Genomic DNA, 57,671 nt, shown 5'->3' with positions numbered 1-57,671 from the left:
TATAGTTGGGCATCCTATTCATACCAAGGTATGAGCAGGGTGCTTTTTTTGTTAGGTTTTATAATGTTTAAGCTAAGGTCGAACTGTTGTACGATACAGGTTCAATTTCGGAAGAAACCGGAACTGGACTTTTTGTGATGCCTGTTATTCGGAAAAACATATAGATCTTTTTCAAATTAGGGAGGAAGCGGAATGGAGAAAACGGGCGCCTGTATTGTGCAGCGTGATTTTACAGTATTGCTTGAAGTGGGTCATCCCGGATTTGATCAGGCCAGAGCTCAATTAGGGATGTATGCCGAACTGGTGAAGACACCTGCGGCTTTTCATACATATCGTATTACTGCATTATCACTGTGGAATGCCGCTGCACTCGGCTGGAGTGCTGATCAAGTGATAGAAAGTCTGGAATCAGTGTCTCGTTGGAATGTTCCTGCGGCCCTGATTCAAGATATTCAGAGAATTATCCATCAATATGGGAAGCTGCAACTGAAGCCAGAGGCAGTCCATGGGAGAATGCGTCTCGTGAGTGAAGACGAACGATTGCTGGATGAATTAAGCAGTATGAAGACTATCTCGGCTTTTCGGATGGAGCGTGTCGATCCCCATGAGCTTATCCTTGGCGGTGAGCAACGCGGATTGCTTAAGCGAGAATTGACACGTTTGGGTTATCCGGTGCTGGATTATGCGGGATATCGAGAAGGAACAAGTCTTCCGTTTGAATGGCGTGCAAACACTCTAGGCGACACTTCGGACGGCTTACAGTTGCGACCGTACCAACGAGATGCTGTGGATGCTTTTGAAGGTAGCGAAGGCATGGGTGGAAGTGGCCTGCTTGTTCTCCCTTGCGGTGCAGGCAAAACAGTTATTGGGATGGCGGTATTGGAACGTTTGCAATGTGAATGTCTTATCTTGACCTCGAACACCACATCCGTGCGTCAATGGATTCAGGAATTGCAGGACAAAACTACGATAACGAGTGAACAGATTGGTGAGTATTCCGGTCAGAAAAAACAGGTGAAACCTGTGACTGTGGCTACTTATCAGATTCTTACACATCGAAAATCGAAAGATGCTGATTTTACTCATATCAAATTGCTCAGTGAACGTCAGTGGGGGCTCATCATCTATGATGAGGTCCATCTGCTGCCAGCACCTGTATTTCGGGCTACAGCAGATATTCAGGCTACGAGAAGACTGGGATTGACAGCAACATTGGTGCGTGAGGATGGCTGTGAACAGGATGTGTTTTCACTAATTGGTCCAAAACTATATGACATGCCGTGGAAAGAATTGGAGCAGCAAGGTTGGATTGCTAATGTAGAATGCCAGGAAATACGCATCCCGTTTACTCCGGAACTACGATCAAACTATTTAGAAGCAGAGGTGAAGCATCAATTTCGCCTTGCAGCTGAAAATCCGGCCAAATTAGCTGTGATCAGACGGATATTGGACCATCATGAGGGGATGCCAGCGCTTGTCATCGGACAGTATTTGGATCAGCTTGAGAGCATTGCCCGGGAAATTGAAGCGCCGCTTATATCGGGTACAATGTCTCAACAAGAGCGAGTGAAATGGTTTGCAGCGTTCCGACGTGGTGAGATTAAAACGATTGTCGTATCCAAGGTTGCCAATTTTGCCGTAGATCTGCCGGATGCTGCTGTTGCACTTGAAATATCCGGAAGTTTCGGTTCAAGGCAGGAAGAAGCCCAGCGATTGGGTCGGATTCTAAGGCCGAAGTCCGGAGAAAATAAAGCTTATTTCTATGCCCTTGTATCCGAGGACAGTAAGGAACAGGAGTTTGCATTACGTCGTCAGATGTTCCTGGTCGAACAAGGATATGAGTACAAAATCATTCATGAATTGCAATGAAAAAGTGGTGTACACCTCTACTTAAAATAATGGGAAAGGCATGATAAGCAATGCATACACAAGGTAAGCTGGATGTGAATTCATTAAAAGAGCTTTCATGCGTTGAGAGAACGGTACTTCGTGTGATTTTCTGCAAATATGCCGGACAACCCTTTTCCAACATGCTGACATCCGCAGAGTGGGCTATGGATGGTCTTAGCAGAGCTGAAGCAGTAACCGCGTTTATAGCGCTTCGGCATAAAGGCTGGATCAAAGCTGTGCGCAAGTCTTGGGGCGAACGCCTGTATTACATACCAGAATCATTACTTTCGTTGTTAACTATTGCCTATGCGGCACGGGTCGGACAGTTCGTTCAGCAGAAGGTGAGCGTATTACAGGATGACATGTCACAAGCTAATTCCATCTCCAATAATGAAGTCCAGAAAGTGAACATTGTTCGAGAGGGAAAGCCGGATATTGCTGCGGAGCTTCTGCATGTATTGGCTTGGATGGTAAGGGAAGGTCAAGCTCAAGGAGGACTTCCATTAACAAGTAAAGGAACGATCCACAAGAAAATGGTGCAGCGATTAAGTCGTATGACGGTTCTGGACCCTGGAGACTTCGCCGAACTAGGTATTCGCTACGATCATGAGGATGTGTATCCAGTTCACGTTGCCCTTGTGATTGATTTACTGCTCAGTCTGGGTTTGATTGAAAAGGCGCATAATCGGATGCATGTGTCACCTGACCATCTTTATCACTGGTTATCGTTGTCCTGGTCCATAATGCACCGAGAAATTTATAGCGTATGTATGGACCGATATGGCATAGCTGAGCCTAAACTTCAGCATTTTCGGTATCAGTTGCTGATGTTTGCTTCACGGGAAAATGAATGGTTGAGTATTACTACAGGGACTATAGACCACGATGGGCAGGGAGAAGCAATTGAAAGTAGGGAGAGTGGAGGTTCTTTAAGTCCATCTTTCTTAACACATATTCGAGGTTGGCTCGATGTTCTGGCAGGTTGGGGATATGGGGAGATAGGTGAGTCAGCTTCGGGAGAGCTTTTTTATCGCTGGCAGATTGATCCTAAAATCTTACTGAATTTGGCGAATGATGGGCCGGAACATGAGGAGAGGAATACCATTTTTGTACAGCCTGACTTTGAAATTATGGTTCCGCCAGATGTAACTCCTCAGGTTCGCTGGAAACTGGAGATGGGTGCAGAGCTTATGAGTCGTGATCGAATGTCCATATATCGAATTACAAAGGAACGAATCGTCGCAGCATCAAAGATCGGTCTTACAGCGGATGTAATGATAAACTTCCTAAGACGCTATGCTGGCTCGGGAGTACCTGAGCATGTGGAGCTAGCAATCCAGCAGTGGGGACAGGAGGCAGAGAGACTTCACATAGATGCTGAACAGAACGTTGATCAGGATGAAGCAACGGATAAAGTCAAGAAAAAGGATACATGGATATATGAATCGAGAAGTGAATTACTTGAGAAGTTGAACCGCACAGAATCGAAAGTCATTGCAGATGAATCCATTGTCGGAGCAGATGAGTTCAAAGACGAACTTAAGGTGCCGAAGGAACTCTTTTATATTCGTGGAAGAGTAGGGCTCATTCAAGACGACTCCAAACTTCACACGTATGAACAGGATCATTCCATCACGGAACAATCGGGTCTGTTTCCCGGATACGGAGAGATCCCGGAGATGTGGCATAACGAGTGGCGAGGGTATCATGTGTCTACGGCTCGTCAGATTGCTGCAAAAGCCATTGAATGGCAGACAAAACTGGGTCTGAAGCTGGACAGCAATATCGTTTATGTTATCCCCGATCAGATTCAGGGTCATGAAGATTGGACACTAACGGGCTGGTACATATCTGATGGTGGAACAGATCCCGCAGAACGACGTACTTTTTCGCCTAACGAATGGAACCAGATTCGCCTTATTATTCCGAACCATGCATAAACTTGATCGACTTTGCCAAAGCAGATCGCCTGTTCCCTTTATTTCTATTTGCAGGAAAAACTCTTCTTAACTTTTCGGGGATATGATATGATGAAGTAGTCTACGTTAAGTAGAACTTTATATATAGATAGGATGAATTTCATGAGCGTAGCGGAAATGAACACGGTCGATATGGCCCAAGTGTTAACGGGCGCATATGAACTGGGCGACATGATTAACCAATCAGCCGAAGTATCGGATTATTTATATTGGAAGCAGCAAGTGGAGACAAACCCTGAAATTCAGGCGGGAATACGCAAGCTGGACTCCAAAAAGGAACTATTCGAAGAAACCCAGCGTTTTGGGCATTTTCACCCGGACTATCACGCCGCAAAAGATCAGGTTCAGGCTTTAGAGCTTGAATTGGAGCATTTCGAGGCGGTAGCCCGCTTCAAACAGGCGGAGAAGGCATTGGACGATATGTTGTTCCAGATGTCGGAGACGATTGCATTCGCCGTGTCAACGACCATTAAAGTACCGAGCAATGATCCGAATCCGAAGGGCGGCTGCGGTAGCGGAGGCAAGTGTGGTTGTAGCTAAGATTTGATTAGAAAATAAATTCATGACAGACCGGACCTTTCCGAGGATCCGGTCTCCATTATAGAAAGGCGGGGAAAATGATGTTTGCGGAAAGGACAGGATTCATTATTTGGGTCAGTGATTTGAAAGCGGCTCGTAATCTCGAAAAGTATGGTACCGTTCATTACATCTCCCGCCGTATGCATTATGTCGTCATGTATGTTAATGCAGAGCGGGCTGAAGATACGATGAAAAATGTGAACAGACTTTCCTATGTGCGCAAGGTCGAACGTTCCTACCGGAATGAGATCAAAACAGAGTATGCTAGCAAAACGATGGACAAAACGAGTTTTTACGGGATATAACAAAATGGTTTGGAAATGTACAGTGAACTTGTTGCCACTGTACATTTCGAAACGATTAACCAGAGGGGCCCTTCGGGGCCGCTCTTTTATTGAATTATGCATAAACTGGATTTTGTGAAAAAAACTGAAGTTACGCCTTGAGGTTGCGGGACTTATGTTGTAATATATTGGGTAAACAAATAGATAGAAAGTCCTATCTGGTGGAGAGTGATTCCCATGCGTGATAAGGTGATGCAACGTTGGAGCACGTACGAGCCTTTTTTCGTGGCTCTTGGAGACAAAAAAGTGGCCGACATCGTCATTACCAATCATGCCAAGATGCGGTATGCAGACCGTATTGAGCCGGCACGTAATGATGATGACCATATTGCGGCATGGTTATGGGAGTGTCTGAAGCAGGACCGTATTACACCATACTACCGTAATGAGCAGGATGTTTACCTGATCGACGAAGATCTGGTCGTGGTTGCTGAATTTTCTGAACTTGAAGGGGAATATGATATCGCTGGCAATCCGCTTCATAAGATGATTGTTGTTACTTTTCTGGGAAAAATGTCTGAGACGATTGAACTGCGGGATTTAAAATCGTATTATTCTTGGCTAAGACATTCAAGACGAATGACTCTTGTCAAGAACAGTCGCAAGCATAAGTAAGTTTGGAATAATCCATATTTCGAATTGATAGATTCAGGTTACATCGCATGCAGACAAGCTGCATGCTTTTTTTTGTTGGAATTCAAGAAATCGGCTACAATGGGGAAAGCGTACAGAAGAGGGGCGAAGATATGAATTTTCATCAATTGCATATTTTTTATACCGTAGCAGAGAAGGGAAGTTTTTCAGCGGCTGCGCAAGCACTACATATGACACAACCTGCGGTGACGATGCAGATTCAATCGCTTGAGGATTATTTTGGGACCAAGCTGCTGCATCGTTCTACCAAGAAAATAGAATTATCCGAGGCGGGTCGGACATTACTGCCTCACGCCAAACGCAGTGTAGAGTTGGTCAGACAGACAGATGAAGCGATGTCTGCGTTTACACAGATGCTGCAAGGCAGATTGCAGCTCGGGGCAAGTTTGACGATTGGTGAGTATGTGTTGCCACGAATGCTGGGTCCTTTTGCTCGCCAATACCCGGATATCTCGATCGTTATGAAAGTGATGAATACTACGCAAATTATGGACGATATCTTGAAACATCAGCTTAACTTTGGACTGATTGAAGCGCCAGTTCATCACCCCGATATGATTGTAGAGCCGGTCATGCAGGATGAATTGAAGCTGGTTGTCCCGGCAGGACATGCACTGGCAGATCGTGGTGAAGTAGAGCTGGAAGATGTGCTGAACTATGCATTTGTACTGCGAGAGAAAGGCTCAGGCACCCGTCAGGTGATGGAAGATCAGTTGCAGAAGAGAAACATAGATCCGCAGGACATGAATGTGGTGATGGAACTTGGCAGTACAGGTGCTGTGAAATCCGCCGTGGAAGCGGGTGTGGGTATCACGATGTTATCCCCGTCGTCGGTTCAGCATGAACTAGCCCTTGGACTGGTTCATATCGTGGATATTCGTGGGCTTGAGTTCAAACGACAATTCTATGCCATACATCTGAAATCTTCATTACTTCCCTTATCGGCAGTAGCTTTCCTGAATTATTTACGTCAGCATGAGCAGACAACATCAGAAGGACTAGCGGAATAAGAGGACTATATAATTTAAAAATTCGTTCAGCTAATCACTTGATATAAAAGGAGCTGTTGTTCATGCATCAATCTAACGGACGTTGTGATCTTCATACGCATAGCCAAGCGTCGGACGGAATGCAGCCACCTGCCGAGAACGTAAAGCTTGCCAAACAAAGAGGACTGTCTGCAGTTGCACTGACGGATCACGATACCGTAGCGGGGGTAGCCGAGGCACAGCGGGCTGGCCGTGAGTATGGGATTGACGTTGTGGCAGGTGTAGAGATCAGTACCCGAGCGGGTGGCAAGGATATTCATGTGCTGGGGTATTATGTGAATATAGAAAATGAGAAATTTCTGGAGCGACTGCGCGGGCTTCGGGAAGCAAGGGAAGCACGCAATCATCTGATCATCGCCAAGCTGCAGGAGCTTGGACTTGAAATCAGCTGGCAGGAGGTCATTGATGGCCTTGGTCGACCACTGGAACCGGATGAAAGCATCGGTAGACCTCATATGGCCGATGTGTTGGTACGGAAAGGTTATGCAGCTGATATGAGGGATGCATTCAATCGTTATTTGGCTGAAGGTCAGCCGGGCTATGTGTCGGTTCCCCGAGTTGCACCGGAAGATGCATGCCAGTGGATTAAAGATGCAGGTGGTGCTGCTGTTATTGCTCATCCTGGTTTATACGGAGACGATGAATTGGTTCGTCGTATTCTGGTGGAAGCCCAACCTGATGGTATTGAAGTGGTTCATTCGGATCATGGACCAGAAGAAGAGCGTAGATATGCGGAGTTGGCACAGGAATTTGGGCTCATTCAAACAGGTGGTTCAGATTACCATGGTGTAAGACAAGGGGTAGTATTCCACGGGGATCTAGGTAGCAAAACCGTAACCATTGATGTACTCGATAAACTCCGGGCTGCAGCCGGGAAGTCTTGATTCGGAAACTCTCTTCATTTGTTGCATGAGACTGGGGAGAAGAGATCGGTTGTCATCGTGCTAAAATTGAATTTGAAAAAAGAAAGGACATAGAGATGGGGTGAGCGTTAGTCGCTAGCCATGTCTCTATGTCCTTTTTAACCGCATATAATTAGGCTAGGTGATGGAATAATTCACCCATGTGCCTTGAGTGGCTCCAAGACGTTCAAATAATTGCTGTGCGCGCTCGTTGGTTGCTGCTGTGATCCAGGACATGTAAGCACATCCAATCACGAGCTTAAGTCCATCGTTATTCGAGAAACAAAAAATCCCCCGAACAGTCTATTGTTCCGGGGGATTTTACGTTGTCTTACAGGATTGAAGCAAACATCTTATCCATTTTTGATCGTGGATGGCAAACTTTTAACCAGTTCTTCGTTCGGCGTCACAAACAGGGTCTTCTGGTGGTCATAAATGACAAAGCCTGGTTTGGAGCCACTTGGTTTGCGTACATGTCGGATAAAGGTGTAATCCACCGGAACGCTGCTGGATTCTTTGGCCTGACTGAAGTAAGCCGCGAGTTGTGCAGCTTCCTCCAGGGTTGCTTCGCCAAAGTCAGTGCTGCGAATGACGACATGTGAACCCGGGATGTCTTTGGTGTGCAACCAAGTGTCATTGGAAGAAGCCAGACGGTTGGTGACGTACTCATTTTGCAGATTGTTTTTACCTACGAGAAGTTCAATTCCCTCTGAAGAAGTAAACTGGTGCACGGTAGGGCGATCGTTTTTCTTTTTCTTTTTGCCTTTTTTGTTGCGGTCGCGAAGATAACCCTGTTGCACAAGCTCATCGCGAATTTCCTCGATGTCGTTCATGGATGCGATAGACAGTTGCTGGAGCAGATTGTCGAGATAGTCGATCTCGTCTTTTGTTTTTCCAAGTTGCTCATGAATAACAGCCAGACTGTTCTTATATTTGTTATATCGTTTGAAATAACGTTGTGCGTTGTCAGACGGTGTTAGTAATGGGTCAAGCTGAATGGTAATGTTGGCTTGATCTTCATCATAGAAGTTCACAAGCTCCACACTTTTGTCCCCTTTACTAACCTGATGCAGGGAGGCAAACAGCAGCTCACCCCATAATCTGAATTTATCCGCATCGTCAGCTTCCAGCAGATCCTTGTTCAGGTTGTCCAGCTTTTTGATGTTTTTGCTGCGCTCATTTTGCAGAAAACGAAGCAGATCACTCACTCTTTGCTTGACCGTATCCCGCTCAGCCTTGTCTCCGTAATAATCCTCCATACACTTGCTCATCGTGTCATAGGTTTTCTCTGCGTCCTGAATGCTCTGAAGCTGAACGGCCGAGAAAATCATTTTGCCTTTGGCGTTCTGCCCGGTCACAGGTGTATAACTATTATCTCTTACTGGTCCCATGACGGACTCAAAAGCAGTCCAAAGTGCATCGGCTTCGATTTGAACCTCACCTTCACTTGCAGCTTGATCGTCCTCTTTAATAGCAGACACCCGAGAGGTAATCTCCCCTGCAATCAGGGGACTAAGACCGCTGAATGAATTCACCAGCCAGCGAGAAGCTTCTTCTTCAGCAGCAGTATAGCTATTTTGGAATTCAGTGCTGCTCACTTCCAGTGGATTGCTTTTATGCTGCTCTGGTGGTTCGGTGTACGAAAATCCAGGCATAATGACCCGGTAACTACTGATGGACGGGGTTACGTGATGAATTCCATCCAGAATCGTTCCTGTTATCGGATCGACCAAAACAATATTACTGTGACGCCCCATCAGTTCAATGATGATCCGTTTGACTGAAACATCACCCAGTTCATCACGTTGACGCACGTCAATATGAATAATCCGCTCCATGCCAATCTGACGGATATCCTCGATGATCGCTCCCTCACAGTGTTTGCGCAGCAGCATGCAGAACATTGGAGCTTCAGTAGGGTTAATAAACGTCTTTTCGGTAAAATGCACACGCGGATAAGTCGGGCTAGCCGAAATAAGCAATTTGCTATTTCCACGCTGAGCACGGAGGGTCAGTACAACATCATGCCCGTTAGGTTGATGTATTTTGCTGATGCGTCCGCCCTTGCAGCCTTGCAGTTCATGTACGATAGCTCGTGTTACGATGCCGTCCAATGCCATTTTTTTCAACGTCCTCTCTATCTATAACTGAAATGAACACCGGGATATGTAAAAAAGAACCCGTTGCAGATTGGTATTCGTTTACATAGCAAAAACTCGGATTGCAACTGCGTGTATGACCGCAGACCTTTATTTTAGCTTATTCTGCCCATCAGGGAAAGGATTCGCCATCGGGTGCTAATTAGGGTCCTGTCCGAATACATATAGAGCAGGTAGTTTGTCCGGCATCGCGTACAACCTGTTGATTAGCATAGCCGGTGAAGTAGGTGTGACGTTTTACAGAGGAAATACAGACTGGGAGGGAATTTTGAAGCATGGAACATACCAAGTGGCACCAACTAAGCGTTGAAGAGCTTCGTAACACTCTTGGCGTCAGTCTTGAGGAAGGGTTAACCGAAGAAACTGCAGCAGAAAAGAGGAAGGCCGCCGGTTCGAATGAGCTGAGTGAAGGAAAGCGCATATCTCCAATTACATTATTGCTTAATCAATTTAAGGACTTCATGGTTCTGGTGTTGATGGGAGCCACACTGGTGTCCGGATTGCTTGGAGAATACTTGGATGCTGTAACGATTGTTGCCATCATCGTCCTTAATGCCATTCTTGGATTCGTACAAGAATTCCGGGCGGAGCGTTCCCTTCGTGCATTGAAACAATTGTCGGCCCCACTGGCCAAAGTGTTAAGGTCGGGTCAGGAAGCTCATCTTGCAGCCAAACTTCTGGTGCCTGGGGATATCGTGCTTGTGGAGAGTGGTGATCGTATTCCTGCCGATGTGCGCTGGCTGTCCACAAATAGCCTCGATGTGGAGGAATCTGCGCTCACCGGGGAATCAGTTCCTGTAAGCAAACATTGCCATCCCATCGCAGCGGATGACGTACCGCTAGGAGATCAGAAGAACATTGGATTCATGGGGACGATGGTCACTCGCGGTACAGCCAAGGGCGTTGTGATCCGGACAGGCATGGATACCGAGATGGGCAAAATCGCCGACCTGATCCAGAATACAGAGGAACAGGAAACACCGCTGCAACACAGGCTGGAACAGCTGGGTAAAATTTTGATTTTTGTGGCGCTCGGATTAACCGTCATGGTTGTTGTTGCAGGAATTCTGCATGGACAACCGGCAGTAGGCATGTTTCTGGCAGGGGTCAGTCTTGCAGTTGCCGCCATACCAGAGGGGTTACCAGCGATTGTAACGATTGCGCTAGCCCTGGGTGTACAGCGTATGATCAAGCGAAAAGCGATTGTGCGCAAGCTTCCCTCCGTCGAAACCCTTGGTTGTGCCTCGGTCATCTGTTCGGATAAAACGGGTACGTTGACCCAGAACAAGATGACGGTTACGGACGTGTGGCTGGAGGGACGCAGCATCAAGGTCACAGGAGATGGTTATGCACCGGAAGGACAGATGCTGGAGAATGGTCGTACCTTGGAACTGAAGAGTGACCAGACATTGCGGAGAATGCTTCAGATCAGCGCACTATGTAACAATGCCAGTATTATCGAGAGTGTTGCAGATGAGATGCGGAATAAAAAGAAAGGCAAAGAGACAAATAAGGATAGTAAGAAAGAAGCGAAGAAAAGTACAAAGAAAGATCATGTTAATGAAGCGGTCAAGGAAGACAGCGTGGTATGGGAGCTGAAAGGCGACCCTACGGAAGGGGCACTCGTAACACTGGCCTCCAAAATGGGGCTTACCCCAGCTGGTCTCAAAGAGTTATATGCACGTGAGCAGGAATTTCCGTTCGATTCTGATCGGAAGCGGATGTCCGTCTTGGTTCATCATCAGGGTGGGCGCACGATCTACACTAAGGGTGCACCAGATGTGCTCATTGGGCAATGCAGCTACATTTTGTGGGAAGGCAATGTTGTACCTTTCACAGGAACGCTGCGGCAGAAAGTCATGGCGGCGAACGAGAGTATGGCGGGTTCTGCACTGCGGGTTCTCGGAATGGCTTACCGCGATGTACGGCCGGATGAAAAAGTGGAGAATGAACATGCTGCCGAGAGCCAACTCGTCTTTGTCGGGCTTGCAGGCATGATTGATCCACCGCGGCGTGAGGCACGGGATGCAATTGCGACTTGTCGCAGAGCAGGCATACGTACCGTTATGATTACCGGCGATCATGGCACAACCGCAGAGGCTATCGCCCAGCAGTTGGGTATCCTTCCACGAGGTGGGGCTTCACTTAGCGGCCAGCAATTGGCGGGCATGACGGACGAGCAACTGGATAAACAGGTGGAGGGCATTTACGTGTTCTCACGAGTATCGCCTGAGCACAAACTGCGGATTGTAAAATCATTGCAGCGCAAAGGACATGTCGTAGCGATGACTGGAGATGGCGTGAACGACGCACCAGCTATTAAAGCAGCAGACATCGGTATTGCCATGGGAATAACGGGCACGGATGTGACGAAGGAAGCTTCGGCGTTAATTCTGAGTGACGATAATTTTTCTACTATAGTAGCTGCAATTGAAGAAGGACGTAATATTTATGAGAACATCCGCAAGTTTATCCGCTATTTGCTGGCATCCAATGTTGGCGAGATTTTAACGATGTTTTTCGCGATGATGATGGGATTACCTTTGCCACTCGTGCCGATTCAGATTCTGTGGGTCAACCTGGTAACGGATGGATTGCCAGCAATGGCGCTCGGTGTGGATCAGCCGGAAAAAGATCTGATGGAACACAAGCCGCGTGGTTCCAAAGAAAATATTTTTGCCAGACGACTGGGCTGGAAAATTGTCAGTCGGGGTGTATTGATCGGACTTTGTACACTCGGGGCGTTCTGGCTTACCTTACAGGCCGCGCCAGATCAACCGGGTCAGCTGATTAAAGCTCAATCTGTTGCCTTTGCTACACTCGTTTTGGCACAACTCATTCATGTATTTGACTGCCGTAGTTCCCGTTCCATTTTCCACCGGAATCCATTGCAGAATAAATATCTGGTGTTTGCAGTCATTTCATCTATCGTGCTGATGCTGGCGGTCATGTATTTAGAGCCGTTGCAGCCTATCTTCAAAACCGTACCCCTGGGTATGCGTGAATGGGCCATTTCCATCGTTGCCGCAGGTATTCCAACCTTCCTCATGGGAGTGGGCAGCGTGTGGGGAGGTCGTCGCAACCGTCGCCGCATGGGCCCTGGGCGCTTCGTACCGAAAAGTACAAAGTTTTCGGCATAAAATCAATAGCAATTGCTTATCGTTTTCGTTATGCTATCCTCAAAATGATTCGAGGCGAGATTCCTCGGCATTTTGCAGGATAGCTTTTTTTATTGGGAATGTTGGATATGAATATCCAGGGTATCCTGTAGAGAAGTAAGAATAACGCTTTGGCAGCAGACTGCCAAAAGGAGTGGGCAAGGTTATGGAATTTACAAAAATGCACGGACTCGGCAACGATTTTATTGTTGTGTTTGGAGAACAACAGCTTCCGGCTGATGCCGCAGAATTGGCTGTAAAATGGTGCAACCGTTTCTTCGGCATCGGTGCGGATGGCCTGGTTTATATACTGCCTTCAGAGAAGGCGGATTTTCAGATGCGCATCATGAACTCGGACGGCTCGGAAGCAGAGCAATGTGGCAATGCCATACGCTGTGTATCCAAATATGTATATGATCACGGCCATGTGACCCAAGAACAGATTACGATAGAAACCATCGGTGCGGGTGTACAACCAGTAAGCTTGAACATTCGTGATGGTAAAGTGGAAACCGTTCGTGTGGATATGGGAGAGCCTATCCTGAATGGACTTCAGGTTCCAACCACCGTGGATGCCAATCCGGTGGTGGATCATTCCATCGAAGCAAATGGACAGGAGTTCAAATTTACGGCAGTCTCCATGGGTAATCCTCATGCAGTCATTTATGTGGATGATGCTGTGAATTTTGATCTCTCGACATGGGGGCCACTACTTGAGGTTCATCCCATGTTCCCGAAAAAAATCAATGTAGAGTTCGCAACGGTTCGCGATCGCGGCTATGTGGACATGCGTGTGTGGGAACGCGGTGCTGGACCAACACTTGCCTGTGGAACCGGAGCTTGCGCAACACTAGTATCATCCGTTCTGAACGGACATACGGATCGCACAGCGGTGATCAGCCTCAAGGGCGGCGATCTTCATATTGAGTGGAACGAAACCGACAACCACGTGTACATGACTGGACCTGCTGAAGTTGTTTTCAAGGGAGTCACTTCGTAAAGAATACGTTTAAATGAGGAGGCCTTAGGGCCTCTTTTTTTGCAATTATATGAATTCCTACTAGTCCAGAGGGTTATAGAAACTGAATTTCACGAAAAACCTGTGTTTTTCTTCGTTTTCAGATGTTTTTTGTGTTACATTAGTATGAAATGATCAGTCAGGCGGGGGGAAAAGGGATGAAGGCGGATTTACGCAGTGTAATGCAGGAACGGGTCCTCATAGGGGATGGGGCGATGGGAACTTTCCTGTATCAGATGGGATTCCCGGTAGGGATTTCTTATGAAGAGTTGAACTTGATATCACCTGAAGTGGTGGCAGATGTGCATCGTCGTTACCGCGATGCAGGTACGGAAATTCATGAAACCAATACGTACTCTGCCAATTACGATAAGTTGTCAAAGTTTGGTCTGGAGTCCAAGGTCGAGGATGTCAACCGTGCAGGTGTGCGTATCGCCAAAGAAGTAGCTGGCGCAAACGGTTATGTTCTGGGCGCGGTTGGCTCCATTCGTGGAGGAAAGCGGACGAACGTATCAACAAGTGAATTGAAGCGTTTCTATCAGCAACAGATTTTTGCGCTGCTCGATGAAGGAGTAGACGGTATTCTGCTCGAAACCTTTTATGATATCGAGGAGATGGATATCGCCCTCCTGCAGGCTCGCAAGCTGAGTGATCTGCCCGTGATTGGACAGTTCGCTGTTGAGGATGTAGGGCACACACTGGATGGATATACGATGCCAGAAGCTTTCCGAATCATGCGTGAGCAAGGGGCTGACGTCATTGGTTTCAACTGCCGTTCCGGTCCAAACGGAATTATGCGGGCGATGGAGACGGTGTCAGGCCGTATCGGTGTCCCAATGTCTGTTTACCCGAATGCGGGTGCAGCGGATTACGTCGATGGTCAGTTCCGTTATGGAGCGTCCCCGGAATATTTCGGACAGACGGCAGTGCAATTCGCTGATCTGGGCGCACGTATCATCGGAGGCTGCTGTGGTACAACACCTGATCATATCGCGGCAATTGCCCAGGCTCTTGTTGAATACACTCCTGTTCCAATACTGGAACCTGATCCATCCGAGTCGAAACCGCGTATTATCCTGCATGAGAATGTAGATGAACGGTCTGGACGGGGTGGGCAGCCTACGATTGTGGATCTGGTCAAACAACGGCATACGGTCATCGTCGAACTTGACCCACCGCGTGATCTCGACATTGCGAAGTTTATGAAAGGTGCCGAGACATTGAAAGCGGCTGGTGCAGATGCGTTAACATTGGCTGATAATTCCCTAGCGGTTACCCGGATGAGTAATATGGCTCTCGGCCATCTTGTTCAGGACCGTACAGGTTTGCGCCCACTGGTGCATATTGCATGTCGTGACCGGAATCTGATCGGGACACAATCGCACATGATGGGATTTGATGCTCTAGGTATTAATCATGTACTTGCTGTAACAGGTGACCCTGCACGATTTGGTGACTTACCCGGATCAAGCTCGGTATACGATCTAACTTCTTTTGAAATTATACGTATGATCAAGCAGTTGAACGACGGCGTATCCTTCTCCGGTAAACCGCTCAAGCAGAAGGCGGGATTTGTTATCGGTGCCGCATTTAACCCAAATGTGAAACATCTGGATAAGGCTGTACAGCGGCTTGAGAAAAAGATTGCTTCCGGAGCCGATTATATTATGACGCAGCCGATATACGATCCTGAACTAATCGTAGCCATGCATGAAGCCACCAAGCATCTGAATGTGCCGATCTTTGTAGGGGTAATGCCCTTAGCAAGCGGACGAAATGCCGAATATCTGCATAATGAGGTTCCGGGTATTCAGCTGTCGGATGAAGTGCGTTCCCGGATGGCTGGTCTCGAAGGCGAAGAAGGTCGAGCAATGGGTGTGAAGATCGCCAAGGAGCTTCTGGATGTAGCAACAAAACATTTCAAAGGAATCTATTTAATGACTCCATTTATGTTCTATAGTATGACGGCCGAACTGACCCAATATGTGTGGGAGAATTCGGAGCATCAATGTCCTACTTGTTTCAACCCTAATAATCAATTACAATAGTGTAACGGATGTGATGCCGATGTCATTCAGTATGACCGGATACGGTCAATCCGCCTTTCATTTTGGAGGCTATAAGGTACAATTGGAAATCAAGTCTGTCAATCATCGTTATTGCGAAGTGATGATGCGTCTCCCAAGAGAGTGGACGTGTTATGAAGACGGATTGAGGAAAAAGGTACAGAGCCGCTTAAAACGTGGGCGGATTGATGTTTATGTAATGAAAGAAAAAGATGAAGACCAGGCTCTTCCCGCTGTTCTGAATGAGCAGGCGGTCAGGGCCTATCTTCAGGCCGCAGAGCAATTGGAGAGCCGCTATGGTATGCAGGGCAAACCGAGTATTATGGATATGCTGGCACTTCCAGATGTCATGGTTCATTCGGATGGGACGAGTTCTCTTCCGGAAGAGCAGAAGGACGAATGGGAAAGTGTCCTGCAGCAGGGGTTGGAAGAGGCTTTATCCGGTCTGGAGCAGATGCGCGCCCGCGAGGGTCTTCATCTGGCCAGTGATCTGGAACGACGTGTCAGTCGTCTGGAATCACTGCATACCGAGATGCTTGCTCTTGCGCCGACTGTGGTGAGTGATCATCGCAACAAGTTAAGACAAAGGCTTACGGAAATGCAGGAAGAAGGCTCTTTCCCTTTTGACGAGCATAAATTGGGTATGGAAATTGCTATGTTTGCCGATCGTTCTAACATAGAGGAAGAGCTTACGCGTCTACTGAGTCACTTTGGACAGAGCAGGGAGCTGCTGAAAAGTGATGAGCCAGTAGGCCGCAAGTTGGACTTTCTTATTCAGGAGATGAATAGGGAAGTCAATACGATTGGATCAAAAGCCAACCATTTGGCTCTGGTGAACCGTGTTGTCGAGATGAAGGCGGAACTGGAGAAAATTCGTGAGCAAGCGGCGAATATCGAATGAACGGTCATATTTCGGCAAAAGAGTCGCATGTATAGGGGGAAGAACCTGATTATGGCAATCAAACTCATTAACATTGGATTCGGTAACATCGTATCGGCGAACCGGATTATATCCATCGTGAGTCCGGAATCGGCGCCGATCAAGAGAATTATACAAGAGGCAAGAGACCGTCATATGCTGATAGACGCAACATACGGAAGACGTACTCGTGCCGTGATTATTACGGATAGCGATCATGTCATTCTGTCTGCGGTTCAGCCAGAAACGGTCGCCCATCGTCTTTCTTCGAAAGATGATGACAACGACGAATAAAATGGAGTGTAATATGTCTAAGGGATTACTGGTAGTGTTGTCCGGCCCATCTGGGGTCGGGAAGGGTACAGTATGCAGCGCTTTGCGCAAACGGGTGCCGGAATTGATTTATTCTGTATCGGCAACGACTCGTCAGCCACGTCTGGGTGAGGAACATGGCGTCAATTATTTCTTCAGAAGTCATGAAGAATTCCTGAACATGATTGCTGAAGATCAATTGTTGGAACACGCAGAATATGTAGGGAATTATTACGGAACACCGCGTGATTTTGTGGAGAAAACGATTAACGAAGGCCGGGACATCATCCTTGAGATTGAAGTTCAAGGCGCGTTGAAAGTGAAAGAAAAGTTCCCGGAAGGGATCTTTGTATTTCTGTTGCCTCCTTCATTGGACGAGCTTAAAGATCGCATTCAGGGCCGTGGTACGGAAAGTCAGGCGACGATTGATCATCGGATGTCCGTCGCGGTAGATGAGATCAGTCTGCTGGAGCAGTACGATTACGCTGTCGTTAATGATGAAATTGATTTGGCGTGTAAACGAATAGAAAGCATCATTATCGCCGAACATTGTAAGATCAATAAATAATCCATTTGCCGCCGCAAAATGCGATAATCAGTGGAGCTGCTGTCATAGTATATATGTAGAGCAGCTCCAGTCTGGTTAGTGTATCCAGCGGTGCACCATGATTCCGTCAGGCGGCGAATTGTGATTATACTAATGCAAAGAGGTGTTTTGTAAATATGCTGTATCCTTCTATTGATGAAATGATGAACAAAGTCGACAGCAAGTATTCCCTTGTTGTTGCCGCTTCCCGCCGGGCAAGACAGCTTCGTGAAGGTGAGAAAACGGATTTGAGAAATGCCAGATCCCATAAACAGGTTGGCGTTGCACTTGAAGAAATTTATGGTGATCTGCTCGTTGTCATCAAAGGACAGGACGAAGAGGAAGAAGAGTAAGCCGCCTGCGGCTGCTCTTCAACTGCATACGGCGCAAGCCGGATTTATTTGACAACCGCGAGGTTGTTATTTTTTTCTCTATTCATCATTATAAACGTCGTATATCGGGGGGATAACCATGTTGAACGGTAAAAAAATCGTGCTTGGTGTGACTGGCGGCATAGCCGCATACAAAGCGGCTACATTATGCAGCAGGCTGGTGCAAAAAGGAGCGGACGTTCATGTCATTATGACGAATTCCGCGAAACAGTTTATTACCGAATTAACGCTGCAAACCTTGACCCGAAATGTGGTATATAGTGATACATTTGATGAGCGGGAGCCTTCGGTCGTTTCGCATATCCATCTGGCTGATATGGCCGATCTTGTTTTGGTTGCTCCGGCAACAGCCAATGTGATTGCCAAAATGGCACATGGGATGGCTGATGATATGCTCTCTACAACCTTGCTTGCAACCACTGCACCGGTGATGATTGCGCCAGCGATGAATGTACATATGTATGATCATCCGGCTGTGCAGCATAATATGTGCCTGTTAACGGAGCGCGGAACGATGATGATTGAACCGGGTGAAGGTCAACTGGCGTGCGGGTATGTGGGCAAAGGACGTTTGGAAGAACCAGAGACAATTGTCGATGTGGTGGAACGTTTTTTTGAACAGCAGGAGTCTGCCAAACGGGAACGTAACGAACAGCTTTCTTTGTTGAGCGGGAAGAAGGTTGTGGTCACTGCAGGAGGTACCATCGAACGCATTGATCCGGTGAGATATATTACCAATGATTCCTCTGGAAAAATGGGTTTTGCCATTGCAGCGACAGCGCGTGATCTGGGGGCAGATGTGACTTTGGTTATGGGAAATACCCAGGTTCAGCCGCCAGCCAATGTAAAGGTGATCCCGGTACAGTCTGCGCAGGATATGTATGATGCGGTAGCAAGTGAGTGGGATGGTGCAGATATCGTGGTTAAGGCCGCGGCTGTTGCGGATTATCGCCCCAAGGAAGTGTACACGGAGAAAATCAAGAAGAAAGGCGATACATTATCGCTTGAACTTATTAAAAATATAGATATTCTTGAAACGCTGGGCAAGCAGAAGAGTCATCAATTTTTGATTGGTTTTGCTGCGGAGACAAATTCATTAGAAATGTATGCACGTGAGAAACTGGAACGGAAAAACTGTGATCTGATCGTAGCCAATGATGTCACCCAGGCGGGTGCCGGATTTGGAACAGATACCAACGCGGTGCACATCTATGACCGTGAAGGTTTGGTGGAAGAGCTTCAGGTGGTGGCCAAGGAAGAGGTGGCTCGCCGGTTGCTTTCGATTGCGGCGGAGCGCATTGCCGGGAGGAATTAATATGGAGATCGCCAAGGTTATTGTCGATGTTCCTGTGAAGGAAACGGACCGGCCGTTTGATTATCTGGTGCCGGAATCCATGCGTGAATGGATTGAGATAGGCAGCAGGGTAGGTGTACCTTTTGGTCATCGGACGGTGCAGGGTTTCGTAATTGATCTGGTGCCTCGCACGGGTACGGAGACTTTCAAACTCAAACCGATTCAGGAATTGCTGGATATCGTTCCACCGTTGTCTGAAGATTTGGTTGAATTAGCCGAGTGGATGAGTGAACGTTATGCCAGCAACCGCATTTTGTCTTTGCAGGTGATGGTCCCGACTGCGCTGAAAGGGAAAGCAGAACGGTATATCTCACTTGGAGATGCCCTGGATGGACAAATGACAGGTTCGACATCAGGTGAAGAAGTTCTTTTTGTGTGGGGAGAAGAATCGACTTCAGAAAAAGTGCAGCAAGATATTATTCGTTTTGTGAAGAGTCGTGGGCAGGTTCCCCTCCAACAATTGAGTCGTAAATACCCCAACCATGCTGCGCTGATCAAGAAGTTGTTGCTCAGTGGTGTCCTGCTGGAAAGTCAGGCGATTAAGGACAAGCTGAATAAAAAAACGATGAAATCCATTAATCTTGCTGTGGATGCAGTGGCTGCGGAAGAGGCATTGACTTCATTCCCGGCAAAGGCGCAAAGGCAGAAGGAAGTTTTGGTTTTCTTGCTGGAAATGAAAGAACTGTTGCCGATGGCGATGAAAGAATTGCTGTCCACACTTCAGGTATCAGCGGCTACAGTCAAAGGGCTTGAGGAGAAAGGGTTGGTTGTGACGGAGGACGTCGAAGTCTTTCGTGACCCTTATCAGGGACGTAAGTTTCGTGCGACCGAGCCACTGAATCTGACCGACGAACAGCAGCTTGTCTATAACAATATCAATGGTCGATTACAGGAAAGGCGCCATGGCGTCTTTTTGCTTCATGGTGTAACAGGCAGCGGCAAGACGGAAGTATACCTCCAGACGATTCAGCGCTGTATTGAACAGGATCGACAGGCAATTGTGCTTGTACCCGAGATTGCATTGACACCGCAGATGGTTGAGCGTTTTAAAGGACGTTTTGGTGACCAGGTTGCTGTGATGCACAGTCGTCTGTCTGGTGGGGAGCGTTATGATGAGTGGCGCAAAATTAGGGAAGGCCAGGTGAAAGTTGCCATTGGCGCCCGTTCAGCAGTCTTTGCTCCGTTTAGTCGTCTTGGTCTGATCATTATGGACGAGGAGCACGAGACTTCATATAAACAGGAAGAAACCCCCAAATATCATGCCCGTGATGTGGCGGTAAAAAGAGCACAGCAGCACCAGGCGGTCGTTGTCCTAGGTTCAGCGACACCTTCGCTGGAAAGTTACTATGCTGCTCGTTCGCAGAGCAATGATGATTTTGCACCACTTTTGTTGGAAATGCCTACCCGCGCACTTGGTAATAAGCTGCCGGAGGTACGGATTGTTGATATGCGCGAAGAGTTGAAGGACGGTAATCGCTCGATGTTCAGCCGCGCCTTGCACAAAGGATTGGAAGAGCGGTTGGAACGCGGGGAACAGACCGTGCTTTTGCTGAATCGACGTGGCTATTCTACCTTTGTAATGTGCCGCAGTTGTGGTTACGTTGCAGGCTGTCCCGAGTGTGATATTTCATTAACCTACCATCAGCGCTCAAACAATCTTCGTTGTCACTATTGTGGATATGCGGAAGCAGCACCAGAAGTGTGTCCGGATTGCGGTAGTGAGCATATTCGATATTTCGGTACAGGTACACAGCGGGTAGAGGAAGAATTGGCGAAGTTATTCCCGGGTATTCGCGTCATTCGGATGGACGTGGATACAACGAGCGAAAAAGGTTCGCATGAGAAGTTATTAAAGCAGTTTCGTGAGAAAAAGGCAGACGTATTGTTGGGTACCCAAATGGTCGCGAAAGGGCTTGATTTTCCTGATGTCACCTTGGTTGGTGTCATCACAGCAGACTCGGCACTTAATTTGCCGGATTTCCGGGCTGCCGAAAAAACATTTCAGCTGCTCACCCAGGTGGCGGGCCGTGCTGGTCGACATCAACTGCCGGGCGAGGTATTCGTACAGTCCTATACACCAGAGCACTATTCGATTGGGCATGCGAGCCAGCATGACTATGTTTCGTTTGTCCGTGAGGAATTATTGCATCGGCGCAATTTGCAGTATCCGCCATACTGCCGCCTGATTTTGGTGACCTTCTCACATGAGCAGCTTCCGGTACTGATCCGGCTGGCTGAGAACTACACACGAATACTGAAAGAAAAGGCAAATGCTGCTGGCTGGTTAGGCAGTTTGGACCGTTTCAGTAATGATGCCTTTGATGTGCTTGGCCCGGTAGCATCACCGATTCCTCGGATCAAGAATAGATACAGATTCCAATGTATGATAAAATGGCGGGGGGATGTCGACGCCATTGGACTGGCGCTCGCGACGGCCCGGCGCATGGACGACGATGTTCAGGCACAAAAACTGCAAATTAGTCTGGATGTAGACCCGCAAATGTTAATGTGAGCATTTGTAGTAAAATGCGGATGTAAACAAGCGGTATAAACATAGATTAAAAACAACATGAATGATGGCTCGATCTTAAAATCAGTTTTTGATACCTGCTACATAGCAGAAAATCAGTACTTATTTTTGAAATGAGCCTGATGTCCTGAAATTATGATGAGGATTAGGAAGGTGCTTACAACATGTCTATTCGTATTATCGTGAAAGAACCGGATGAGGTACTACACAAAAGAGCTAAAGAAGTAACCAAAGTCACACCCAATGTACAGAAACTGCTGGATGATATGGCAGATACGATGTATGACGCAGAAGGCGTAGGTCTGGCTGCACCACAGGTTGGTATTTTGAAACGCCTGATTGTGATCGATTGCGGAGATGAGCAGGGCCTGATCAAGATGATCAATCCGGAGATTATTTCGAGCGAGGGAGAGCAATTTGGACCCGAAGGATGCTTGAGTATTCCTGGTATTAACGGTGATGTGCGTCGTTTCGAGACAGTTACAGTCAAAGGGCTGGACCGCGAAGGCAAGGAACTGATTATTACGGGAAGCGGATTGTTGTCACGCGCATTCCAGCATGAGATTGACCATTTGGACGGCGTACTCTTTACGGATATTGCTGAAAAGGTATACGAAATTGCAGCCGATCAAACCGGGCCGCGTCGTAACTAAGGAGTGATCGATTTGAATATTGTTTTTATGGGAACGCCTGAATTTGCAGTTCCGTCTCTCGATATGCTTATAGCCGAGGGATATAACGTGGTTGGGGTAGTAACACAGCCAGATAAACCACAGGGCCGTAAAAAGGTACTTACACCAACACCAGTCAAGGCTGCGGCAGAACGCCACGGCCTGCCTGTATTTCAACCAGTGAAACTGCGTGCTTCAGAAGCTGTAGCCCAATTGGCTGAATGGAAACCGGATCTGATTGTGACTGCGGCTTTTGGGCAGATTCTGCCCAAAGCTGTGCTGGATATGCCCGTTCGTGGATGTGTGAACGTGCATGGCTCTCTTTTGCCAAAATATCGCGGTGGTGCCCCGATTCAACGCTCCATTATTAATGGAGAGCCAGTGACGGGAGTTACACTGATGTTTATGGCGGAAGGCTTGGATACGGGAGATATGATCTCACGTGTGGAAGTAGCGATTACGGATGAAGATACGTCAGGGTCCATGTTTGTAAAGCTCAGTGAAGCAGGCTCCAAATTGCTTCAAGAAGAAATGCCGAGGCTGATTGCAGGCGAAACAACGGCTGTTCCACAGGATGAAGCCGAGGCTTCGTATGCTCGTAATCTGACTCGGGATGACGAGAAGATGGACTGGAATCGCACGTCGCGTGAATTATTTAATCAAATTCGCGGTCTTGTGCCGTTCTCGGGTGCATTTACGATGTGGGATGAGCAGGTCTTCAAGGTCTGGGCAGCAGCAAATCCGAAGCAGGCGGATGTACTCTCTTCTTCGAATGCTGGACAAGCTAAGCCGGGAACGGTGTTACAATTGGGCAAAAACGGCATTGAAGTTAGCACAGGTGACGGTTCTCTCTGGCTTACTGAGGTTCAGCCCGCAGGAAAAAAAGTAATGCAAGCTGCTGACTTTGCCCGTGGTGGCACTCTGAAACCAGGAACGGTGCTGCAATGAGCGGAAATACACCGGGCCGTCCGTCAGGAAATGGTCATAAAGTCGCAGGAAATACGTCCGGGCGTGGAGGAAATAAACCTCGTCCCAACCAGGGGAAATCGGGTCGGACAGGAAATTTATCTGCGTCCCCAGCTTCGGCCAACGGTACATCACGCTCGGAGCGGCCCAAAACATCTGCTCGTGCACTCGCTGTAAAGGTACTCAGCGCCGTTGAGCAAGAAGGAGCATACAGCAACCTTGAGCTGAACCGGCGTCTGAAAGAGGCCGAGCTAAGTCCGGCAGATGCCGGACTAGCTACAGAGTTGGTTTATGGTACGATCGCGAGACGGAATACCCTTGATTATTTTCTGGAACGCTATGTAGCCAAAGGTGTATCCAAGCTGCAACCTTGGGTTCGCAGCCTGCTGCGCATCAGCGTGTACCAGATGTTATATCTGGACCGTATTCCGGAACACGCGGTGGTGAGTGAAGCCGTCAACTTGGCTAAGAAATTAGGTCATCAGGGCATCTCCGGTATGGTGAATGGCGTTCTACGGAACATGATTCGCAATCGTGATGAACTGCGCATTCCCGAACATTTGCCTGCAGCTGAACGTATCTCACTGGAGCATTCACACCCGCTGTGGATGGTCGAACGCTGGATCAGCCAATATGGCGAAGAGACAGCGGAAGCGATTTGCCGTGCAAATAATGAACCGCCTGCGGTTAGTGTTCGTGTGAACAAGACAATGACTACACGTGAGAAATTAATGCTGGAGATGGAGAGCACGGGTGCTATCGTGGAACCTTCCCGGCTTAGTCCAGACGGTATTCTCGTTCGCAGTGGTGGCAACATGGCACTTACGTCCTGGTATCGGGATGGCCTGCTGTCTGTTCAGGATGAAAGTTCCATGCTTGTAGCCGAGGCAGTTGGGCCTGAAGATGGTCAGACTGTATTGGACTGCTGTGCAGCTCCTGGCGGAAAGACAGCCCATATGGCGGAGAAAATGCAGGACCGTGGACGAATTGTGGCCAATGATGTACATGCTCACAAACGTCAGTTGATCATGGATCAGGCAGATCGTCTGGGACTTAGCTGTATTGATGCTGTAACAGGGGATGCACTTGATCTGGATGAGCGTTATCCTGAGGCGTCATTTGACCGCATTCTGCTGGATGCACCATGTTCTGGTCTAGGTGTTATTCGCCGCAAGCCGGATGTCAAATGGACGAAAACTGCGGAAGATATCCAGAATATCTCCAATCTTCAACGTGAACTGCTGGATCGGGTTGCACCGCTATTAAAGCCGGGTGGTATTCTGGTATATAGTACGTGTACAATCGAGCCTGCGGAGAACGAGCATAGGGTCGCAGACTTTTTGGACCGGCATTCGGAATACAAAGCCGCTGAAGACTCTGCTTGGTCTGGTATGGAGACAGCCGATTGGAAGGTTGTGAACGGTGGTGTGCAGATCCTGCCACAGTACGCTCACAGTGACGGATTTTTCATTGCCAGGTTGACAAGGATAGCGGATTAACAGTTTAATAGAGCACTGAAGGATAGCCGCCGAGGGGAACTTCGGCGGATTTCTTTGTGATTAGACTGAAGGTGTTCAACATCAGTAAAATGTGATGATAGGGTGCGATGCAGGCATTGAGGTGTTATAATGCATGAAGTACAGGCATCAAGGGTATACATGGATGTAACGTGGTCTTTGTGATAGAATAGGAAGAATGAAAAGAAAAGAAGGAATAGGTGTTGACAACAAAATGAAACCTTTTATATATGATTATTCCCTGGAGGAGCTGCAACAGTGGGCTGTTGAGAACGGGGAGCCGGCTTTTCGCGGTGGTCAGATCTTCGACTGGATTTATGTGAAACGTGTGAATGATTTCAGTGAAATGACGAACTTGTCCAAAGCGCTGCGTGAAAAGCTGACTGAACAATTTGAATTCGTTACACTTACTGAAATTACGAAGTTTGAATCAAAAGATGGAACGGTGAAATTCCTGTTCGGTCTGCATGATGATCATGCGATCGAAACAGTTATCATGAAGCACAACTATGGTAACAGCATCTGTGTAACAACACAGGTTGGCTGCCGGATTGGCTGCACGTTCTGTGCATCCACGCTGGGTGGACTGAAACGTAACCTTACAGCTGGCGAAATTGTCGCTCAGGTTGTGCAAGCCCAGAAAATTCTGGATGAACGTGGTGAGCGGGTCAGCAGCATCGTAATCATGGGTTCAGGTGAACCTTTTGAGAACTATGAAGCAACAATGACGTTCCTGCGTATCATGATTCACGAAAAAGGGCTGAATATCGGTCAGCGCCATATCACGGTGTCCACAAGTGGAATCGTACCTAACATTTACAAGTTTGCAGATGAAGATACACAGATTAACCTGGCTATCTCCATCCATGCGCCAAATGATGCATTGCGTTCCAAATTGATGCCGGTAAACCGCCGTTTTCCTTTTGAGGATGTAATGGAGTCATTGCGTTATTACTTGGCGAAAACGGGTCGCAGAATTACGTTTGAGTACGCACTTATCGGTGGTGTGAATGATCAGCCGGAACATGCGGCAGAACTGGCAAGCGTGCTTAAGAACATGTTGTGCCATGTAAACCTGATTCCGGTCAACCATGTACCTGAGCGCAAGTACGTAAGAACATCCAGAAGCGATATTTTTAATTTTCAAAAGATTCTCTCGGAGCAGGGTGTTAATGTAACCATTCGTCGTGAACAGGGACATGATATTGCTGCCGCTTGCGGTCAGCTTCGTGCAAAGCATATGGAGTTGAGGTGAGAACGTTTTGATCAAAACAGTTCATGTGAGCCATATCGGACGGGTGCGTTCGGTGAATGAAGATTCATCCTGGATTCGAAATCTCGATACAGGTTATATTCTGGGTATTGTTGCCGATGGTATGGGCGGACATCTTGCAGGAGATACAGCAAGCCGTCTGGCGGTAGAGACGTTGGTGCAGGATCTGGGAACGCTTGAGCCGGGTCTTTCACATGCGTCTTTGTCAGCCGCATTGAGCGATGCTATTTTGCATGCCAACGAAGTGATCTTCCGTACTGCCTCCTCGGATGATAATTACCACAACATGGGAACCACCGTGGTTGCGGCGTTATTAAATGATACGGAAGGCGTTATTGGTCACATCGGTGATAGCAGAGCATACAAAATTGCAAACAAACATGTGATCCAGTTGACCGAGGACCATACACTAGTCAATGAATTGTTCAAAAATGGTCAGATCAGCAAAGAAGATGTCTCTCATCATCCGCGTCGCAATGTGCTGACACGTGCTCTTGGGACAGATGCTGAAGTGAAGGTGGATCTGGATACCGTCAAGCTGGAAGAAGGCGAGGTTCTTCTCCTGTGCAGTGATGGGCTTAGTAATCTGGTCAGCAATGAGCAGATCATTCAGGTCGCAGGTAATCTGGAACTGGCATTGGAAGATCGTGCCGATCGCCTGCTTCAGCTGGCTTTGCTTGCTGGAGGAGATGACAATATTACGGTGGCATTATTCGAACTGCAAAAGGAAGGTTCCGTGATATCGGAAACGGGGTGTGAGTCATGATTGGGCACCAGCTAGGCGGACGCTATGAAGTGATCGAGCGTGTCGGCGGTGGCGGCATGGCTCTTGTATATAAGGCCCAGGACCTGTTGCTCAACCGGAACGTTGCCATCAAAGTGTTACGGCAGCAATTTGTGCATGACGAAGAGTTTATCCGCCGTTTCCGCAGAGAAGCACAATCAGCAGCTTCGCTGTCACATCCTAACGTAGTTAGTGTTTATGATGTCGGACAGGAAGATGACGTTCATTATATTGTCATGGAATATGTCGAAGGTAAAAACCTGAATGAAATTATTAAAGAACGGGCGCCTCTGCAGGTGGACGAAGCAGTTCGGATCGCCTCCCAGATTGCAGATGCTCTCGATCATGCACATCATAATCAGATCATTCATCGGGATATCAAACCACATAATATATTGATTGGTCGTAATGGCCGTGTGAAAGTAACGGATTTCGGGATTGCCCGTGCGGTTACGTCCACAACAATTACACAGACCGGCTCAGTAGTCGGTTCCGTACATTACTTCTCACCTGAGCATGCCAAAGGCATCGTGACTGGCGAGAAGTCGGACTTATATTCTCTTGGTATTGTACTCTATCAAATGCTGACTGGGCAGCTTCCGTTCCTGGGAGAGAGTCCGATTAGCGTTGCTTTGAAGCATTTGCAGGAAGAGTTTGATGAACCTCGCAAATTCAATCCACTTATCCCGCAAAGCGTAGAGAACGTTATTCTAAAATCCATGCGCAAAAATCCGCAGGAGCGTTACCAATCCGCCAAAGAAATGCAGACGGATCTGGAAACCTGCTTGATGCCGGAAAGACGTAATGAAACGAAGATTGATTTTCCGGATGAGGATGATATCGATCAGACCCGTGTTATGCCGGCGATCAAGCCGGAGCCACGTGGAGTTACATCCACAGGTGCTATACCCGTGATGGAGTCTGACCAAGATAACAACAAGGGCAAAACCAAAACAAAGAACTGGAAGAAGCCAGCGTTGCTGATCTCGTTGACCGTGCTTATTCTTATCGCCATGGTTGGAGTTGTGTGGTACGTGAAAGGTATGCTTGTTGTGCCTGATGTTAAGGTGCCCAATGTTGTGAGTCAGACCGAAGAAAAGGCACGCCAAATGTTGCAGGACAACGGGCTTGTTGTCAGTGATAATGTCATCCGGGAGTACAAGGAAGGCGTTGAACCGGGTATTGTGTTCGATCAGAGCAGGAATGAAGGCGATATCGTCAAAGAAGGCTCTGAGGTCCAGCTGAGTGTGGGGGCGGAAAAAGCACTGTCCAAGATGATTGATCTCAAAGACCTTTCATACGATGAGGCGGTCAAACAACTCACCGAACTGGATATCAAAGAGGATCAGATTCAGCGTAAGGATGAATATTCAAATGATAAATCGGCGGGGACGGTTCTATCCCAAAATCCTGGGGTGAATGTAGAATACGATCCGGCAGAGGTTCAGATTGTTCTGACCGTGAGCAAAGGCTCCGAAACAATAAAAATGCCGGACTTGAAAAACCGTACTCGAAGTGAGGCAGAGAGTATACTCAAATCCGCTGGGTTAGTCCTTGCTCAGGTTCAGGAAGAGTCGAGCTACACCGTAGATGAAGGCAAAGTGACACAACAATGGCCTGTGGAAGCTGGTGCAGAGGTGAATCCTGGTGATAAAATCACCATTTTCATTAGTACTGGATATCCGCCAGAGGCATTGAACTACCCCTATAACATTAACGTTTCGCCAAAAGAAGTAGGAAAGAGCAGCAAAATTCGAATTACTTTCGAGGATGCTCGTGGCAAAAGTCAGGAATGGGGAACCCGGAGCATCAAGTCTGCCCAAACGCTGACAATTCCGCTTGTTCTGGCACCAAACGTCGATGGTGTTGTCTCTGTCTATCGGGATGGCCAATTCCTGGATACGTATCTGGTGTCCTATATTGATGCCAAAAATGGAACGGTAGTTGTGCCTACCATTGAGCCCGAGAAAGGTGCAGAGCCACCTCCAACAACGGAGGAGCCTGAACAAGGCGGTGGTGGTGATGAAGGCACCGTGGATACACAACAGGAAGGTGAACCGGATACACCTGTTGAGGGTGAAGGGGAGCATGACGAAGCAGATACTTCTGCGATGAAGAACGGAAATGGTCTCGCCAAGGGAAAAGATAAGAAAAAGGAAGTCGTTAACGCATCAAGCCGTCCATAAGGGCGGCTTATTGCCGACGTTCAGGGTAAATGTACTGTAAATTAAAGGAGGGCGACGGAGCTATGCCAGAAGGTATCATCGTTAAAGCGCTAAGCGGTTACTATTATGTCATGCCACTGGAAGACAGCGGGGTGCCTTCGGTTGAAGGCTCCGCCGTTCAATGCCGGGCCAGAGGTATCTTCAGAAAACGGGGTACTTCACCACTTGTGGGTGACCGAGTCAGCTATATGCTGACAGAGAACGGAGAAGGAACAGTAGATGAGATTCGCAAACGTGAAACGGAGTTAATTCGTCCACCTGTTGCCAATGTAAGTCTGGCTGTTCTGTTATTTTCCGTTAAGGAACCGGACATGAATCTCAATCTGTTGGACAAATTCCTGGTACATATCGAACAAGCTGGACTGGATGCACTGATTGTGCTCACGAAGCAGGACCTGGCTGATCCAGAAAACGATGCCCGTGATACAGTAGCTGAAGTAAAAGCTATGTACGAGCAAATTGGATATGAAGTTATCTCTACCAGTTCACGAACCGGTGAAGGCAATGAACTGCTCAAGGAGCGTCTTGCCGGCAAGATTAGCGTATTCTCCGGGCAATCCGGTGTAGGTAAATCTTCGATGCTGAATGCCTTGATGCCAGGTCTAACCCTGGAGACCAGTGCAATCAGCATGCGCCTTGGCCGAGGGAAACACACCACCAGGCACGTGGAGCTCATACCTCTGGATAATGGTGGCTTTGTCGCCGATACGCCGGGATTCAGCCAACTGGACTTCCTGGAGATTGGTGTGGAGGAGTTATCCACTTGTTTCCGGGAGTTCGCTCAATATGCGGATCAGTGTAAGTTCCGAGGCTGTACCCATACGCACGAACCAGGTTGCCGGGTGCTTGCAGCCAAAGCGGAGGGAATGATCTCCGAAAGCCGTTATCAGCATTACGAACAATTCCTTACAGAAATGAAAGACAAAAAGCGGAGGTATTAATATGATTAAAATTGCCCCATCTATTTTATCTGCGGATTTTGCCCGTCTCGGCGCGGAAGTGGCGGAAGCCCAAGCTGCTGGCGGAGACTGGATTCATGTTGATGTCATGGACGGTCATTTCGTCCCTAATATTACGCTTGGACCTGCGATTGTAAAAGCGATCGCTCCACATACAAGTTTGCCTCTTGATGTGCATTTGATGATTGAGAATCCAGAGCGTTATGTGGAGGAATTTGCGAAAGCTGGCGCGGCTGTTATTACGGTTCATGCCGAGGCTTGTGTGCATCTGCACCGCGTTATTCATCTGATCAAGGAACAGGGAGTTAAGGCAGGGGTTGCTCTTAATCCGGGAACTCCGGCTAGTGCTATTCAGGAAGTGCTGGACGATGTGGATATGGTGCTTGTCATGACCGTAAATCCCGGTTTTGGTGGACAGGCTTTCATCTCTGGCACGATGAACAAAATCAAGCAAATTCGTAGCTGGTTGAACGAAAAAGGTCGTCATGACGTGCATATTGAAGTGGATGGCGGTATTGCTGCCGACACGGCTCCGCTTGTGGTTGAAGCTGGCGCGGATGTGCTTGTTGCGGGAAGTGCTGTATTTGGACGTGAAGATCGCGCTGCCGCGATTGCCGAAATTCGCAGTAGTTACGGAGGCTGAGCATGAACCTCAAGGAGACGCTGTGGACAATGGCTGCGAGTCTCGTTACGGGACTGGTGCTTGCAATGTTTGCGGTTATTCAATCCCCATACAATGCGATTACGTCATTGATCGGGGTTGGTGTTGTCATTATGTACTTCCGCAAATTTGACCGTACAGGACTTCGGGTTACTTTTGTGATATTCAGCATACTGTATTACTTATTGAGTGTATTCATGATCGCTGTCTATCAATATATCCCTACCCAAACCTAAATGACCTGATAACCAGGCTCGTCATTGTGGAATAGGGACAAAGGGTTCCGCATAAATATGGTTACATGAGCAGGTTTCTCATGTAGCCTTTTTTGTCGTGTTTAAGGCAAAGAAGGCCTGGAGCATAGGATACGGCGGATGCATGAGCATGATGGGGAGGGTGAAGTATGAAATTTTACACATTCAAACTGCCGAAGTTTTTGGGAGGGTTTGTAAAGGCGATTCTTAATACGTTTCAAAAGAACTGACATGATTAAAAGGTTCCATTGGCGAATACCGCCGCTATGGCTTCAGGATCATCTGGAATTCGGACCTGCGAAGCGCCATGCGGCGGCCATTCACATGCTGATGTGTGTATTCATGATTTTATTTCTGAATACCAAAAAAGCACCTGCAAGGAACAAGGTGCTTTTTGCTTACCCGATTTATAGTAGCTTTGCGTGATTATACGCGAGTCACTTTACCGGCTTTCAGTGCACGGGTGCTTACGTATACACGTTTTGGTTTACCGTTCACGAGAATGCGGACCTTCTGAACGTTTACGCCCCAAGAACGACGGTTACGGTTGTTAGCGTGGGATACGTGGTTACCGGTGCCCGGTTTCTTACCTGTCACATAACATTTGCGAGACATAGATTACACCTCCTATCCTAAAATAACCAGTTGCCCTATGGAGACACGAATGCCATTCCAAACGGGCTAAATTGTTCTTCCTGACCGCAATGGTCAGGTTCCAGTAGCTAATGGCGTTGTTCAAGCCGGCATAGCCGGATCATTTCCATTACTAAACCTGCATAAAACAATACTTGAATATAATATCATATTGAAAAAAGCTTCGTCAACTGATCCAAAAACTTTATTTATTTCTCCTGTCTAATATAGTACAATGTTGAATAGTCCATAATACAGCGGTGAACAGGCTGTTGCCGCGGGGAAGCCGGAGAAAAAACCGGCCTTAAAGGTCGGTGGTCTGCTTTTTTGGCAACGCTGTGAGCTGCGGCATTCCATCATTGGCACCAGTCTCCATGCGGCATTCATGCCGGCTCTTGATACCGGTGCATATCCGTATGCCCCGAATTAGGGGTTACAGAGCAATTGCAGGATATCGGTTGCCCGGCCGCCCAGACCGTTAATCCGGCTGACATTATGTATTATTATGCCTGTGCCGGACAAGGTATGGACGAAGAATAACGCGATAAGCGTTTGCGCATGAACAGACCAGATAACATCTTGGTGCAAGATGTTCGTGTATCAAGCTAGGAAGGGGAATTCTCACTTGAGTATACGTTCTTTAAATGGAACAGATTTCACCGCAATGGTACTTGCCGGAGCGGAACAACTTGGACAGCATGCAGAGCACGTCAATTCCCTGAATGTTTTCCCTGTGCCGGATGGCGACACGGGAACGAACATGAATTTGACAATGAGTGCAGGAGTCGCAGAGATTAAACGTAAGAGTTCTGCCTCCATCGGAGAAGCTGCCGGTATTTTATCAAAAGGCCTGCTTATGGGCGCACGGGGGAATTCCGGAGTAATATTATCGCAATTGTTCCGCGGATTCAGTCGTTCAGCTGCTCCTTACGAGGAACTGAATACACTCCAGTTCGCCGCAGCCCTGCAGAACGGTGTGGACGCAGCTTATAAAGCTGTAGTGAAACCCGTTGAAGGGACCATTCTTACCGTAGCCAAGGAAGCGGCGAAACATGCCAGCTACTACGCAAGACGGACGAATGATATAACTGAATTAATGAATGAAGTATTGTTAAAAGCAAAAGAAGCACTGGCAATGACTCCGGAATTGCTGCCTGTATTGAAACAGGTCGGTGTTGTGGATTCGGGCGGTCAGGGGCTTGTATATATTTACGAAGGCTTTATGGACGTTCTGCTGCAAACGGATGGTGCAAGTCGTACATCCTTCCAGAGAGACGTACAACCAAGCGTAGCGGCATCTGCATTGAAACCGGCTGCACCGTCAGAAGTGGTTTCTGCGAAGCCTGCACAGCAGGTAATCGTGCCGGAGATGCCAATGTCTGCCCAAGCGCGACTGGAAACGGAAGATATTGAGTTCCTATATGACATGGAGTTCTTTATTAACCGTGAGCTTGGAGAGAACGCAGGTGTTGCATTTGATGACGAAGCATTCCGGAAAGCGTTGTCAGTTAACGGGGACTCCATCATTATTATTGCTGACGATGAAGTGATTAAGGTTCACGTGCATTCCAAGACACCTGGGGATGTATTAAATCTAGCTCTCCGTTATGGAGAAATCACACAAATTCATATTCTCAATATGCGTGAGCAGCATCGTGATCTGCTGACTGCAGGTATGGACATTGCGCCTTCGCCTGAGCTGTTCGCAGAGATTCCGCCTGAAGCGACGCGTAGCGTGGAAAAAGCTGTGCTCCCAGCAGACGAGATGGCACCATATGGTTTTATCGCGGTATCTTCTGGTGAAGGCATTGCGGAGATTTTCCAGAGTCTTGGCGTGGATGTAGTTCTTTCTGGTGGACAAACGATGAATCCGAGCACCGAAGATTTTGTGAAAGCGGTGCGTTCGATCGCGGCAGAACAGGTATTTATTTTGCCGAACAACTCCAATATTGTACTTGCCGCCGAACAGGCTCGCGAGCTGCTTGAAGATGAGCGTCGAATTATTGTGATTCCGAGCAAGACGATCCCTCAGGGCATGGCAGCGGCTTTTGCTTTCCAGGAGGATGAGTCTGCGGAAACCAATCGTGACCATATGCTTGAGGCGATTAGCCGGGTACAGTCCGGTCAAGTGACTCATGCGGTCAGAGATACACAATATGACGAGCTTGATATCAAAGCTGGACACTATATCGGTATCCATAATTCCAAGATCGTGGCAACGGATGAAAGCATGCTGCACGCATGTGAAGGCCTGCTGCAACAGATGATGGAGAGCGGAGATGAAGTAGTGACCATCCTTGAAGGGGACGAGGCCACCCCTGAGATTACCGCTGCGCTTGTCGCATGGCTTGAAGAACAATATCCTGATGCTGAGGTAGAGGTGCATCTTGGAGGACAGCCGGTTTATTATTATTTGTTCTCTGTAGAGTCCTAAAGCACTTAAGCAAAGAGGAGGGGATCTGATGAGCCACAAGGTTGCGATCGTAACCGATAGCACGGCAGATATACCAGAAGAACTGATCCATAAATATGGGATTCATGTTGTTCCGCTGCGTGTTTTGTTCGGGGAGGAAGCTTATGCAGACGGCGTTGATCTGACTTCGGAACAGTTCTATGCAAAATTGGAGAAGGTATCCGTGCTGCCTACTACCTCACAGCCTTCTCCCACCGATTTTATGAATATCTATAACACATTGTTGGATGAGGACCCAGAGCGGCCCATTGTATCGATTCATTTGTCTTCCGGCATGAGTGGTACCTATCAATCGGCACTGCTTGGCAAATCGTTGCTGGAACGTGAGGGCGACATAACGGTACTGGATTCGAAGTCTGCATCCTATGGATATGGTTTATTGGTCGTACAGGCTGCCGAGCTTGCTGAACAAGGCAAGTCCGCTGCGGAGATCGCTGCGGCTGTAACAGCCATGCAGCAGAGCCGCAAGCTGTTCTTTCTCGTAGATACATTAGAGTATCTGCAGAAAGGCGGCCGGATAGGCAAGGCTGCGGCTATCTTGGGAACACTACTGAATATTAAGCCGATCTTGTCCATTGATGAGGAAGGCGTTATTTACGCAGTGGAGAAAGTCAGAGGTCACAAAAAAGCTATGGCACGCATTATTGAGCTGTTTCAGCAGGATCTGGCGGGTCAACGTGTTAATCTAGCGGTAGGTCATACCGCAGACCCCGGATCAGCGATCGCTTGTGCAGAGCAATTACGCGGGCATTTTACACTGAATGAAGTGGTATATACCAATATTGGAGCCGTCATTGGCAGCCATGTTGGGCCAGGCGTAATTGCCATCTTTATGTGGCCTGTTCCGGAATGAGGGATTAGACATGAAATGGGAAGAAATATCGGTAAAACAAATTAGCGGCGTGAGTGCTCTCAAAGAGGGAGAGCTTCACGCCTTTGGCATCTCTACTGTAAAAGACCTGCTTGAATATTACCCGTTCCGTTATGAGGATTATCGGCTGCGTTCGCTCAGTGAAGTGAAGGACGGGGATAAAATTACGGTACAGGGTAAAGTGATGGGTATCCCGGTGTTGCAACGTTATGGCAAAAAGTCACGCCTTACGTGTAAGGTGATGACGGAAGAATGGATGATTTCAGCCACCTGGTTCAATCGACATTTTCTGAAGGAGCAGCTTACGCCCAATCGGGAGATTGTCATTACAGGGAAATGGGAACAGAAGCGTATGCAGATGACCGTAACGGACTCGGAATTCCCGGACAAAGGGGAAGGGCGCTCGGGTACGCTGCAGCCTGTGTATTCCGTAACCGGCAAGCTTACGCAGTCCTGGATGCGCAAAACGATTAATCAGGGATTAGTCCAATTCGGGGAAATGATCCCCGAAATTCTGCCTCAATCACTCATGAAGAAATATGGATTCATGTCTCGCAAACAGGCGATTGCCGGGATTCACCGTCCGCAGGATAACCGGGAAGGCCAGCAGGCCAGACAACGGATGGTGTATGAGGAGCTATTTTTGTTTCAACTCAAGATGCAGGCCTATCGTGCATTGAACCGGGATCGTATGGATGGTGTAGTTCACACAACGGATAATACGACGATTCGGGAGTTTGTTCGCAGTCTGCCATTTGAACTGACGGATGCGCAGAAGAAGGTAGAGCTTGAAATTCTGCATGATATGCGTTCACCGTATTCGATGAACCGGTTGCTGCAGGGAGATGTAGGCTCAGGTAAAACGGTTATTGCGGCGATTGCGCTGTATACGACCGTTCGTTCCGGTTTTCAGGGGGCTCTGATGGTCCCTACGGAGATTCTGGCAGAACAGCATATGCGCTCACTGCAAAAGCTGTTTGAACCCTTTGGCGTAACTGTGGGGCTGTTAACGGGCAGTGTGAATGGACGGAAGCGAAAAGATCTGATTGCATCCTTGCAAATGGGCATGATCGATATCGTTGTCGGTACACACGCTCTGATCCAGGAGGATGTATTTTTCCGCGATCTGGGTCTTGTCGTTACGGATGAACAGCATCGCTTCGGTGTGAATCAGCGCAGCGTTTTGCGGCGTAAAGGCTATAACCCGGATGTGTTAACGATGACGGCAACGCCGATACCGCGAACACTGGCGATTACGGCTTTTGGTGATATTGAGGTATCGACCATCTCGGAACGTCCAAAGGGACGGATTCCAATCTCGACGTACTGGGTCAAGCATGACATGATGGACCGGGTTCTTGGTTTTATTTCGCGAGAAGTGGACCAGGGGCGTCAGGCCTATCTGATCTGCCCGCTCATTGAAGAGTCGGAGAAGCTGGATGTACAGAATGCCATTGACCTGCATATCCAGATGCAGCAGAACTTTCCGAAGTACCGTGTAGGTCTGCTGCATGGACGGATGACGGCTGGCGAGAAGGAAGAGATGATGCGGGACTTCTATAGCAACGAAATTCAGCTTCTGGTCTCCACGACGGTTGTGGAGGTCGGGGTCGATGTGCCTAATGCAACTCTGATGGTCATTATGGACGCGGACCGTTTCGGTCTGTCGCAGCTGCATCAGCTTCGTGGTCGGGTCGGTCGGGGCGCTCATGCCTCTTATTGTGTGCTCATTGCTGATCCCAAGACAGAGGTTGGGCAAGAGCGCATGAAGGTCATGACGGAGACCGAAGATGGATTCGAAGTATCCCGTCGAGATCTGGATCTGCGGGGACCAGGAGATTTCTTTGGCACCAAGCAAAGTGGATTACCGGAGTTCCGTCTTGCCGACATGGTTGCGGATTTTGCCGTATTGGAGCAGGCGCGAGATGATGTGTCCAGCCTGATTGCGGATGCTAACTTCTGGACGTCTGTTGACTACGCTCCTTTACGTGACTTTTTACAGCAGCAGCAAGTATTCCAGGGTGATCTGATCGATTAATCGGGGCTGTAGATGTGTGATTTTCCACATTTTCCGTGGGAAAATGTCAAGTGTACAGGCCCTCCTGTCATATGAATAAGAAGTGAGTTCATTATTCAGGAGGTGCTGTACGTTTTGGGTTACCAACAATATGGAATCAGTCCGCAGCTGGTGGAGCGGATCAAAACGAAGATGAAAAATCCCGCTGTCAAAGAGCGTATCAAAAAGTTGATAGATGGGGTCACCAAGTCTGATTTGCAGGATAAGGCCAAGGTGAGAAGGTTGGTCAAGTCGTCAGCGGTCATTTTGAACGAGAATTTTTCTACGACTCAGGAGGAACAATTCGTTGCTTTTGTTCTCGCGCAGAAGATTGATCCAAACAATACGTTTCATTTGATTAAGTTGTGGGGCATGTTTAGGTAGGGATTCAATGGAATGTTGGGTGGTATAAAATGAAACAGTTTCATTTACACGGGGCACTTCGATGACAGAACAACCTTCCGAGCGCTGTTTTCCCCGGATTTTTTGAATTACCTTTTCAAAGGGTAAAATCCGGTGATAAAGGCGAGCGCTTCGCTTCTCCAGATTGGTTCTGCACTCTCCGTTACTGTGTAACTGGAAGTTCATTTTATAAAAAACCAAATTACATCGAATGTGTTGAAGTAATTATAGTGGATGGGCGGTCCATAAGTCATGAATATGACTTATGGACCGCCCTTTTGATTGTTTGAGTCAAGAACAAGTATTTAATGACTTGAAAAAGCGATTATTCTTAACGAAACCGAGCGGTTGCTATTTGTAAAGTTGGTGGAAAATTCTGATAGTTTGTGCTTGGGAAGGTCCTTTAGTGTCATCCCATCACTCTTTATTCTTAACAAAAAAAGGGCTGGTAGCTATTAAAGATGCAATAAATACTAAAATTAAAATGGCATTAGAAGGTACTGTTTCGTATATGTAGTTTTCAACTATTAGTACGAGGATCGAAATAATTAAAATCACTCTCAGCACATGAGCAGACGAGCGATTAGGGTTTTGGGTACGTTTCGAGATACAGTAAATGATGTACCACAAACCACTAAAAAGCAGGAGTGAGCCTATCAGCAGCATTACAAACATTTAAATACACCTTTCTTAAATAAATTTCAGTTAATTAATTAGCATAATGTTCCAATTAATTATAACACAGTGGATTTCTGGAAGTAGAGTTTTATGTGTAGGAAAGTGAGGTTTTGTTGTTAGAGAAGAGAATGGTTTGGAGTAAATGAATTCCGTATCGTCTGTTCAATAGGTTAGCGACCTTCGGTTACTTCCTTGTGCATCTCATTTTCACAGGATCGACTTTGCTTTCCTCCTATTGGAGCGGTAAACTGGTGCATACGAGCATACATGGATTTCAAAGTGAGGAAAACGCTGCTACGATGAGGGGCGTTTATTTTTGACGGATGTGGAGGAAGTCAGATTGACGGAGATGTTTACGATGCTGCTGGGGCTGTTTGAACGGGCGGCACTGCTGATTATATTTTTATTCTTTCTATCGAGGATACCGCGGTTTAGACAGATTTTGCAAAAGGGAAAATTGAGATGGCAGGAGTACATTGCGGTTACGTTGTTATTCTGTGCATTTGCCATCTTTGGTACGTATACCGGTATTAATGTAGAAGGCTCGCTGGTAAATGTGCGCATTATTGCTGTCATGTCTGGCGGTATTCTGTTCGGGGGGCCTGTGGGCATCATTACCGGGATTGTGTCTGGGGTGCATCGATATTTAATCGATATGGATGGAGTTACGGCGATCCCGTGCCTGATCACGAGTATCCTTGCAGGTCTGGTCTCCGGGTATATACATAAGTATACGCCTAAGTCGAAGCGTTGGATGATCGGTATTGCGGCCGGAATGATCTGTGAGGCGCTTACGATGCTACTTATCCTGCTGTATTCTTATCCAGATCCACTGGGGGCCGACATTGTCTCGAAGATTGCGCTGCCGATGATATTGGGAGAGGTGAATATTGGGCTAATCGTACTGCTGGTGCAGAGTGTGGAAGGGGAAAAGGAAATGATTGCAGCTCGTCAGGCCAAGCTGGCGCTGGAGATTGCCAACAAGACCTTGCCGTACTTCCGTTCTATTGATGAAGACTCTCTGCGGAAGATCTGCCGGATTATACAGGAGGATATTCAGGCGGATGCGGTTGCGATTACGGATACCCGAAATGTACTGGCCTATGTGGGATTTGGTGAGGAACGATATCACATCGGTAATGAAATTATTAGTGAGATGACGAAGAAGACGATCTCCAGCGGAGAGATTACGATCAGCAATGATGTCATTGACGAAAAAACGCCAGATATTCACTCCCTTCTCATCATTCCACTCAAAGAGCGGGGTGAAGTGACGGGAGCCTTGAAAATCTATTACCGCAAAGCGTACAAGATTACGTATCCCTTGCAAACGATGGCAGTGGGCCTGTCCCAGATTATTTCCACCCAGATGGAAGTATCACGTGTGGAGGAGATCAAGGCTGCCGCCAATAAAGCGGAGCTTCGTGCATTGCAAACCACGATCCATCCTCATTTTCTATTTAATGCGCTGAACGCCATTGCCTCATCGATTCGAACCAAGCCGGATCGGGCGCGTGAGCTGATTGTGAATTTGTCTGGATATATGCGCTATAACCTGGAGCTGTCGGATGAGCTTATTGATATCCACAAAGAGCTGGAGCAAGTCCGCAATTATGTGGAAATCGAGAAGGCGCGCTTCGGCAGCAGGCTTAACGTGATCTATGATATTGATGAGGTGGCTGTGCATATTCCAAGTCTGGTCATTCAGCCGCTTGTGGAAAATGCCATTATTCACGGTATTCTCAAGGTAAAGGGACCCGGGACCGTACGGATTCGGGTACAGGATTATCCTGACTTTGTGCGAATTGGGGTCAGTGACACAGGAGCAGGCATTGGAGCTGACATTATTGAGCGTGTCTACCATGACCGAATGCCTGCCAACCAGATCGGGTTGTACAACGTGCATCGTCGGGTGAAGCTCATTTATGGACAAGGGTTAACAATTACTCGGCTGGATCAAGGAACCGATATTTTATTTGATGTACCCAAAGGAGATGTAGTGACAAGGTGATGAACCGTTAATGAGAGCACTTATTGTTGAAGATGAAATTCCGGCCAGTGAGGAACTGAATTACTTGATACAGGAACATAGCCAAATTGAAGTGGTGGATTGTCTGGAAGATGGACTGGATGTGCTGAAGTTTCTGCAGGAGCAGGAAGTCGACGTTATTTTTCTGGATATAAATATCCCTTCGCTGGATGGCATGATGCTGGCACATCATATTGGGAAGTTTGCGAGCAAGCCATATATCGTATTCACAACGGCGTACAAGGAACATGCCGCTGAAGCGTTTGAGCTGGAGGCGTTTGACTATATTCTGAAGCCCTATGATGAGAAACGAATTGCCGCGATGCTGCATAAACTCGAAACGGCGTTCAAACGGGATCATGAGCAGGAGGAACGTGAACGTGGCAGCGATGATGGACCGGTTCACAATACGGCTCAAACAAACGATGAATGGTCTGCATCAAATATGCAGGCGCGGGAATCCAATGCCCAGACGGGACGACGCATCAATCTGCTGCGCAATGACAATATTATTGTGACAGATACCGCCGATATTTATTATGCGGAAGCTCAAGAGAAAGTGACAAAGGTGTATACCAAAAACGGTGAGTTTACGATGCCAGTCAGCATTTCGGATTTTCACGGTCGATTGCCGCAGGAAACCTTTTTCCGCTGCCATCGTTCTTACGTGGTGAATTTGTCCCAAATTCGTGAAATTGTGCCCTGGTTTAACAATACGTACCTGCTTCGTTTGCGTGATCTCGAGGCTGAAGTGCCCGTTAGCCGGGGCAAAGTCAAAGAATTCAGGCAGCTCATGCGCATCTAGAGGCATTTCATTCCGCATCTGATGCAACTCATGCTCAAATCGGTGTAATGAATCCCCTTTCATGTATGATTAGCTTGTGAACGCATTCATATATATGACATCGGCAAAGGGGAGATCACGATGAAAGCAGCTATTTCATCCGGACCTAATTCAGCATCTACAACTATGAAAATGAACCGCTGGCTTATTGTACTGGGAACCATTATTGTACAAATGGGTCTCGGAACCATCTACACCTGGAGTTTATTTAATCAACCGTTGTCTGATCGTTTCGGATGGGACGTCAGCTCGGTCGCGATAACTTTTTCGATTACCAGCTTTGCTTTGGCATTTGCCACACTATTTGCAGGCCGACTGCAAGAACGATGGGGGCTTCGTCGCCTGATTCGGGTAGCCGGAGTTGTGCTTGGTCTGGGACTCGTGCTCAGTTCTCAAGTTAGTTCGTTGACACTGCTCTATATTCTGGCCGGATTTGTGGTTGGATTCGCGGATGGTACGGCGTATATTACTTCCCTGTCCAACCTGATCAAGTGGTTCCCTGAGCGAAAAGGTCTGATCTCAGGTATTTCGGTCGGGGCCTTTGGTACAGGCAGTCTGTTGTTCAAATACGTGAACTCGGCATTAATCGGTGCTGTTGGTCCTGCTCAAGCTTTTATGTACTGGGGCATTATTGTATTGGTATTGATTGTAGGCGGCTCGTTCCTAATCCGTGAAGCGGTTGTCCGTGAACAAGCTCCGGCAGCAAGCAGCACAGACGGTGGGAAGCAACAAGTAACACGTCATGATTATACGGTCAAAGAAATGCTGCGTACGAAAGAAGCTTATATGCTGTTCGTTATTTTCTTCACGGCATGTATGAGTGGACTTTATCTGATCGGTATTGTGAAAGACATCGGTGTGCAGTTGGCAGGTCTTAATGTGGCTACAGCTGCGAATGCGGTGGCGATGGTTGCCATCTTTAACACCGCTGGACGTATCATTCTGGGCGCGCTGTCGGATAAAGTAGGACGGATGAAAGTTATTGCCGGAGCACTGCTGGTTACGGCTGTTGCCGTAATGACGCTGAGTCTGGTACCGCTGAGCTTTGGCATCTTCTTTGCCTGTGTGGCTGCTATCGCGTTCTGCTTTGGTGGGAATATCACGGTCTTTCCGGCGATTGTAGCAGATTACTTTGGACTGAAAAATCAGAGCAAAAACTACGGCGTGATCTATCAGGGGTTTGGATTTGGTGCCCTGGCTGGATCGTTTATCAGCGCCCTGCTGGGCGGATTCCATCTTACCTTTATTGTGATCGCTGTACTGTGTGCCGTCTCGCTCTTGCTGGCGTTGATTATTACGCCTCCGGGTCAAGGACGTCGTACACGCCAACGTGAACAGCAGATGAATCTTAACCCTTCATCCCGGGCAAGCTGATCGTAGTGGGGATTAGTTCTATTTTATAAAAAGCAAGCTGGCGGTCTCTACGGAGGCCGCTTTTTTGGTACCGGCTCAACCTGAGAGGAATGAGACTTCTGTACATGAAGCGGTTGTGTGCAATGCATACTTTGCTTCTGGTATACTCTAGGTGAAATAAAAAGAGCAAGTCCTTATTAGCCATTTGGAGGAGGGATGTACGTCATGAATTTCTTAAAATATGCACCATCTGATTTTGCTGATTATTATGCTCTTGTGTCCAATATTGAAGTCATGCAACAGATTACCGAACGTGCTCTGCCTGAGCATGAAGCTACGATGGAATTTGAATCCATGCTGAATTATAATCTCGGCAACAATTGTGGCTATTATCGGATATCTGGTGAAGATGGGGCAGGAATGGCCTACGCCAAACTGATCCCGGATGAATCCGATCCGTCCCGGGCAGAAATGGGTTACATGATTCTGCCGGAGCATTGGGGGAAAGGACACGGGACTTCCATCGCAGCTCGGCTGATTATTCAGGCACAGGCGGCGGGAATTGGTATACTCTATGCGGTTATCGATCCGTCTAATGCGGCATCACGTCGAATATTGCTCAGACAGAACTTTGTATCCACATGGGTTGGGGATTATCATGGGTTACCCGGCGAGATTCTGGAGCTGAATCTTCAGGTGAAGCGGTAAGGGATCAGGCTTGCGGGTAATACATACTATACCGGGCATTTTGCATCACTTCGATGGTAACTTGTCATTCGGAGGCGTGTGAAATGCTCATACAGAGATTTGGAGGAGATGGAGATGAGCAATGCTGCAATGGAACGTCTGAACCAGTTGCTGCCAGAATGGCTGGAGACCAGCCGTCTGCACACTGGACAGGGGAAAGTCGCTTCTTATATTCCCGAGTTGTTCAAGGCTTCACAGGACGAACTGGGTATACATATCATGAACGCCGAAGGCAATCATGTATCAGCCGGAGATTGTGGTGTCCCGTTTACGATGCAAAGTATCTCCAAGGTATTTACACTCATTCTGGCCCTGATGGATCATGGGGAGGAAGCGGTCTTCTTTAATGTAGGAAAAGAACCTACCGGGGATGACTATGATTCCATGATCAAACTCGAACTGGTCGAACCGGGCATTCCGTTTAATCCATTGATCAATGCGGGCGCGATTACGGTATCGTCCCTGATTGCTGGGGATTGCAAAGAGGAGAAGTCGCGGCGCATTTTGGAATTTTTCCGCAAGCTGGCTAATAATGATCGGCTGGACTATAACGAGGCGGTATACCGGTCTGAATGGGAAACAGGTCATTTGAACCGCTCGCTTGGTTATTTTCTGAAGCACAATGGTGTGCTCAAGGATGACGTTGAAGATGTGCTTGCCGTCTATTTCCGCCATTGCTCCATCGAGGTGACTTGTGCGGACCTGGCCCGTATGGCATTGGTGCTTGCTTATGACGGGACAGATCCCATCACCGGAAATGAGCTTATTCCTCGTCGTTATGTACAGATCGCGAAAACGTTCATGACTACCTGCGGTATGTATAATGCATCAGGCGAATTCGCGATTCAGGTCGGGTTGCCTGCCAAGAGTGGAGTGTCGGGTGGGATTCTGACTCTGGTTCCAGGCCAGTTTGGCATCGGTCTTGTAGGTCCGGCTCTGAATCGGAAAGGAAACAGCATTGCAGGTGTGCATCTGCTTGAGCGTCTTTCCAAAGAATTTGACTGGAGTTTCTTCTAATTAAGTCATCTCTATACCCTTCCAAGTAGCCGATGAAACACCAATTTGTCCATTTCCTTCTTTCGAACGAAATGGTGGGATAGGAATGTAGCCTGTCGGCTGCATCAGTCTTGCATCAGATCCCGTAGGAAAAGGGTCCTGCATAGCAATGGCTATGCTGCATCTATTCCGGTATACCCGCAACCCCAGCCGCATCATTCGTTTGCGAGTACCACATCCGTAATAAGATTCATCTGAATGTCCCGGGTCCCACTCTCCATCAGCAGCTTAAGGGTACGGGCAGGGGAGTCCAATCGGAGCACCTGTCCGGTAAACCGGATATCATCATGTTCATGGAACAGGGTGATGGTGACTGCATCCCCAAGCAGCATGGAGTTACTAAGTAAACGGGACATTTCTTCCGCTGCCTGGGCATCCAGGGATGGACGGGTACGGGGAGCAAGTTGCTCCTGATGAATGATGTAGGCTTCCCGATGTTCGGGAAGCATCATGCGTGACGACTCAAAAATCCCGTTTTGCTGTAATTTTTTACTCATTTATAGTGACCTCCAATTTTATGAGAACGGTCCTGTGCCTGCGCGGACGAGCAGAGCGAGGAGGCCCGCATGATCGCGGTTTCTCCGAACTTGCGCTTGATGTCATCCGTGGCACGTTCCAGTTCTCTTTTGCGTTCACGGTCATCAAACCAGGATAGCTGTACTTCGGAATCAGGCACGAGCCCGGTCAATGACACGCTGATGCGGCGAATGGGTAATCCGTCCCAATGGCGCAGAAACAGAGCTGCTGCCGCATCGTATACTTCATCGGTGATGTTGGTAGGTTCATTGACCTTCATCTGGCGGGAGAAGCCGGTTGGACGATCGTAATCCTGCCCCCGACATCCTACAGAGACGACATTACCCATGAGCGATTTGTCCCGGGAACGCCGGCTGACCAGCTCCGCCAGTTCGAGCAGTACCACTTTGATGTCTGCCCACGATTCATAGTCCCGAGGCAATGTCATCTGATGTCCAATGCCCTGCTGCTGGTGAGCATATGTCCCGGGTTTTACCGGAGAATCATCGATTCCTCGGGCAATACGCCAAAGAACCTCACCATTTACACCCCAACGTTCTCTAAGCCGGGACAATGGAGTCTGCGCCAGATCCCCAATCGTATGAATCCCCATCTTATAGAGATGCTGCCCCATCCGGGAACCGACCATAAACATGTCTCGAACAGGTTTTTTCCACAATGTTGTCTGCACGTCCTTGCGGGGCAATGTATAGATGCCTCCTGGGACTTTTTTGGCATACAGATCACAGGCCATCTTGCTGACAACCTTGGTGTCGCTGATGCCGACGCGGATATAGACGCCAGTCTCCTCCATGACCCTATCCTGGATGCTGCGGGCAATCGTTTCAGGACTACCGAACAGATCTAAACTTCCGGTGACATCCAGAAACTGTTCGTCAATGCTATACGGTTCAACCAGATCGGTATAGGACTGAAGGATACGGGTAATGTGTAGGGAAACACGAATATATTCGGCCATCCGGGGACGAATGACGACAACATCGGGGCATTTGGCAAGAGCCTCACCCAGCCGTTCTGCTGTAGTAATTCCATAGGACTTGGCGAGTGGGCAGGCTGCCAGAATAATGCCTGAACGGCGTGCAGGATCTCCCGCAACAACAAGCGGACGGTCTCTGTATTCAGGATGTGCAGACTTCTCCACACTGGCATAAAATGACTGGCAATCGGCCAGCATAATGACACGTCCGTCTTTGCGGGGCATAGTACTTCTCTCCTTTTATTCATGATTCGGCTGCTTCTGTGCAGTGATGGGGTTCATTCAGCCAATCTTATTTTACAGTTTATTTACAGTATGGAACAAGTGTTCCTGTTTTATAAGCATATCTGACAATGCCAGATGCGGCAACCGGAATTATTTTGCAAATTGGACACAAATTTTGGGTGGACCTAATAGAGTCAAAATTTAGGAAATAAGATGTATTTTTTTACATTTCATGTAAGAGATCCGTGACTTCCGGGTGATGACCGGGTGTTCATTGGGCTTTATGTAAAAGTAATATAAATGGGCACAGTCCTATAGGGGGGGACTGATGTCCTTTTTTCATTTTCTGCACTTTTCAGAAAACCTTGATAGGGCGCGGGTTTTCAAGGATACGTTATCGGACTATAGTATCAATTTTGTAATCTTTATGGTTAATACTGTAAAAATGTCCGCAACTTTAAAATATCATTAGCGTTTAATGGGGTAAGCGTTCAAGCGGAAACAGATCTCGCAATCCGCGTTGCATATAACAATAACGGGTAGAGATGTGCAAGGCTGGAAGAACTTCAAAGGACGGTTAAAGTGACATATATTCGTGCCCATGGAACATAAGAGCAAGAAGGGCTCCTGAATGCTAGTTGATGGCGCATTTTACGAATTATGGGCAGAATGTTGCAGTTCACGTTTGCTTCCATCAGCCTAGTTACAAATGCAGACACTTAGAGCTATAGTGAGAACTACACCGCTGACATCTCTACCCAAAGCGGACATCCGATGCGGAATTTCCCGTGACCTTCATGTCATTTAAGATCCGCAGATGAAGCAGGATGCATACTAGAGAGGTGAGCAATTAAGAGCCATGAGCAGACGAAGACGAAGACGCTGGTTGCTAACGATGTTTGCAGGAGCGGCCGTAGTGACAGGCGGAATACTTGCCGGCTGGCACTACATGCAACCCCAGCTCGTTACGTACACAGCGGACAATGGCACGGAAATGAAATTCAAGACCGATGGAGACCGGTTCATGGAATATGGACCCGATGGTGCATGGCGGGAGATGTTCGTGAAAGGTGTGAACCTGGGCGCTACATCACCAGGACATTACCCAGGCGAGTTTCCGTTGACCAAAGAGGATTACTTGAAGTGGTTCCAGCAGATTGAGGATCTGGGGGCCAATGTCATCCGGGTGTACACGGTACATGAGCCGGTTTTTTACAACGCATTGGTTGAGTATAACCGTGGCCGGGAGCAACCGTTATATTTTATACAGGGCATATGGTCGCCGGAAGAAGAGTTGATCGAGAAGCAGGATGCCTATGCTGACCATATTGAGCAGACGTTCAAGCAGGAAATTGAAAAGGCGGTATCGGCTGTATATGGGGATGCGGACATTCCCGATAAACCGGGAGAGTCAAGCGGAAAATACAAGACGAATGCCGGGAAATATCTAATGGCTTGGCATGTGGGGACCGAGTGGGACCCTTCGATGGTGAACAACACGAATGAGAGTCACCCCGATGTGCCGCAGTACAAAGGCGCTCATTTTTCCGGGACGCAGGATGCATCACCGTTCGAGAATTGGCTGGCAGAGCTGCTAGACTATACCGCCGTGTTGGAGAAGAAATACGGATGGGAGCATCCGATGACCTTCACCAATTGGGTTACCACCGATGTGCTGGATCATCCGGGTGAGCCGCTATTTGAAGAGGATTTGGTGAGTGTGGATGCGCGACATATTCAACCGGAAGAGTGGCAGGGTGGATATTTTGCAGCATACCATGTGTACCCTTATTACCCGGACTTGTTCCATACGGACCAGACACTTCAGACGATCAAGGATGAGAACGGCGAGTACAACACGTACAAAAGTTATCTGCGCAAGCTCAAAGCCGAGTTTTCCGATATGCCTGTAATGATTACAGAGTACGGTGTACCGTCTTCACTTGGGATCTCCCATCTGGGTATGGGAGGTCGGGATCAGGGCGGACATAACGAGGCCGAGCAGGGCGAGATCGACGCATCGCTGACTCAAGATATTTATGATGAAGGGTATGCGGGAGCGATTTTGTTCATGTGGCAGGATGAGTGGTTCAAAAAAACCTGGAACACGATGCCGCTGGAAATTCCCGCTGATCGGCGGGCCTACTGGCTGAACGTGCTGACGAATGAGAAGATGTTCGGTCTGCTCGCTATGGACCCTGGTAAGCAGGAACAGCTGACCATCGACGGGAAGCTGGATGACTGGAATGCGCTGAAGAAGGAAGAAGTCACCGTCTGGCAAGGTAAGGTAGACGGCATCAAGGAAATGAAAATGACCCATGATGAAGCCTACCTGTACATTGGCATGACGCTCGATCAACCTTTTGACCCAGACCAGACCTTGCTGCGCATCGGAACGGATACGCTTGATGGTGGGAATCAGCCGGGTACGAGACTTTCGGATCGAACGCTGAGTGATGGACTCGAAACAGTGATTACATTGGGGCAGGATGATGAATCACAAGTGGAGATCGCCAAGGACTATGACTTTAACCAGCGCCTCTACGGCAAGGACGGTTACGGGATGCTGCCCGAGGAGCAAGAGAATGCAGCAGATCCATTCCATCCATGGAACCTGGCGGTTAGCCTACGGATGACCCCACCGGATACCCGGTCCGCCCAACCGTTCATGAATGAGAAGGTTGGTACATTGAAACGGGGAACAACAGCTCCAGATCAATCCGATACCGATTCGTTAACCGCCTGGCAGTATAACGGTAATCAGGTCGAGATACGTATTCCATGGATGCTGCTTGGATTCGGTGACCCAAGTTCACTGCAAGCGATCAAGTATGGAGCGCTGAAAGGTGGGCGGGAATTCGAAACCGTCGCAGTCAAAGGTGTGACCCTGATTCCGTGGCTAATGGATCGTTCTACTGGAAATATTTCTTGGCCTGGTGGTGAACAGAAGACACTGGATGTGAAGACATTGCCTATATACAGCTGGCAGCCCTGGGAGCAGGTACAGTACAGTGAGCGACTGAAACTGAGCTACGAGGAAATGAAGAAACGGTATGAACAAATTCCCAGTTTTCAGACCGAATAAATGAGTATAAAGGAGGACCTTTTCACATGTTTCCGAATTTGGCTTTGGCTTATCTATTTCTATACATCTGTACGGCGCTCGTCGCTGTGGGTGTAATCCTGCTGTTTGCCATGAAAATGTCCCACAACGGCAAACGGCGCAAGATTGAGTTTTATAAATTAAAGCAGCGTGACTACTTTACGTATCTGCAGACGGCGCTGACAGAGGACAGTCCCTTGAGATTGCCACCTGGGAAGCTGGCCCCACTTGAGCGTCGGGTCATCCAGAGCAAACTTATTGAATGGATTGATCAGTTCAAGGGCGAGTATCGCAACAAATTGATTGTACTCTGCCGTGAAGCCGGATTTGTTGAGCATGATCTGAAGGAACTGAGTCGTATTCGTTACGGACGCCAGATTGATGCGGCTTATCGATTGGGCGGTATGCGTTGTCCAGAGGCCGTTCCAGGCTTGATGGAATTGCTTAAGGATGAAAAGCCTGGCCCGATGGCCATTATGATTGGCCGTTCCATCGCAAGATGTACTACCCGTCAGGGTGAACTGAAAGACATGCTCGCGCTGCTGTTGACCAAAGGAAAATCGATTCATCATCTGGCAGCAGATATTTTGCTCGAAACTAGTCTGGATACAAGCAGAATTCTGATTGAACTACTGGAAGATCGCAATCCTGACTTTGTCAAAGTGGGATTGGTTGCGATGTGGGGACAAGCTGTGCCAGAAGTGATGCCTGCACTCGACAGACTCGTTGGCGCAGAACATCAGGATGTACGGGCAGAAGCAGTGAAGCTGTACCTCAGCGCAAGTCCGGCACTTCAGGACGAAACCATTCTGAGGCTCATGCAGGATTCGGACCCGGAAGTACGTGCCGAAGTGGTGCAGGCGCTTGGTTCGAAACATGCGGCAGGCAGCATTCCACTGCTGCGCAAAGCGCTGCGTGATGAAGATTGGGGAGTGCGCTATAACAGTGCGGAGAGCCTGAGCAAGCTGGGTGAACCGGGATTTGAAGCCTTGTGTCAGGCCGCTGTGGAGGGCACAGGTGCTGAACGGGAAATTGCAATGCAGCAGATTGAGAGTACGATGCAGCACTCAGGAACAGACCACAAAGCCGTTGACCAGATGATTGCACATAACAAAAAAAGGCTGCTGTATGATCGGTACTTCGGACCCGTACGTGGGAACCGGATAACAAGCAAGAAACGTACAGGTGTGGCTGCGGTAGGAGGGGATTACACTGCTTAGAGATCTACTATTAATCTACGGCATGGTCGCAATTTATTATGTCGTTGCCGTAAATACGCTTTACTTTTCCATTCTGGCCTTATCATTCCGTAACATTTGGACGATCTTCAGGCGATCGCAGTATTCCAAATACAATACGTTGTCAGGCTCGGAGCTGGTACCATCGGTTTCCTTGCTGGTGCCCGCATATAACGAGGAACTGACGATTATCGAAAATGTGAACTGTCTGATGACGCTGAATTATCCAACATATGAAGTCATCGTGGTGAATGATGGTTCGAGTGATACCACCTTAAAGGTGTTGCTGGAAGAATATCGTCTAAAGCCGGTACCCAACACGAAGATTCGGGGCAAGATTTCCTGTCAGAAAATTCGTGGGATCTACTACAATCCGGAATTCCCCGACCTGTATGTCATTGACAAGGAAAATGGCGGTAAGGCCGATTCCCTCAATGCCGGAATCAACCTGTCTCATTATCCGTTGATTTCTTCCATCGATGCCGACTCTTTGCTGGAGAAGGATGCCTTGATTCGCATGGCTCGCATGTATATGGAGAATCCGGAAGAGACCGTTGCTATTGGCGGGGATGTACGGATAGCCAACGGCTGCAAAATCGAGAATGGGGCAGTGCAGGACGTTTCACTGCCTCGCAAGATTTGGCCGATGTTCCAGTCTATCGAGTATCTCAAAGCTTTTCTCGGCGGACGGATCGGTTGGAGTCACATGAATGGTCTGATTATCGTTTCTGGTGCCTTCGGCATGTTCCGCAAGGATGCGGTTATCGCTGTTGGGGGATACCGGGACGGTTATCCGGGTGAAGACATGAATATTATCATCAAGCTTCACCGTTATATGCTGGAGAACAAATTGAAATACCGCGTAGCTTTCTGCCCTGAAGCCGTGTGCTGGACACAGGCGCCGGATTCCTACCGGATCTTGTCCAGTCAGCGCAAGCGCTGGGGACGTGGAAATCTGAAGAACATGATCGAGAATCGCGGTATGTTGTTCAACCCGAAATATAAAGTCATGGGCATGCTGACCATGCCGTACAATATTCTTTTTGAAGCGCTGAATCCGTATTTCCGCATTACCGGACTTCTCGCTCTCACGGGATATGTACTGATGGATATGACCCAGTGGCCGATACTTGTGCTCTTTGGATCGCTCAATATTGTGAGTGGTTATCTGCTCAGTGTGGGAGCCCTTGTACTCGAGGAAATTGCATTCAAACGGTATAACAAGCTATCGGATCTGGTCAAAATGCTGTTCTACTCCGCTCTAAAATTCGTCGGCTATCATCAGCTCGGTGTGCTGTGGAGATTGCAGGGGCATATCCAGTTCATGCAAAACAACAACTCATGGGGTACCATGACACGCCAGAGCTGGTCCGAGGAAGAAAAAACAAGCGAGGCGGCTTAAGCACAGCGTAATCAAAGTAATACAGCAGAAACAATATAGATGTTCAACTAAACATTTACACGAGAACGGAGAGGACAGAAATAACCTGAAGAAGCGAAGCGTTCGCCTTTATCCCCGGATTTTCCCCTTTGAAAAGAGGAATTGAAAAATCTGGGGATAACAGCGATCGGAAGGTTGTTCTGTTATCGAAGTGTCAGTGTAAATATCCATTAGTTGGACTTGTATAGATAACCGAGGGAGAAGGGTGGAAAAGAACATGCCAAATACGGCGACATTGCAGCGTGAGGCTGCCGTTAATGTGTACCGCAGTGTAGAACAGGGATTGAAAGAAACGGGTGCCGAAACATGCGGCTTAATGTTCATCCATTGTGCAGGGCAGTCTCAGCCGGAGCAGCAGGTCAGGACATATCTGGAGCAGACCAGTGAGTCTGCATTTCAGGTTTGGAAGGATGGAGCCACACAGGCGATTGCTGTCCTGCTGCCAGGGTTGACACTGGATGAGGTTCATTATGAGGGGCTTCGCATCAAGCATGAATTGCAGGAGTCGGTACCTGGTGCCGATCCGCAAATCACGCTGGCAAGTTTCCCGGCAAGTGAACGTCCTTCAAAGGCAACCATTCAACATATGGCTGAGTCCGCCAAGCTGGTAGACCCGTCGGAGATTCATATCTACACGCTGGACAAGACGGCAGACGAGCCGGAACGAATTTTGATTGTGGATAACGATCCGACGGTACGCGAGTTCCTGCAATTGCGTCTGAAGATGCAGGGGTACGAAACCTATGAAGCGGTGGATGGATTGGCTGCACTGGAACTGATTGAGAAAATCACGCCTGACCTGGTACTGACTGAATTGAACCTCTATGGCATTGATGGCCTGCCGTTCATTCAACATATCCAGAACCTGGATGTGGCGCAGCCGCCCAAAATCGTCGTATTGACGGAACAGCGTGTGGAACAAACGATCAGTCAATGCTTCCGCAGCGGAGTCGATGATTATATGACCAAACCGTTCTCACCTGTGGAGCTGGATGCCCGAATCAGGCGTTGCCTGCATTAAACGCAACCACATAGCAAAGCCAAGAGAAACAGATAGCCTTCATTAATCTTTATCAGACAAACAAGTACATCTACAGACAAACATCTATCAAATGGATTCGTCAATCAACCAAACAAATACACTGTTGGAGGGAATATCATGGAGAATCAACAATTCCACACATTACTGAATGCGATCGAAAATAAAGAAGCGGTGCTCGGCGTGGTCGGGCTCGGTTACGTAGGATTACCACTTGCGGTGGAAATGGTCAATCAGGGTTTCACGGTAATTGGGATTGATCTGGATGCATCCAAAGTGGAGAGCATCTATCAGGGAGATTCCTATATTCACGATATTTCGTCCGAGGAATTGAAAAAAGTAATGCAAAGCGGCCGCTTCCAGCCTACAACGGATTACAGCATGCTGCGCGTGATCGACGCGTTGAGCATCTGCGTACCTACACCACTTAGTGAAAATCAGGACCCAGATACGTCTTATATCGAGACAGTTGTGGATCAGATTAAACTGCACATGAAACCAGGCATGCTGATTACACTGGAGAGCACTACTTATCCGGGTACAACGGAAGAACTGATCCAGGATGAGCTTGACAAAATCGGACACGAAGCAGGTAAAGACTACTTCTTGTGCTTCTCGCCTGAACGTGTGGACCCGTCCAACGGACGATTCACTACTTTTAATACACCAAAAGTAATCGGGGGAACAACTGAAGCTTGCCTCAAGCTGGGAACAGCGTTGTACAGCAAATACGTTGAAACGGTTGTACCTGTATCTTCACCAAAAGTGGCTGAAATGTCCAAACTGCTGGAAAATACATTCCGTAGCGTAAACATTGCCTTTGTTAATGAAATGGCCATGATGTGTGACCGTATGGGTATCGATATTTGGGAAGTTATCGACGCAGCTGCGACGAAGCCGTTTGGATTCATGCCTTTCTATCCGGGTCCTGGCATCGGCGGTCACTGCATCCCGCTTGATCCGATGTACCTGTCCTGGAAGGCTAAAGGATTCCGTTTCTACAGCAAGTTCATTGAGCTGGCGCAATCCACCAATGACAATATGCCATATTATGTACTGAACAAAACATCAACCATTCTGAATGAGTACGCGAAATCGGTACGTAAATCCAACATTCTGTTGCTTGGTATGTCGTATAAGCCAAATATTGCCGATTTGCGTGAATCTCCAGGACTGGAAATCTATGAACAGTTCAAGGAAGGTGGAGCCAACGTCAGCTATTATGATCCACATGCTGAATCATTCCTGGACAAACATGGAGAGACGGTATATAGCGAAGTGTTCAACTTGGAACAGTTCAAGAAGTACGATTGCATCGTGCTGATCACCAACCACAGCGATTTGCCTTACTTTGATATTGCCGAGATGGGTGTGCCAATTCTGGATACACGTAATGCGTTCAAAACGTATTCACATCCGCACATTTACAAGATTGGTCATTCGGTACAGCACCCTGTGCTTGAGCCAAGTGAAGCGTTGCTCGTCTGAGGAATATAACGAACAAGTGGGGCAAACTGTCGGTGAAGGCAAAATGGGCCATCTTGGCCCTGCTGTTCTGCCTGCTTCTTCTGCCCTGGCTACTCAAATGGTTTTCACATGAGGAACACAAAGCGACCTGGCTGTGGGACGCTTCCATTATTGCAGAGCAGACGCCTGAGATTATCTCCTTCTCCAAAGCGCAGGGTGTAGATACCATTTTCCTGCAAATTCAGGATGAGGTACCCGATGCGACATACCGCAAATTCATCGCGGCTGCGCGGCAGGCTGAGATCGAAGTACATGCCCTTAACGGTCATGCCGACTGGGCCTATACGGAGAAGCGGGAAGAGGGACTTGCGTTTATTGAAAAAGTACAGGCATATAATGCAGCTTCCGCCAAAAATGAACGCTTTGAGGGAATTCAGCTGGATGTTGAGCCTTATCAGCTAAAACGCTGGGAGAACGAGCAGAATAGCGTTATTGCGGAGTGGAGCGACAACATGAAGGCATGGACCAAAGCTGGTAAGGATGCCGGACTCTACATGAGCGCCGCGATCCCTTTCTGGCTGGATGTACGCGAATCGGCAGAAGGCGGAGGTACATTCAGCCGCTGGGTGATTGATCACTTTGATGCGGTAGCCATCATGGCCTATCGGGATAGTGGTCAGCAGATGTATGATCTGTCCAAGGAAGAGCTGGATGAAGCGGATGAGCTTGGCAAGAAAGTATGGGTTGGAGCCGAACTGGCCGATACGGATGAGGGCGATCATCTAACCTTTTTCAGCAAATCCATCACCAACATGGACGAAGAAATGAAGAAAGTGTTTGATCTCGGGGCTTCTCATTCCTCCTTTGCAGGTGTCGCAGTGCATCATTATGAGGCATGGTATGCAAAGGAAAACGGAATTCCGCTGGCTCGAAAGAGCGAGGAGAAGAAGTAGCGGGCATATATAGTTAACAAAAAGATCGTTGTAAGTTGTAAGCAGGAAAAGGCAAGTCTCCGGTCCAGGAGGCTTGCCTTTTTTTCTATTCATTAGCATGCGGCTGGCGACAAATCAGCTTTTATTGTTCTCGGCGGTTCGATATCGATTGGGTGGCAGACCGACCTGCTTTTTGAAGGCTTTGGAGAAAGAGAACAGGTCGGGGTAACCCACCGAGTGCGCTACTTCAGTTAACGTTAATGGGGTCTGAACAAGCAGTCGTTTGGCCTGATTCATTTTGAGACGTTGAATATATTGGACAGGAGACAGGCCGTAGGCTTTGCGGAATTGTTTGGCAAAATGGGTCCGATCCACGCCTGCGTGTGAAGAAACACCTTCCACGGTAATGCCGCCAGCAAAGTGAATATCCATGTACTCCTTGCCTTTTTGTAGCCAGGGTGTCGCAGAGTCTGGTTGAAGCACTCGGGTAGCGGGCGATTTGGCAATCCGGTCAAACAATCCGAGAAAACGGGTAAGTCGTCCCAGGTCGCTTGCGCCTCCCTGAGGTTTGCGAACCTCTTCCATAAAAGCACGCATGCCACTTGCCGTCTCCGGCGTGAGTACACCTGAACGATGCGGCGCGTCCGGGGTAAGCCCGATTCGTGCCAAAAGTTCAGTAGCATGTTTTCCATCAAAGGCAATGAAAATTTTGTGCAAAGACTCCTTCGGGTCAGACCAGTACTCATGGGTAACCTGTGGATACAGGCAGAAAGCATCACGGGCACGCAGGGAATAACGGTGTCCGTTCTGTATAAAAGTTCCCTCGCCCTCCAGAACAAAAATTAAATAATGAAAAGGCGTCGTTCGAGGGCCGATATGATAGTTGCTCTTGGCTATATTACGACCGATTCGAATCGGCCATGCTCCCCCGGCTTTCTCGAATTCAGACGGAGTAAAAAAAATAATATCCAAAAACTCGTGGTGGTCCTCCTTCATGCTCTCGATCATCAGGAACACCTCTTTAATATAAGTATAGTTTGTAATATCTGAAAGTTTCTCTTATAACCTATTATACAGGTGGGTTTTGTAAATATTCAAGATCGAGAAGACCTATTCCTGTGAATTCACCACAAAATGACAAAATAAAATTACCGCGAAATGACATTGATCACAGACAAATCAATTGTTATGATGTCCATACCTATTAAACCAAGTTAATTAATCGGCATTTGGAAGTATTCGTACTTATAAAATGATTAGAAATTAGGCGCACTTTAAAAATAAGGTTTAACGAGTGCGAACGTAGTGAAGGGGACGAAATCGATTCTGAAGAAGCAACGCGTTCACCTTTATCTCCGGATTTTCCTCTTTGAAAAGGGAATCAAAAAAATCTGGAGATAACAGTGATCGAAAGAACGATTCGTAACCGGAACGGCCAATGTGCACAACACCGATCTTATTTTTAACATGAGACTTTATTTATTCATAGAAGGGATTGACTTGCGTGAGCGAACAGGAAGAGATGAAGTTTGGTTGGTTTTTGCCTACAGCAGGAGACGGGAAATTTGTAGGGGTTGCCCCGGAGCGGGAACCGAGCCTGGATTATTTGGTTCAAGTGGCGCAGACAGCAGAGACGGCAGGTTTTGAATTTGTATTGATTCCGACAGGTGGTGCCTGTCTGGATGCGTGGGTTGTGGGTTCGGCTGTCATGAGTCACACGAAAACACTGCGTCCGCTTGTGGCCATTCGCCCAGGTCTGGTCACCCCTGTATTGGCGGCACGAATGGGAGCGGCACTGGATCAACTGTCTGGCGGTCGTGCCATGATCAATGTGGTGACAGGCAGCTCGGTTCGGGATTTGGAGGAACTGGGAGATCCACTGGCTCATGCCCATGATGAACGTTATGAACGGGCGAGTGAGTACATGGAAGTGATGAAGCGTTCATGGACACAATCGGCCGGGCTCAATCTGACCGAGTTTGCTGGAAGTGGTGCTCAGTCGAACCAGGAAGCATCCGAAGACAATTCGGAGTTTAACGGTAAGTATTACAACTTCAAAGGTCCGGTAGGCATGCCTGAAACGGTGCAAAAGCCGTATCCGCCGTTCTACCTGGGTGGAAGTTCACCGATTGCCAAACGGGTCGCTGTTGAACACGCAGATACATTCCTCATGTGGGGCGAGCCTCATGACTGGATTCAGGAGCAGATCGAAGAAATTGAAGTCATTCGCGAACAGATCAAAGAGGAAACCGGACAAGATCGTCAGTTGCGTTACGGCATGCGGGCACAAGTACTCATCCGGGATACGGAAGAAGAAGCATGGGCGGCGGCTTGGAAGATTATTAGCAAAGTCCCACCAGAGGCCATCGA

Annotated in this window: 49 protein-coding genes (1 of these 49 only partly in view); 43 read left to right on the top strand and 6 right to left on the bottom strand. The window is 48.0% G+C overall.

The features are described from left to right. The first annotated feature begins 192 nt into the window (after nt 1-192). From G3352_RS06745 to G3352_RS06715, 7 genes are all read left to right on the top strand, one after another. A complete protein-coding gene (locus G3352_RS06745) occupies nt 193-1,869 on the top strand; it encodes a DNA repair helicase XPB (protein ID WP_163755198.1) in 1,677 nt (558 codons plus the stop codon). A 50-nt stretch (nt 1,870-1,919) separates the two neighbouring features. After that, nucleotides 1,920-3,830, top strand: a complete 1,911-nt coding sequence (locus G3352_RS06740) for a helicase-associated domain-containing protein (RefSeq protein WP_163755196.1) — start codon at nt 1,920-1,922, stop codon at nt 3,828-3,830. 141 nt (nt 3,831-3,971) lie between these two features. Next, nucleotides 3,972-4,409: a YlbF/YmcA family competence regulator gene (locus G3352_RS06735; RefSeq protein ID WP_163755193.1), complete on the top strand. Its 438-nt coding sequence runs from the start codon at nt 3,972-3,974 to the stop codon at nt 4,407-4,409. A gap of 80 nt (nt 4,410-4,489) precedes the next feature. Continuing rightward, nucleotides 4,490-4,753: a YlbG family protein gene (locus G3352_RS06730; RefSeq protein WP_063565591.1), complete on the top strand. Its 264-nt coding sequence runs from the start codon at nt 4,490-4,492 to the stop codon at nt 4,751-4,753. Between the two features lie 216 nt (nt 4,754-4,969). Next, nucleotides 4,970-5,407 carry a hypothetical protein gene (locus G3352_RS06725; protein ID WP_063565592.1) on the top strand — a complete coding sequence of 146 codons (438 nt, stop codon included), beginning with the start codon at nt 4,970-4,972 and terminating at the stop codon, nt 5,405-5,407. A gap of 131 nt (nt 5,408-5,538) precedes the next feature. Further along, complete coding sequence (locus G3352_RS06720) at nt 5,539-6,456, top strand: selenium metabolism-associated LysR family transcriptional regulator (protein ID WP_163755191.1); 918 nt, start codon at nt 5,539-5,541, stop codon at nt 6,454-6,456. Between the two features lie 62 nt (nt 6,457-6,518). Next, on the top strand, nt 6,519-7,379 hold the full coding sequence (locus G3352_RS06715) for a PHP domain-containing protein (RefSeq protein ID WP_163755189.1): 861 nt from the start codon (nt 6,519-6,521) through the stop codon (nt 7,377-7,379). 371 nt (nt 7,380-7,750) lie between these two features. Here G3352_RS06715 and G3352_RS06705 read toward each other — a convergent pair whose 3' ends face one another. Continuing rightward, nucleotides 7,751-9,517, bottom strand: coding sequence for an Rqc2 family fibronectin-binding protein (locus tag G3352_RS06705; RefSeq protein ID WP_163755188.1), 1,767 nt, complete (start codon nt 9,515-9,517; stop codon nt 7,751-7,753). A gap of 314 nt (nt 9,518-9,831) precedes the next feature. Between G3352_RS06705 and G3352_RS06700 the strand changes: the two genes are divergently transcribed. The 20 genes from G3352_RS06700 (at nt 9,832) to G3352_RS06605 (ending at nt 31,627) form a co-directional block, all read left to right on the top strand. After that, nucleotides 9,832-12,696 (top strand): cation-translocating P-type ATPase, encoded by a 2,865-nt coding sequence (locus tag G3352_RS06700; RefSeq protein WP_163755186.1) that lies wholly within the window; start codon nt 9,832-9,834, stop codon nt 12,694-12,696. Nucleotides 12,697-12,880: 184 nt separating this feature from the next. After that, nucleotides 12,881-13,714 (top strand): diaminopimelate epimerase, encoded by an 834-nt coding sequence (gene dapF / locus G3352_RS06695; RefSeq protein ID WP_163755184.1) that lies wholly within the window; start codon nt 12,881-12,883, stop codon nt 13,712-13,714. A 176-nt stretch (nt 13,715-13,890) separates the two neighbouring features. Then, entirely contained in the window at nt 13,891-15,780 is a 1,890-nt protein-coding gene (locus G3352_RS06690) for a bifunctional homocysteine S-methyltransferase/methylenetetrahydrofolate reductase (protein ID WP_163755182.1), read from the top strand. Between the two features lie 19 nt (nt 15,781-15,799). Next, nucleotides 15,800-16,699, top strand: a complete 900-nt coding sequence (locus tag G3352_RS06685; RefSeq protein ID WP_163755179.1) for a YicC/YloC family endoribonuclease — start codon at nt 15,800-15,802, stop codon at nt 16,697-16,699. 51 nt (nt 16,700-16,750) lie between these two features. Beyond that, nucleotides 16,751-17,011, top strand: coding sequence for an extracellular matrix/biofilm regulator RemA (gene remA, locus G3352_RS06680; RefSeq protein ID WP_006209218.1), 261 nt, complete (start codon nt 16,751-16,753; stop codon nt 17,009-17,011). Between the two features lie 13 nt (nt 17,012-17,024). Further along, nucleotides 17,025-17,597 (top strand): guanylate kinase, encoded by a 573-nt coding sequence (gmk, locus tag G3352_RS06675; protein WP_024631121.1) that lies wholly within the window; start codon nt 17,025-17,027, stop codon nt 17,595-17,597. 155 nt (nt 17,598-17,752) lie between these two features. Beyond that, nucleotides 17,753-17,968: a DNA-directed RNA polymerase subunit omega gene (rpoZ, locus tag G3352_RS06670; RefSeq protein WP_024631120.1), complete on the top strand. Its 216-nt coding sequence runs from the start codon at nt 17,753-17,755 to the stop codon at nt 17,966-17,968. 118 nt (nt 17,969-18,086) lie between these two features. Continuing rightward, on the top strand, nt 18,087-19,322 hold the full coding sequence (gene coaBC / locus G3352_RS06665) for a bifunctional phosphopantothenoylcysteine decarboxylase/phosphopantothenate--cysteine ligase CoaBC (protein WP_163755177.1): 1,236 nt from the start codon (nt 18,087-18,089) through the stop codon (nt 19,320-19,322). Between the two features lies 1 nt (nt 19,323). Further along, nucleotides 19,324-21,873, top strand: a complete 2,550-nt coding sequence (priA, locus tag G3352_RS06660) for a primosomal protein N' (protein ID WP_163755174.1) — start codon at nt 19,324-19,326, stop codon at nt 21,871-21,873. 182 nt (nt 21,874-22,055) lie between these two features. Then, nucleotides 22,056-22,544, top strand: coding sequence for a peptide deformylase (gene def / locus G3352_RS06655; protein WP_024631117.1), 489 nt, complete (start codon nt 22,056-22,058; stop codon nt 22,542-22,544). Nucleotides 22,545-22,556: 12 nt separating this feature from the next. Continuing rightward, nucleotides 22,557-23,510: a methionyl-tRNA formyltransferase gene (gene fmt / locus G3352_RS06650; protein ID WP_163755173.1), complete on the top strand. Its 954-nt coding sequence runs from the start codon at nt 22,557-22,559 to the stop codon at nt 23,508-23,510. Further along, a complete protein-coding gene (gene rsmB / locus G3352_RS06645; protein ID WP_163755171.1) occupies nt 23,507-25,027 on the top strand; it encodes a 16S rRNA (cytosine(967)-C(5))-methyltransferase RsmB in 1,521 nt (506 codons plus the stop codon). Before fmt ends, rsmB begins: the two co-directional genes overlap by 4 nt. A 232-nt stretch (nt 25,028-25,259) precedes the next feature. Next, nucleotides 25,260-26,300, top strand: coding sequence for a dual-specificity RNA methyltransferase RlmN (gene rlmN / locus G3352_RS06640; protein WP_063565754.1), 1,041 nt, complete (start codon nt 25,260-25,262; stop codon nt 26,298-26,300). A 7-nt stretch (nt 26,301-26,307) separates the two neighbouring features. Then, complete coding sequence (locus G3352_RS06635) at nt 26,308-27,084, top strand: Stp1/IreP family PP2C-type Ser/Thr phosphatase (protein ID WP_063565604.1); 777 nt, start codon at nt 26,308-26,310, stop codon at nt 27,082-27,084. Further along, nucleotides 27,081-29,288, top strand: coding sequence for a Stk1 family PASTA domain-containing Ser/Thr kinase (gene pknB, locus G3352_RS06630; protein WP_163755170.1), 2,208 nt, complete (start codon nt 27,081-27,083; stop codon nt 29,286-29,288). Before G3352_RS06635 ends, pknB begins: the two co-directional genes overlap by 4 nt. Before the next feature lie 62 nt (nt 29,289-29,350). Then, nucleotides 29,351-30,268 (top strand): ribosome small subunit-dependent GTPase A, encoded by a 918-nt coding sequence (gene rsgA, locus G3352_RS06625; protein WP_076288235.1) that lies wholly within the window; start codon nt 29,351-29,353, stop codon nt 30,266-30,268. Between the two features lies 1 nt (nt 30,269). Beyond that, nucleotides 30,270-30,929 carry a ribulose-phosphate 3-epimerase gene (gene rpe, locus G3352_RS06620; RefSeq protein WP_053784310.1) on the top strand — a complete coding sequence of 220 codons (660 nt, stop codon included), beginning with the start codon at nt 30,270-30,272 and terminating at the stop codon, nt 30,927-30,929. 2 nt (nt 30,930-30,931) lie between these two features. Then, nucleotides 30,932-31,183, top strand: a complete 252-nt coding sequence (locus G3352_RS06615; protein ID WP_024631109.1) for a hypothetical protein — start codon at nt 30,932-30,934, stop codon at nt 31,181-31,183. A 167-nt stretch (nt 31,184-31,350) separates the two neighbouring features. Beyond that, on the top strand, nt 31,351-31,431 hold the full coding sequence (gene spoVM, locus G3352_RS06610; protein WP_019424875.1) for a stage V sporulation protein SpoVM: 81 nt from the start codon (nt 31,351-31,353) through the stop codon (nt 31,429-31,431). Nucleotide 31,432: 1 nt separating this feature from the next. Next, on the top strand, nt 31,433-31,627 hold the full coding sequence (locus G3352_RS06605; RefSeq protein ID WP_064636619.1) for a hypothetical protein: 195 nt from the start codon (nt 31,433-31,435) through the stop codon (nt 31,625-31,627). On the opposite strand, the gene rpmB is transcribed toward G3352_RS06605, so the two are convergent. After that, nucleotides 31,628-31,816: a 50S ribosomal protein L28 gene (rpmB, locus tag G3352_RS06600; protein WP_024631107.1), complete on the bottom strand. Its 189-nt coding sequence runs from the start codon at nt 31,814-31,816 to the stop codon at nt 31,628-31,630. It abuts the gene before it with no gap. 643 nt (nt 31,817-32,459) lie between these two features. On the opposite strand from rpmB, the gene G3352_RS06595 reads away from it, so the two are divergent. From G3352_RS06595 to glsA, 9 genes are all read left to right on the top strand, one after another. Beyond that, nucleotides 32,460-34,268 (top strand): DAK2 domain-containing protein, encoded by a 1,809-nt coding sequence (locus tag G3352_RS06595; protein WP_163755168.1) that lies wholly within the window; start codon nt 32,460-32,462, stop codon nt 34,266-34,268. A 28-nt stretch (nt 34,269-34,296) separates the two neighbouring features. Next, complete coding sequence (locus G3352_RS06590) at nt 34,297-35,160, top strand: DegV family protein (RefSeq protein ID WP_163755166.1); 864 nt, start codon at nt 34,297-34,299, stop codon at nt 35,158-35,160. A 10-nt stretch (nt 35,161-35,170) separates the two neighbouring features. After that, nucleotides 35,171-37,216, top strand: coding sequence for an ATP-dependent DNA helicase RecG (gene recG, locus G3352_RS06585; protein WP_163755164.1), 2,046 nt, complete (start codon nt 35,171-35,173; stop codon nt 37,214-37,216). Between the two features lie 114 nt (nt 37,217-37,330). Continuing rightward, nucleotides 37,331-37,618 carry a stage VI sporulation protein F gene (locus G3352_RS06580; RefSeq protein WP_053784316.1) on the top strand — a complete coding sequence of 96 codons (288 nt, stop codon included), beginning with the start codon at nt 37,331-37,333 and terminating at the stop codon, nt 37,616-37,618. Nucleotides 37,619-38,672: 1,054 nt separating this feature from the next. Next, entirely contained in the window at nt 38,673-40,325 is a 1,653-nt protein-coding gene (locus G3352_RS06575) for a sensor histidine kinase (RefSeq protein WP_163755395.1), read from the top strand. A 10-nt stretch (nt 40,326-40,335) separates the two neighbouring features. Beyond that, nucleotides 40,336-41,148 (top strand): LytR/AlgR family response regulator transcription factor, encoded by an 813-nt coding sequence (locus G3352_RS06570; RefSeq protein WP_163755162.1) that lies wholly within the window; start codon nt 40,336-40,338, stop codon nt 41,146-41,148. Nucleotides 41,149-41,268: 120 nt separating this feature from the next. Next, nucleotides 41,269-42,561: an L-lactate MFS transporter gene (locus G3352_RS06565; RefSeq protein ID WP_205524740.1), complete on the top strand. Its 1,293-nt coding sequence runs from the start codon at nt 41,269-41,271 to the stop codon at nt 42,559-42,561. A 204-nt stretch (nt 42,562-42,765) separates the two neighbouring features. Beyond that, nucleotides 42,766-43,248 carry a GNAT family N-acetyltransferase gene (locus G3352_RS06560; RefSeq protein ID WP_163755159.1) on the top strand — a complete coding sequence of 161 codons (483 nt, stop codon included), beginning with the start codon at nt 42,766-42,768 and terminating at the stop codon, nt 43,246-43,248. 114 nt (nt 43,249-43,362) lie between these two features. Next, nucleotides 43,363-44,304: a glutaminase A gene (gene glsA, locus G3352_RS06555; protein WP_163755157.1), complete on the top strand. Its 942-nt coding sequence runs from the start codon at nt 43,363-43,365 to the stop codon at nt 44,302-44,304. Here glsA and G3352_RS06550 read toward each other — a convergent pair whose 3' ends face one another. The 3 genes from G3352_RS06550 to G3352_RS06540 are packed head-to-tail and all read right to left on the bottom strand — an operon-like array spanning nt 44,305 to nt 46,081. After that, the gene (locus tag G3352_RS06550) at nt 44,305-44,448 is read right to left on the bottom strand and encodes a hypothetical protein (RefSeq protein WP_163755156.1); all 144 of its coding nucleotides are present in this window, start codon (nt 44,446-44,448) and stop codon (nt 44,305-44,307) included. 50 nt (nt 44,449-44,498) lie between these two features. Next, nucleotides 44,499-44,840 carry a YolD-like family protein gene (locus G3352_RS06545; protein WP_076288242.1) on the bottom strand — a complete coding sequence of 114 codons (342 nt, stop codon included), beginning with the start codon at nt 44,838-44,840 and terminating at the stop codon, nt 44,499-44,501. Then, a complete protein-coding gene (locus G3352_RS06540) occupies nt 44,837-46,081 on the bottom strand; it encodes a DNA polymerase IV (RefSeq protein ID WP_163755154.1) in 1,245 nt (414 codons plus the stop codon). The genes G3352_RS06545 and G3352_RS06540 overlap by 4 nt, the downstream gene beginning before the upstream one ends. Before the next feature lie 859 nt (nt 46,082-46,940). Between G3352_RS06540 and G3352_RS06535 the strand changes: the two genes are divergently transcribed. The 6 genes from G3352_RS06535 (at nt 46,941) to G3352_RS06510 (ending at nt 55,322) form a co-directional block, all read left to right on the top strand. Continuing rightward, a complete protein-coding gene (locus G3352_RS06535; RefSeq protein ID WP_163755152.1) occupies nt 46,941-49,166 on the top strand; it encodes a hypothetical protein in 2,226 nt (741 codons plus the stop codon). 26 nt (nt 49,167-49,192) lie between these two features. After that, on the top strand, nt 49,193-50,404 hold the full coding sequence (locus G3352_RS06530; protein ID WP_163755150.1) for a HEAT repeat domain-containing protein: 1,212 nt from the start codon (nt 49,193-49,195) through the stop codon (nt 50,402-50,404). 22 nt (nt 50,405-50,426) lie between these two features. Further along, nucleotides 50,427-51,824, top strand: a complete 1,398-nt coding sequence (locus G3352_RS06525) for a glycosyltransferase family 2 protein (RefSeq protein ID WP_205524739.1) — start codon at nt 50,427-50,429, stop codon at nt 51,822-51,824. Between the two features lie 256 nt (nt 51,825-52,080). Next, entirely contained in the window at nt 52,081-52,884 is an 804-nt protein-coding gene (locus G3352_RS06520; RefSeq protein ID WP_163755149.1) for a response regulator transcription factor, read from the top strand. Nucleotides 52,885-53,022: 138 nt separating this feature from the next. Beyond that, nucleotides 53,023-54,390, top strand: a complete 1,368-nt coding sequence (locus tag G3352_RS06515) for a nucleotide sugar dehydrogenase (RefSeq protein ID WP_163755147.1) — start codon at nt 53,023-53,025, stop codon at nt 54,388-54,390. A gap of 32 nt (nt 54,391-54,422) precedes the next feature. Continuing rightward, nucleotides 54,423-55,322: an NUDIX hydrolase gene (locus G3352_RS06510; protein WP_345940733.1), complete on the top strand. Its 900-nt coding sequence runs from the start codon at nt 54,423-54,425 to the stop codon at nt 55,320-55,322. 114 nt (nt 55,323-55,436) lie between these two features. Here the strand turns inward: G3352_RS06510 and G3352_RS06505 are convergent, their stop codons facing one another. Further along, nucleotides 55,437-56,309 (bottom strand): helix-turn-helix transcriptional regulator, encoded by an 873-nt coding sequence (locus G3352_RS06505; RefSeq protein WP_163755137.1) that lies wholly within the window; start codon nt 56,307-56,309, stop codon nt 55,437-55,439. A 514-nt stretch (nt 56,310-56,823) separates the two neighbouring features. On the opposite strand from G3352_RS06505, the gene G3352_RS06500 reads away from it, so the two are divergent. After that, on the top strand, nt 56,824-57,671 hold the 5' portion of the coding sequence (locus G3352_RS06500) for an LLM class flavin-dependent oxidoreductase (RefSeq protein WP_163755389.1). Its footprint extends 334 nt past the window's final position; the window shows 848 of its 1,182 coding nt (coding positions 1-848); its start codon is at nt 56,824-56,826; its stop codon lies beyond the right edge, outside the window.

Origin of the sequence: Paenibacillus sp. ALJ109b (assembly GCF_010747435.1) — a bacterium.
Taxonomy (GTDB): Bacteria; Bacillota; Bacilli; order Paenibacillales; family Paenibacillaceae; genus Paenibacillus; species Paenibacillus taichungensis.
The sequence above is the reverse complement of the archived record's forward strand: the minus strand, read 5'-3'. Positions and strand labels throughout refer to the sequence as shown.

What these genes read in the sequence shown, in the direction of transcription:
- G3352_RS06590 (WP_163755166.1), top strand. Translation starts at nt 34,297, where the DNA reads ATGAGCCACAAGGTTGCGATCGTAACCGATAGCACGGCAGATATACCA.
- rpoZ (WP_024631120.1), top strand. Translation starts at nt 17,753, where the DNA reads ATGCTGTATCCTTCTATTGATGAAATGATGAACAAAGTCGACAGCAAG.
- recG (WP_163755164.1), top strand. Translation starts at nt 35,171, where the DNA reads ATGAAATGGGAAGAAATATCGGTAAAACAAATTAGCGGCGTGAGTGCT.
- G3352_RS06550 (WP_163755156.1), bottom strand. Translation starts at nt 44,448, where the DNA reads ATGCAGGACCCTTTTCCTACGGGATCTGATGCAAGACTGATGCAGCCG.
- G3352_RS06560 (WP_163755159.1), top strand. Translation starts at nt 42,766, where the DNA reads ATGAATTTCTTAAAATATGCACCATCTGATTTTGCTGATTATTATGCT.
- G3352_RS06530 (WP_163755150.1), top strand. Translation starts at nt 49,193, where the DNA reads ATGTTTCCGAATTTGGCTTTGGCTTATCTATTTCTATACATCTGTACG.
- G3352_RS06715 (WP_163755189.1), top strand. Translation starts at nt 6,519, where the DNA reads ATGCATCAATCTAACGGACGTTGTGATCTTCATACGCATAGCCAAGCG.
- rsmB (WP_163755171.1), top strand. Translation starts at nt 23,507, where the DNA reads ATGAGCGGAAATACACCGGGCCGTCCGTCAGGAAATGGTCATAAAGTC.
- coaBC (WP_163755177.1), top strand. Translation starts at nt 18,087, where the DNA reads ATGTTGAACGGTAAAAAAATCGTGCTTGGTGTGACTGGCGGCATAGCC.
- G3352_RS06570 (WP_163755162.1), top strand. Translation starts at nt 40,336, where the DNA reads ATGAGAGCACTTATTGTTGAAGATGAAATTCCGGCCAGTGAGGAACTG.
- dapF (WP_163755184.1), top strand. Translation starts at nt 12,881, where the DNA reads ATGGAATTTACAAAAATGCACGGACTCGGCAACGATTTTATTGTTGTG.
- G3352_RS06575 (WP_163755395.1), top strand. Translation starts at nt 38,673, where the DNA reads ATGCTGCTGGGGCTGTTTGAACGGGCGGCACTGCTGATTATATTTTTA.
- gmk (WP_024631121.1), top strand. Translation starts at nt 17,025, where the DNA reads ATGTCTAAGGGATTACTGGTAGTGTTGTCCGGCCCATCTGGGGTCGGG.
- G3352_RS06545 (WP_076288242.1), bottom strand. Translation starts at nt 44,840, where the DNA reads ATGAGTAAAAAATTACAGCAAAACGGGATTTTTGAGTCGTCACGCATG.
- G3352_RS06615 (WP_024631109.1), top strand. Translation starts at nt 30,932, where the DNA reads ATGAACCTCAAGGAGACGCTGTGGACAATGGCTGCGAGTCTCGTTACG.
- G3352_RS06515 (WP_163755147.1), top strand. Translation starts at nt 53,023, where the DNA reads ATGGAGAATCAACAATTCCACACATTACTGAATGCGATCGAAAATAAA.
- rpmB (WP_024631107.1), bottom strand. Translation starts at nt 31,816, where the DNA reads ATGTCTCGCAAATGTTATGTGACAGGTAAGAAACCGGGCACCGGTAAC.
- G3352_RS06690 (WP_163755182.1), top strand. Translation starts at nt 13,891, where the DNA reads ATGAAGGCGGATTTACGCAGTGTAATGCAGGAACGGGTCCTCATAGGG.
- remA (WP_006209218.1), top strand. Translation starts at nt 16,751, where the DNA reads ATGGCAATCAAACTCATTAACATTGGATTCGGTAACATCGTATCGGCG.
- G3352_RS06725 (WP_063565592.1), top strand. Translation starts at nt 4,970, where the DNA reads ATGCGTGATAAGGTGATGCAACGTTGGAGCACGTACGAGCCTTTTTTC.
- def (WP_024631117.1), top strand. Translation starts at nt 22,056, where the DNA reads ATGTCTATTCGTATTATCGTGAAAGAACCGGATGAGGTACTACACAAA.
- G3352_RS06720 (WP_163755191.1), top strand. Translation starts at nt 5,539, where the DNA reads ATGAATTTTCATCAATTGCATATTTTTTATACCGTAGCAGAGAAGGGA.
- spoVM (WP_019424875.1), top strand. Translation starts at nt 31,351, where the DNA reads ATGAAATTTTACACATTCAAACTGCCGAAGTTTTTGGGAGGGTTTGTA.
- G3352_RS06540 (WP_163755154.1), bottom strand. Translation starts at nt 46,081, where the DNA reads ATGCCCCGCAAAGACGGACGTGTCATTATGCTGGCCGATTGCCAGTCA.
- G3352_RS06700 (WP_163755186.1), top strand. Translation starts at nt 9,832, where the DNA reads ATGGAACATACCAAGTGGCACCAACTAAGCGTTGAAGAGCTTCGTAAC.
- G3352_RS06735 (WP_163755193.1), top strand. Translation starts at nt 3,972, where the DNA reads ATGAGCGTAGCGGAAATGAACACGGTCGATATGGCCCAAGTGTTAACG.
- G3352_RS06740 (WP_163755196.1), top strand. Translation starts at nt 1,920, where the DNA reads ATGCATACACAAGGTAAGCTGGATGTGAATTCATTAAAAGAGCTTTCA.
- G3352_RS06520 (WP_163755149.1), top strand. Translation starts at nt 52,081, where the DNA reads ATGCCAAATACGGCGACATTGCAGCGTGAGGCTGCCGTTAATGTGTAC.
- G3352_RS06605 (WP_064636619.1), top strand. Translation starts at nt 31,433, where the DNA reads ATGATTAAAAGGTTCCATTGGCGAATACCGCCGCTATGGCTTCAGGAT.
- pknB (WP_163755170.1), top strand. Translation starts at nt 27,081, where the DNA reads ATGATTGGGCACCAGCTAGGCGGACGCTATGAAGTGATCGAGCGTGTC.
- G3352_RS06705 (WP_163755188.1), bottom strand. Translation starts at nt 9,517, where the DNA reads ATGGCATTGGACGGCATCGTAACACGAGCTATCGTACATGAACTGCAA.
- G3352_RS06535 (WP_163755152.1), top strand. Translation starts at nt 46,941, where the DNA reads ATGAGCAGACGAAGACGAAGACGCTGGTTGCTAACGATGTTTGCAGGA.
- G3352_RS06685 (WP_163755179.1), top strand. Translation starts at nt 15,800, where the DNA reads ATGTCATTCAGTATGACCGGATACGGTCAATCCGCCTTTCATTTTGGA.
- G3352_RS06730 (WP_063565591.1), top strand. Translation starts at nt 4,490, where the DNA reads ATGTTTGCGGAAAGGACAGGATTCATTATTTGGGTCAGTGATTTGAAA.
- rsgA (WP_076288235.1), top strand. Translation starts at nt 29,351, where the DNA reads ATGCCAGAAGGTATCATCGTTAAAGCGCTAAGCGGTTACTATTATGTC.
- G3352_RS06745 (WP_163755198.1), top strand. Translation starts at nt 193, where the DNA reads ATGGAGAAAACGGGCGCCTGTATTGTGCAGCGTGATTTTACAGTATTG.
- rpe (WP_053784310.1), top strand. Translation starts at nt 30,270, where the DNA reads ATGATTAAAATTGCCCCATCTATTTTATCTGCGGATTTTGCCCGTCTC.
- rlmN (WP_063565754.1), top strand. Translation starts at nt 25,260, where the DNA reads ATGAAACCTTTTATATATGATTATTCCCTGGAGGAGCTGCAACAGTGG.
- G3352_RS06525 (WP_205524739.1), top strand. Translation starts at nt 50,427, where the DNA reads ATGGTCGCAATTTATTATGTCGTTGCCGTAAATACGCTTTACTTTTCC.
- glsA (WP_163755157.1), top strand. Translation starts at nt 43,363, where the DNA reads ATGAGCAATGCTGCAATGGAACGTCTGAACCAGTTGCTGCCAGAATGG.
- G3352_RS06505 (WP_163755137.1), bottom strand. Translation starts at nt 56,309, where the DNA reads ATGATCGAGAGCATGAAGGAGGACCACCACGAGTTTTTGGATATTATT.
- priA (WP_163755174.1), top strand. Translation starts at nt 19,324, where the DNA reads ATGGAGATCGCCAAGGTTATTGTCGATGTTCCTGTGAAGGAAACGGAC.
- G3352_RS06565 (WP_205524740.1), top strand. Translation starts at nt 41,269, where the DNA reads ATGAAAGCAGCTATTTCATCCGGACCTAATTCAGCATCTACAACTATG.